Source organism: Thermococcus waiotapuensis, from assembly GCF_055384795.1.
This window is the reverse complement of the sequence record NZ_AP042429.1, coordinates 1,205,364-1,259,980: the sequence shown is the minus strand read 5'-3', so window position 1 is coordinate 1,259,980 and position 54,617 is coordinate 1,205,364. Positions and strand designations below refer to the sequence as shown.

Here is a 54,617-nt window from a genome sequence, read left to right as displayed (position 1 = left end):
TGGGCGTTGAGTACGCGATAAGGGACGTTGTTCTTCCGGCCAGGGAGCTTGAAAAGAAGGGGATAAAGGTCATCAGCCTCAACATAGGGGATCCTGGCAAGTACGACTTCCAGCCGCCGGAGCACATGATTGAAGCCTACTGCCGCGCCCTAAGGGAGGGTCACAACTACTACGGGCCAAGCGAGGGCCTCCTGGAGATGAGAGAGGCAGTCGTCCAGCGTGAGAAGAGAAAGAACGGCGTTGACATAACCCCTGACGACGTCCGCGTTACCGCGGCCGTTACCGAGGCGCTCCAGCTCATATTCGGTGGTCTCCTTGACCCGGGCGACAACATACTTGTCCCGAGTCCGAGTTATCCGCCCTACACGGGCCTCGTCAAGTTCTACGGAGGAATCCCCAACGAGTACGAGACGATAGAGGAGAACGGCTGGCAACCGGACATAGAGGACATGAGAAAGCGCATAAACGAGAGGACGAAGGCTATAGCCGTGATAAACCCCAACAACCCGACCGGGGCTCTCTACGAGAAGAAGACCCTCAAGGAAATCCTCGACCTTGCGGGGGAGTACGATTTGCCCGTTATAAGCGACGAGATATACGACCTCATGACCTACGAAGGAAAGCACGTTTCCCCCGGCTCCCTCACCAAGGACGTTCCGGTAATAGTCATGAACGGCCTCTCCAAAGTCTACTTCGCAACTGGCTGGCGTTTGGGCTACTTCTACTACGTTGACCCGGAGGATAAGCTCGCTGAAGTCAGGGAAGCCATAGACAGGCTCACGCGTATAAGAATATGCCCGAGCACACCGGCCCAGTTGGCTGCCATAGCAGGCCTAACCGGCCCGATGGATTACCTTGAAGAATACATGAAAAAGCTCCGCGAGAGGAGGGACTACATCTACAAGCGCCTCACGGAGATTCCGGGGATAAGCACCCAGAAGCCCCAGGGAGCCTTCTACATCTTCCCGAGGATAGAGGAGCGCTCGAAGTGGAAGAGCGACAAGGAGTTTGTCCTCGACGTTCTCCACCAGGCGCACGTTCTCTTCGTCCATGGTTCCGGGTTTGGAAGGGCCGGGGAATGGCACTTCAGGATAGTCTTCTTACCACCGGTGGAGATACTTGAGGAGGCAATGGACAGGTTCGAGGAGTTCATGAGAAAGAGGCTCAGCTAAAGGGAAGAGGTCTGTGGGGTTGGCCCGGCACTGAGAAGTGCTGAAGGCCACCCCCTCCCGAGGCCCTTGCTATTCCTTTAGAACTTCTTCTATCGCCTTTTTCAGCTCGTCGTAGGCTTCTTCCAAAGATTCTGGGATGACCTTTGTGTCCGCTATTACGGGCATGAAGTTCGTATCACCGTTCCAGCGCGGGACGATGTGGAGGTGAACGTGGTCATCTATCCCAGCCCCGGCAACGCGGCCGAGGTTAACCCCGAGGTTAAAGCCGTCCGGGTTCATGGCTTTCCTTATGGCCTTTATCATGAGCTGGGAGAGCTTCATTATTTCGAGGAGTTCCTCATCTGTGAGGTCCTCCCACTTCCCGACGTGCCGGTAGGGAGCTATCATGACGTGGCCCGGGTTGTAGGGGTAGTTGTTCATTATCACAAAACTGTGCTCCCCGCGGTAGAGGATGAGCCTCTCCCTGTCCCTGTTCTCCTTCGGGAAGTCGCAGAATATACAGCCTTTATGCTTCGGTGAGCGTATGTACTCTATCCTCCATGGTGCCCACAGGGTTTTCAAGCCCCTCACCCCGGGGGTGAAGGATGGGAGGGTTAAAAAGTTTCCGCGGTGGGATGACGAAAAATTTATAACGGCGTCCCCGTTCCATTGGACGGGATGGGCCCGTGGTCTAGACTGGTTATGACGCCGCCCTCACACGGCGGAGGTCCGGGGTTCGAACCCCCGCGGGCCCACCACAACGAAAGACAAGGGGGCTCCGCCCCCTTATCTCTCTGTACTCTCAAACCCCCTGAGTGGGGCTTCGCCCCACAACCCCGTTTTTTCTTAAACTACTGGGGGGGCTAACGCCCCCACAACCCCCAAATAAGCCTTTTTTGCAAAGCGCTGGCGGAAAATACGCGTCGTTTTAAAAGCTGAAACGGTTTAAGGGCCCTTCTCATAGAGACTTCCGCTTATTATGCCTCAACGGAGGACGCCTTCGCTCTTTCACCATCGTTCAGGCCTCCTTAGCGGACGGCGGAAAGCCACTTTCCAAGTGCCTTCGGGCGTGAGGAAGCATGAATAAAAAGGAGAAAACCCTGCGAGTGCTTTGCAAGCAGAGGGCTCATGGATACAGCCTGCTCGGCGTCCTCGGGAAGAGGGTCGCCCACCTCACGTGGTCGAGCTTGAGAACCCAGGCCACGAGCCTCTCCAGGCCGAGGCCGAAGCCGCTGTGGGGAACGCTACCGTACTTCCTCAGGTCGAGGTACCACTGGTAGTCCTCAGGCTTCATGCCCTCATCAAGGATTCTCTGCACCAGCTTGTTGTAATCGTCCTCACGCTGGGAGCCGCCAATAACCTCGCCGTAGCCTTCTGGGGCGAGCATGTCAGCGGCGAGAACCTTCCTCGGGTCGCTCGGGTCTTCCTTCATGTAGAAGGCCTTGATGTGCTTTGGATAGCCGTAGACAAAGAACGGGCTCTCGAACTCCTCCGTTAGGATCCTCTCCTCATCCGCCCCCATGTCATCGCCCCATTCAATGTTGACGCCCTTGCTCTGGAGTATGTCGATGGCTTCATCGTAGCTTATCCTTGGGAACGGGGGAACCGTGTTCTTGAGGGTGGTTAAATCCTTCCTGTAGAGCTCAATCTCGTTCTTCCTGAGCTCCAGGGTTCTCTGCACCATGTAGCTTACCAGCTCCTCCTCTACCTTCATTATGTCCCGGAGGTCCATCCAGGCGGCCTCAAGCTCGAGGTGCCAGAACTCGGTTAGATGCCTCCTCGTCCTGCTCTTCTCGGCCCTGAAGCTCGGCGTGAGGCTCCAGACCTTTTCGAGGCCAAAAATCGCCGCCTCAAGGTAGAGCTGGGCCGACTGGCTGAGGTAAGCTGTCCTGTCGAAGTAATTGAGCTTGAAGAGCGTGGCACCGCCTTCAACTGCCCCCGTAACCAGTATCGGCGGAAAGACCTCGTACCAGCCGTCCTGAAGGAGCCATTCCCTAGCTGCTTGCATCATCGTGCCTTTAACCTTCATTATGGCCGCTACCTTTGGAGAGCGGAGGTGGAGGTGCCTGACGTCGAGCAGGAACTCCTCGCTTGCATCCTTCGTTATTGGAAAGGCATCCACGTTCTGGATGACCTCTATCCTGTCCGCCTGAACCTCCACACCGTTGGGGGCGCGCGGATCTGCCTTAATCGTCCCCTCTATGATGACGCTGGACTCGATTCCGACTTTTTTGGCCAGGGCGTAGGCTTCTCCACCGAGCTCCTCATCAAATACCGTCTGGATTATCCCGCTTGAGTCGCGGAGGACTATGAAAACCTTCTTTCCAACTTCCCTTTTCCTGTAAACCCAGCCAGCCAGTTTAACCCTCTTGCCCTCCATCTCGGGCTTAACACCGGCGCAGTAAACCTTATCAATCACAGTTACCACCTCCGAAGGCTTTGAACTCGGGTTTATAACGCTAACTAATCCGGTTCAGACGGGAGTATCTGGGAGAACGTCAATTAAGCCAGAGCAAAAGTACCGTGGTTCTGCAGTTTATCTCAACTACTGGGGGCATGGTATCCCCTCTGTGATCAAGGAATTTAAATCCTTTGGGCCTTTGGACGACAAAACGACAAAAGGTTTAATCAGGGGGTTGTCAATACAACATAGGGTGGTTGGGAGTGCTGGCCCTGGTTGGAACCGTAGTCGACGCCGAAAAGGTACTGCCGGATCACGCCGTTTTGGTGGAGGGCAACAAAATAGCTGGAGTTGTGCCCGCTGAGAGGGTTGGTGAGGACGTTGAGAGGGTTTACGGCGGGAGAGGGTTCTTTGTGATGCCCGGGTTGATCAACGCTCACACCCATGTGGCGATGGCCAGGTTTAGGGGCCTCGGTGAAAGCATGCCAACTCAGGAATGGCTTGAAAAGATAATCTGGCCGATGGAAAGGGAATGGACCAGAGAGGAAATACGGAACTGGGCCCTCCTTGGAATGGCGGAAGCCCTTGCAAACGGCTCAACCACAATAAATGACCACTACTTTTTTGCTGAAGAAATAGCCCAAACGGCCGAAAAGATAGGTATCAGGGCTTTTGTAGGGCACACGGTAATGGATCTCGTGGATTTTCCACACGCCGCTCCGGAGGAGGGATTCAGGTTTTTCAGGAGATGGCACGGAAGGAGCGATCTTGTTGTCCCAACCCTTGCGCCCCATGCAACCAACACGGTAAGCCTGGAACTGATGTCCGAGATTTCGGGAGTTTCCGAGGAGAAAGATGGCAGGGTTCACATACATTTGGCCCAGAGCAGAGGGGAGGTGAGGGAACTCCGCAGAAGGTACAACCTGAAGCCAGTTGAGTTCCTGCACAGGGCGGGCGCTCTCAACGGGCGCCTCATTGGTGTCCACGGCGTTTACCTGTCAGAGAACGAAATGAAAGCGCTTTCTTCCTCCGGTTCTACCCTTGTCCACTGTCCCTCCAGCAACGTTGAACTGGAAGCAAAAACGGTAAATCTTCTCCAGTTGGTGGAGCTCGGCCTTAACGTGGCCCTTGGAACCGATTCTCCCAACCCCGTCGGCTCCATCGACATGTTTGCGGAAATAAGGTGCACGGCCCTGTTCTCAAACCTGATGTCAAGAAAGCCCCATTCTATCTCCGCCAGGGAAGTTTTGGGGCTGGCGACGGTTAACGGGGCCAGGGCTTTGGGCATTGCCGCCGGCCTGATCAGGCCGGGCTACCTCGCGGATCTTCTGCTGATAAACGGTAGAAAGCCGTGGTTCACCCCTCCGGAGAATCCATACTCTAATCTTATCCATTCAGCCAGGGGAAGCGACGTGGAGGCGGTCCTTGTTAACGGGGAGGTGGTCTATGAGAGAGGTTACTTTGTGAGGCTTGGAAAGAGACTGGAGGAGCTTCTCCCCTGAGGGAAAAGTTTTAAAATGAGTGCCTGAATCTGGCTATGGTTTCGGTCAAGACAACGGAGGGATCGAAATGGGGAACATTAAGCAGACTTTCATCAAGAGGGTTGCTCGCGAGCTGTTTGACCGCTATCCGGATAAGTTCACAAGGGACTTTGAGCACAACAAGAAGATGGTTCAGGAGCTCACCACGGTTCAGAGCAAAACCATCAGGAACAGGATAGCGGGCTATATAACCAGGCTCGTGAGGATGAAGGAGGAAGGCAAGATACTCTAACCTAAGCCTTCTTTTCTTCCCGCTTCCTAAAAGTCGTTGATTCTTTCCAGTATCCTCTTTGGCAGCTTGGGTTCGACCTCGTGTATTATTTCTTCGACGAGTTTCTCGTCCTCCTGTGCAACCCTTCTCAGGAGGTTCTCTATGTACGTCTCAACGAGGAGCCTGACCTCTTCCAGTTCTCTCCTGGCCTCGAGTAGTTCGTTCAGTCTTGCTTCTATCTCGCCCAGAAAATCCACAAGTTCCTCTATCTTCTCCTCTACCGGTTTATGGGCCTTGATCAGGGCTTTAGTCATTGAGTAAACTTCCCTGGTTCCGGGTTTCGTGGGTTCATAAATTTCAGTGCCGAAGGTGTATGGAGTCAGGAGCACCTCCAGTCTAAAGCCCCTCTTTATCATGTAATACTTTCTTGGCCTCCCGCGGGGGATTTTTTCAACCCTTTCCTCGATTAACCCTGCGCTCTCCAGTATTCGAAGGTGTTCGAGCACAGCCTTCTGTCCTACTCCAAGCTCCTGGCTCAGTTCGCTCACGAAGTAAGGTCTTCTCGTGAGCAGGAAGAGTATTCTCCTCCTGGTCTCGTTCCCGAGGACATCGAGGAGCTTCCCCATCTCTGGTTCCATTCTCACCACCCCCTTTTCTCTAACATGATGTTAGAAAAATTGCTTTAAGCTTTTCGTCCGGCAGGGTTTATAAACCCTTCGCCTTTAGGGTGTCCGGGAAGGGTCATGATATACGTTAAAATCTACCGGGTCCAGGGCGAGGTTCTCCTGGCGGCATGCGATGAAGAGCTGCTTGGGAAGACGTTCAGGGAGGGTAAGCTCAAGCTTGAGGTCAGGGAGAGGTTCTACAAAGGTGAGCTGATGGATGAAGACGCCCTGGAGTCCCTCCTCGGGGAGGCCACCATAGCCAACCTGACGGGTGAGAGGTGTGTTTCCAAGGCGATAGAACTCGGTTACGTTGACCCGGAAAGGGTTCTGAGGATTGAAGGGATACCCCACGCCCAGATGGCAAAGCTGGTGTGGTGATGGTTATGGGCGAGCGCTTCTGTTACAGGTGCGGTATAAGCGAGGAGGAGGGTGGTCCCTTAATTGAGGGCCTCTGCCAGGTGTGCTTCAGGAAGGAGAACCCGGTTCTTCTCATTGATGGTGAACTCAACACAGAACTTTGCCAGAACTGCGGGAGCTATAAAAAGAGGGGCGTCTGGGTTGACCCCAAAACTTACGAACTCGAAGAGCTTATCTTCGAGGTGGCGGAGAGCGCTTTGCTTGAGGCCATTGAAGATTCCTTTGATGAGAGGGTCAAAACCTTTGGGCTGGTGTCTCCAGAAGAGCTGGAATCAATTCAGGAACTCTCCGTTGGAGAGGCCGTGGTTTCTTTTGAACCGGTTGACTGGCACATTGACTACTTTCCAGCAATAATAACCTACGAGGTTCGCGTTAAGGCCAGGATCCACGAGCTTCAACGTGAGCTCCACGACGAGAGGAAGCATGTTACTGTTTACGTCCGCCAGACGGTCTGTCCCCGCTGTCAGAAGTTCTTAGGGGGCTATTTCGAGGCGATACTCCAGGTGAGGGCCGAAGACAGGCCCCTTGCGGAAGATGAAAGGAAGGCCGTTGAAAAGCTCGTCGAGGAAAAGGTCGACGAGATAATGAGAAGGGACAGGATGGGCTTTATTCAGGACACCGTTGAGAAAGATGAAGGGCTGGACTTCTATATGGGCTCCACAAGTGCCGCGAGAAAGCTGGCCCAGGCCATAAGGGAGCACTTCGGTGGAACAGTCAGCGAGGCCTACGAACTGGTCGGCCTCGACAGACAGACCAGCAGGGAGGTCTACCGCACGAGCGTGAGCGTTAGGTTGCCGAAGTTCAGGAGGGGAGACATAGTTCGGGACAGGAAGGGGAAGGTGTACGAGGTGGAGCGCGTCGACGGGAAGGGGCTGGCCATGAGGGATTTGAGCACCGGCGAGAGCGAGCACAGGGACTGGAAGACTGTAGAAAGGGAGAGCGTTGAGACCGTTGAAGCCGAGAAAAGGGAGGCCATGGTTACGAGCATCGGCAGGACAGAGGTTCAGGTGATGGACATGGAGACCTACGAGACGTACGAGCTCGAAAAGCCGAAGTTTGAGGTCAATGAGGGGGAGATCTACGAGATGGTGCACCTCGGTGGGAGAAGGTACTTTCTGAGGCGCAAGTCTTATTAACCTCCCCGTCTTTTTCACTCCCGGTGATACATGTGACCTGGGACTCCCTCTACTCATCCGCTTTTGAAAGTGTAAGGGGCAGGATTGGAGGAGTTGGTAAGGTTCTTCTGGCTTACAACACAAACATCGACGCCGTCAAGTATCTTGAGCGAAAAGACCTCGAAAAGCGCGTCGAGAAGGCCGGTAAAGAGGAGGTTCTCCGCTACGCAGAGGAGCTTCCAAAAAGGATAGAGAGCGTTGCTCAGCTCCTCGGCTCAATCCTCTGGAGCGTTAAAAGGGGAAAGGCCGCTGAACTCTTAGTTGAGAGCTGTTCCACGCGCTTTTACATGAAGCAATGGGGCTGGGACGAGCTGAGGATGGGCGGCCAGGTGGGTATAATGGCCAACCTCCTCGGGGGGGTCTATGGCATCCCCGTCATAGCCCACGTCCCCCAGCTTTCCGGCCTTCAGGCGGGCCTCTTCAAGGACGGGCCGATCTATGTGCCAAAGGCCGAAAACGGCTCACTCAAGCTCGTCCACCCGAGGGACTTCGCTGGGGATGAAGAGAACTGCCTCCACTACATCTACGAGTTTCCGAGGGGCTTCACAGTCTTTAACTTCGAGGCACCGAGGGAAAACCGCTTCATAGGCTCGGCCGACGATTATAACCCCAACGTCTACATAAGGCCGGAGTTCAGGGAGAGGTTCGAGGAGATAGCCGGAAGCTCTTCCCTCGCGGTGATCAGCGGTCTCCAGGCTCTCACAAAGGAGAACTACCGCGAGCCTCTGGAGATCGTTGAAGAACACCTTAAGGTTCTGAACGAGAAAGGCATCCCGACGCACCTTGAGTTTGCCTTTACCCCGGATGAAACAGTTAGAAAGGCAATCCTGGGCTTGCTCGGAAAGTTCTGGAGCGTTGGGCTGAACGAGGTTGAGCTGGCCTCGATAGTCGAGGTCATGGATGAGAAAGCCCTCGCTGAGAAGCTCCTCTCCCACGACCCCGTTGACCCGATAGCGGTTACAGAGGCCATGGTCAAGCTCGCTGAAAAAACAGGCGTGAGGAGGATACACTTCCACACCTATGGCTATTATCTCGCGCTGACGGACTACAGAGGGGAGTTCGTCCGCGATGCTCTCCTCTTCGCTGCTTTGGCTGCCGCGGCAAAGGCAAAGCTCGGCGATATAAGCTCTATAGATAACATCATCAAAGCCATGGAAGTTCCCGTCAATGAGAAGGCTAAGCCCGTGGAAGAGGCTCTCTTAGAGGAGTACGGCATGAAGGATGGCATAGCCGAGGTTAATTCCTACCAGCTCGCATTTGTTCCAACTAAGATAGTGGCAAAGCCCAAATCAACGGTTGGCATCGGGGACACCATCTCGAGCTCTGCCTTCGTGGGCGAGTTCGCCCTCCGCTGATTTTTTCTTTCGCTAAAGTTAAATAGACCTAACCCCAGAAGTCCCAGAGGTGGTTGCCGTGAAGACGCTTATCCTGGCCGGGGGGAAAGGGACCCGCCTGTGGCCGCTCAGCAGGGAGCTGATGCCCAAGCAGTTCGTCCGCTTCCTCGATGGGGAAAGCCTCTTCCAGAAGACCGTCGAGAGGGCTCTTAAGTTCTCAAAGCCGGCCGAGATATTCGTCGTAACCAACGAGGAGTATAAATTCAGGGTTCTCGACGACCTTGAGGAACTCGGCGTTGAACTCCCGGCTGAAAACATCTTCCTTGAGCCCGTTGGCAAAAACACCCTCCCGGCCATATACTGGGGGGTTAAGAGGATAGAGGAAACCTTCGGTGACTCCGTCGTTGCTGTACTGCCAAGCGACCACCTCATCGAGGTGAACGAGGCCTATGAGAAAGCTTTTGCGAGGGCAGAGAAGCTGGCCAGGGATTATTTGGTGACCTTTGGCATAAAACCAACCAGGCCCCACACTGGCTACGGCTACATCAGGCCCGGGGAGGCCATCAAGGAAGGTGACAGGGTTCTCGGCTACCGCGTTGCCGAGTTCAAGGAGAAGCCAGACCTCGAAACGGCTAAAAAATACGTTGAGAGCGGTTACTACTGGAACAGCGGGATGTTCGCGTTCCGCACTGAGGTTTTCCTGGAGGAGGCGAAGAAGCACACACCTGAGGTTGCAAAGGCCTTCGAGGAGGAGAGCGTAGAGAGGGCCTACGAGCTGGTCCCGGAGATAAGCGTTGACTATGGCGTTATGGAGAAGACCGACAAGGCCGCTGTTGTCCCGCTCAACGTCTACTGGAACGACCTGGGAAGCTTTGACGCAATATACGAGGCTCTGGAGAAAGACGAGGACGGGAACGCCGTTGTGATGAAGGGCAAGAGAACCTACCACATCGGGGTGAACTCTAAGAACAACCTCATAATGGCCGAGAGGTTGACGGCAACGGTCGGCGTGGAGGATTTGATAATCATCGATACGGACGATGCCCTCTTAATAGCCCACCGCGGTGAGGGGCAGAAGGTAAAGGAAGTCTACAAGCATCTGAAGGAGAAGAACGACGAGAGGGCGCTCGTCCACAAAACGGCCTACAGGCCATGGGGAAGCTATACTGTCCTCGAGGAGAACGACCGCTACAAGATAAAGCGCATGACGGTTCTTCCGGGCAAGAAGCTGTCGCTCCAGATGCACCACCACAGAAGCGAGCACTGGGTCGTTGTTAAGGGGACGGCGAAGGTTCGTATTGGCGACAGGGAAATCCTCCTGAGGCCTGGGGAGAGCACGTTCATTCCCGCAGGCACTGTCCACAGGCTTGAAAATCCGGGAAAGATAGTCCTCGAGGTCATAGAAACCCAGATCGGCGAATACCTCGGCGAAGACGACATAGTCCGCTTCGAGGACGATTTTGGGAGGGATTAAAATGGGGAAACTCTTCGGAACCTTTGGAGTCCGCGGAATAGCGAACGAAGAGATAACGCCCGAATTTGCCCTCAAGATGGGCATGGCCTTCGGGACGATGCTTAAAAGGGAAGGCAGGAAGAGGCCCCTGGTGGTTGTCGGGAGAGACACCAGGGTAAGCGGCGAGATGCTGAAGGACGCTATAATCAGCGGCTTGCTGAGCGTGGGCTGTGACGTCATCGACGTTGGCATAGCCCCAACGCCCGCAATACAGTGGGCGACGGCCCATTTCAAAGCCGACGGCGGGGCAGTCATAACCGCGAGCCACAATCCACCGGAGTACAACGGCATAAAGCTCCTCGAGCCAAACGGCATGGGGCTGAAGAAGGAAAGGGAGGCTGTTGTAGAGGAAATATTCTTCAATGGGGACTTCGATAGGGCCAGGTGGGACGAAATAGGCCAGGTCCGCGGGGAGGACATCATAAAGCCCTACATCGAGGCCATAAAGAGCAGGGTTGATGTGGAAGCGATAAGGAAGAGAAAACCTTTCGTCGTTGTCGATACTTCAAACGGCGCCGGCTCGCTCACGCTTCCCTACCTCCTCCGGGAGCTCGGCTGTAAGGTGGTCAGCGTAAACGCACACCCGGACGGCCACTTCCCGGCGAGAAACCCTGAACCGAACGAGGAGAACCTGAGGGAGTTCAAGGAGATAGTCAGGGCCCTTGGTGCAGATTTTGGCGTTGCCCAGGATGGGGACGCGGATAGGGCGGTCTTCATAGACGAGAACGGCCGCTTTATACAGGGCGATAAGACCTTCGCCCTCGTTGCGGATGCGGTGCTGAGGGAGAAGGGCGGCGGGCTTCTAGTCACTACTGTAGCAACCTCAAACCTGCTCGATGAAATAGCGGAGAGGAACAACGCAAAGGTGATGAGGACGGAAGTTGGTGACCTGATAGTCGCGAGGGCCCTGCTCGAGCACAACGGAACCATAGGCGGCGAGGAGAACGGCGGCGTTATCTTCCCTGACTTCGTCCTGGGAAGGGACGGTGCGATGACTACCGCAAAGATAGTCGAGATATTCGCAAAGTCTGGCAAGAGGTTCAGCGAGCTTATTGACGGGCTTCCAAAATACTACCAGTTCAAGACGAAGAGGCAAGTCGAGGGGGACAGGAAGGAGATTGTGGCAAAGGTTGCAAGGCTGGCTGAGAAGAGAGGTTATAGGACAGACACGACCGATGGTAGCAAGATAATCTTCAACGACGGCTGGGTCCTCGTGAGGGCGAGTGGGACGGAGCCGATAATCAGGGTTTTCAGCGAGGCCAAGAGCGAGGAGAAGGCGAAGGAATACCTGGAGCTGGGGCTTGAATTGCTGGAGGAGGTACTTGGTAGCTAATTTCTCTTTTCAGTTTTAATTTTCATTCAATGTCTGTAAACTTTCATGATCGAAACAGAAAAGTTTAAATTCTCTGGATCACTACCTTGGTATACCCCTTGTCAGCGTTGGGGGGGACAATGAGACGAGGGGTATTGTTTGCAATGTTGGGCTTGCTGGCTGCGACGGGCTTTCTCAGCAGCCTCGTAAATGCAGCAGTATATTGGAAGCAGATCTCTCGATGCGAGTGGTACGGGGAAGATATTGAGGTCAAGTCGCTTCCGCCTTTTGGTGGCGGAGGTGCCTTAGCCTCAGCCTACTTTCACGTGTGCGATCCAACCTACTGGCACGATGGCAAAAACGACGGATGGGTTTTCGATTTGGCGGAGCTGCTCTTTGTATGGGTACACAATGACATATACACGATACGGACTACCACGTACTTCAGCGTGTTAGGGGCGATAATGTCTGTAACAGCCTCGGTTGGTTATCCACCGGGTAGCGCATGAGTGGGGGTATGGCTATGAAGGGGAAAGCCGCCCTGCCTCTGGTTTTTCTGCTTCTTTTTTCCGGTTCGACATTAGCTGCGCCCTACTGGCTTAAACCCGGCACCGAGCTGGTTTACTTTGCCAACGCCACAAAGCCAGACACCTACTATGGAGGAGGGGCCTATTACCGTAGCGATGGCTGTATAGCCACCCTTGGTTTCCAAAGCATGCGCGTTGTTTTCAGGATAATTAACGTTTCCAACGACTGGGCCATCGTTAACGTGACGGTTGGTCTCTACGGTGATAAGTCTCTGAGATGGCCCTACTCTGAGGTCACGGCTTACTACCCCGCCAACTGCACCCTGGACCTCCCGTGGCCCGTTAACACGATCACTCACTCACTTCGCGAAAACGTTTCGTTTGAGTGGGCGGATTATGGAACAGAACTCGTCTTGAACGGCTCTTACAAGATCCATCTTCTCACGGGGATTGTCTACTCAATGGACGGCCGCCCCTACGGGCACACGCTTCTATTCGGGCTTTACCCGGTTTCCAACATGAGCTATGTAATCCTTGACGGAAAACATCTGGCCTTTAACGTGATCAGGGTTCTGAACTCCACCACATACGTAACATACTACCGTAACTTCACGGGGCCAAATGTTTTCCTGAGTAGCGAGCCCGTGAACTTCACGGATCCAAGTGGGGCTACCTCGTTCATAAGGTCAATAGTGATATTCAACCCCGGGGACGATTTAACCGCCGGCTTTATGGGAGTTATACCCGACCTCGGGGCCTCGGTGAGGCTCGATGTGATCGCGATATCGGACAACATGATGGATAGATTAACTCCAAAGTTTTCGGGAGGGGAAGTCGACCGTGCCGTCCCGGCGGGGGTTCTCCTTTACAACGTCAGCGTTCCAAAAACCCAGTCTGATGAACATGTCACTCAGCAGGCGAGTGTTCCTGCCATTTCTGGCCCTTGGATTGGGGGTGTTCTTGCCGGACTGCTGTTACTTGCGGGAGTGTTCCTGATGAAGAGGAGGTAGAGATATGAAGAGGTTCCTGACCCTCCTGTCGTGGGAGATAAGCGACCCTCTAAGGCTGGCAATCTTTCTCCTCGGCGTTCCTTCCCTTACCTACGTTCTCGAAGTCAGTTACCTGAAGGCCCAGTGGGAAGTTGTGTCCGTTTCTTCCACAACTTTCATTCCCCCCACTGTCCCCCCTATCAACAGCGTGACTGCTATTCACCTGTTTGAGTACCTTTCCTTCTCTCCGGGCTTCTGGATCCTGCTGGCGTTCCTTGTTTCAGTTTTCTCGATACTTGCCTTCCGCTACGACAGGGAAAGGGGCTATGCCTTCACGGTCTATTCGCTCCCCTTCACTAAGGGCGAGCTGTTTCTGGCTAAAACCCTATCCGTTCTCCTGGCTTCCATTCTCTTTCTCTACATTCCGCTCTTGATAGTGGACTTAGTGCCGAACGCCGATATAATTGGTGTTGTGAAGGAAATAACGCTAACCACCAGGTACTTTTACTTACTCGTTTTTGCCACCTACTTCGTTCTGTTCTCCCTTTCGGTTTCGGTAACGTTTTCCGTCCTGCTCAGGAACATGTTCCTTTCTTTTATAGCTTCCTTCTTCCTCCTCGTCCTACCGTTTTTTGCAGACCTCAGCTGGCCGCCCTTTTCCTTTGTGCCGATGCTCGAGAAATCGCTTTGCTGGGTTTCACCCTTTGAGAGCGGCTGGGTCCTCCGGGGACTGGTTGTTCCCGCAGTTCTCTTGACCCTGTCAGGAGCAGTCTTCGTGAGGGGGGATGTCCTGTGAAGATGAAGTTTCTGTTCGTTCTCATGCTCTCTCTCCTGCTGTCCTTCCTCGCAGTCTGTGGGGCGTACATAACAGCCGAGAGGAGTAGGGGGTTCATTGGCCCGGCCGTTGTAACAAACTCGAAGGGAACCTTCAGTTATGTCTCCCTTCACTCCCCTGGCTGGATGGTTTTGAACTCGAGCTTCAATGGCGAGGGGACGGTTGTTGTTCTCGATCAGTTTTCCGGCAGGGAGGTCTTCTCGTCCAACGTGAGGGAGCATCTTAGCTATCCCGTAGTCCTTCCAGGGGAAGGAAGTTACTCGATCTACGTTACAAATGGGTCTCTAACGTTCTCTGGATATTATAGGGGCGTTTATCCCACTCCGATGGTCCAAAAGGTCCTCTGCGCCTCTATAATCGTGTTGTCCCTGTTGCTGGCCCTCTGGAGGTGGAGGGCATGATAATCGCCCGAGGCTTAACCAAGAGGTTCGGCAAAATAGTTGCCCTCGACAACGTCACGGTTGAAATCCCTGAAGGCGTAAACCTAATTCTCGGCCCGAACGGCGGTGGAAAGAGTACTTTCTTCAAGCTCTCCACAGGGGTTTACAGGCCAACTTCTGGCCTAATCCGGGTCTTTGGAAGGGACCCATGGAGGGATGCTGGTGTTAAGATGAAACTTGGGGTGGCCTATGATCCCGTTTTGTTTCCTCCGCTGGTTTCGGGGAGGGAATGGCTTGAATTCATAGCAAAATCAAAGGGTTATGGCGAGGATGAGGTCGAGCGGATTGGGAAGCTCTTGGGTCTGGATTTCCTCGATGAGCAGACGAGGAACTACTCCTCAGGAATGCTGAAAAAGCTGGCCTTGGCCCAAGCTTTCATTGGAAGCCCTGAGCTGGTTATGATAGATGAACCCCTCGCCAATCTTGACTTTGAGAGCATTCGAAACTTTGTAAGGATCCTCAAGGGGGAAAAGAAAGAGAGGAGTTTTGTAATAATAAGCCACATCTGGGAGCCGTTGATGCCAATCGCGGACAGGGTTTACGTTATAGCGGGTGGAAAACTGGTCCTGAGCGGTGAAAAAGAAGACGTCAGAGACGAAATAGAGAGACTCTTCAGGTTGAGGATGGATGTTTAATCTCGTTTCTTCAGTATCTCAACAGCCTCTTCGACGCTCCCCGGAACCGGGAGACCCAGGCTCAGGAAGAGCTCTGCCAGCGGTGGGACGTCGAGGTTGTGCTCCCTCAGAAGGTCGGGGTTTCCGAGTATTTCTTTGGGAGTTCCCACTGTCACTATCCTCCCCCCATCCATCAGGGCTATCCTGTCGCAGAGCGAGAGGTATTCGGCCTCATGGGAGGCGAGGATAACTGTTTTTCCCTGCCCTTTCAGCCCGAGGATGAGCTCCCTCATCAGCTTTTTGCCCCTGAAGTCCAGGTTGGCGAAGGGCTCGTCAAAGGCTATGATCTCAGGCTCCATGGCTAAGACCGTCGCTATCGCTATCCTCTTCTTTTCGCCGAAGCTCAGCTCCTTCGTGTCCCTGCTGGCGTACTCGCCCATCCCCACCAGTTCCAGCGCTTTTACTACCCTCCTCCTCAGCTCCTCCCCACGGAGGCCGAGGTTGTAGGGGCCAAAGGCGACGTCCTCAAACACAGTCGGCGAGAAGAGCTGGTCGTTGGGATCCTGGAAAACTATCCCGACCTTTCTCCGGACTTCCCTCGGGTTTTTCGCCGGGTCGAGGCCGTCCACGAGGACTTTCCCCTTCTTCGGCTTCAGTATGCCGTTGAGGTGGAGGATCAGGGTGCTTTTCCCTGCTCCGTTCGGCCCGAGGAGTCCAAAGATTTCTCCGCTCTCTATTGTGAGGCTGATTCCCCTCAGCACTTCCCTGCCGGAGTAGGAGAAGTGAACGTCTTTCAGCTCTATCACACCAGCAGACCCCCCAGTGCGAGCAGGGCCAGCATAGCCGTCTGGACGTTTGGCCTCGGCTCCTCTAACCTGGGAAACTCCCCGAAGCCCCTGGAGAGCATGGCTTTGTATATCCTCCCGTTCCTGAGGTAAGCCCTGACGAGAACCTCCCCCATGAGGGAGCCGAGCTTGCCGTAGTACTCCTTCCTTCCCACGCCAAAGGCCCTGGAGTCCAGGGCGCGCTTCATTCTGACAGCTTCCTCCGTGAAGAGGTCGAGGTAGCGGTAGGTGAAGGCTAATGTTAAGGTGAGCACCTTAGGAAACTTCAGTGTTTCCATCTCGGCGAGTATTTTAGGGAAGCCAGCCGAGTTTATCACGACCACGGCCGTTCCTGCTGAGAGGAAAGCTTTGCCGAGGAGCATGAAGAAAGAGTACACACCTTCCTGGGTTATCCAGCCAAGGGGCGTCTCCAGGAGAGGTTTTCCCGGGTTAAACAGGGCCATAACGAACAGAAGGCCCTCAAAGCCCAGGAGAAAGCCAAGCTTTTTGAAAACGCTCCTCTCCGGCCTCATTATCCGCGTAACTGCCAGGAAAAGGAGGGCAAAGTATGCCAGCTCGGTAAGGCTCTTCCTCGTCACCACGCCAATAGCATAAATGAAAACGAAAGGCAGGTACACCTCAGGCACCCCTGGCGAGCTTTGCCAGGCCGTAGCCAGCCCCAAAGGTCAGGATGATCCCGAGCAGGCCCATGGCGAAGCTCTGGCCCCAGGTTTCGCCGTAGTCGAGAGGCGCTTGATAGACAGGCTTCTCCTCAAGGCCAACCTTTTCCATCGTCGTCTCCAGCCCGTCGGGATTGCTCGATGCAAAGGGCAACACTATGGCCAGGATAATGGCTACAATTATCAGCCCCTTAAAAACCGCCCTCATGCCGGCACCCCCTCAGTTGATGGGAGCTTCGCCCTCACGGCGTGAACTATCAGGACGGTGAGTACCGCCTCGCCTATTCCGATTATTGAGTGATAGCCCACCATCAGGGCGAGCACCCTGAGGAACGGGAGGCTGTGGCTGAGGCCTATCTCAACGCCGGCTAAAGCCGCCCCAAGGACGACTGAGAGCCAGGCTGAAAGGCCAATCGCTATGGTTTCGTTGATGCTCTTGAGCTTTGTGTAAAGGGCGTACCCTGCGAATGCCCCTACAATCCCCATGTTTAAGATGTTGGCCCCTATTGCCGTTATTCCCCCGTCCCCGAAGAGGAGCGTTTGTATGAGCAGAACCGCGGTCATTACAATTACCGCCGCGTAGGGCCCGAGGATTATTGCAACGAGCGTCGCCCCGAGGAGATGCCCGCTGACACCGCCTATTATCGGGAAGTTCACCATCTGGGCCGCGAAGATTCCGGCGGCGAAGAGGCCGAGGAGAGGGATTTTTTCCTCGGGGAAGTCCCTGAGCTTTTTCACAGAGTAGCCAACGGCTAAGGCCGTTATTAGATACGTGACCGCCATCATTGGCACGCTCAGAAGGCCATCAGGTATGTGCAACTCGGACACCTCCTTTGTGCCATCAATCCAAAGAAGAGTAGCACGCAATAAAAGCGTTTTTGAAACCGCATGTTACCAACCAAAGGTTTGAAACGGCCCTGCCAGAGCCATTAAGACAAGAAAAGGCAGGGGCTCAGAGGTAACCCCTGTCCTCCTCTTCCTGCTGCGGGGGCATGCTCTGCTCGAGCATCGCCCTCTGCATCTCCTGGACTTTCCTGAGTATCTCCTCGGTTTCCTTTGCCCTCTCGTCGAGGGCGGACATGTTTACCTCTATCCCCAATATCTTTGTGACTGCCGAGAGAACGACTTTGGCCGCCTTTGGATCAACGATGTAGCCCAGGCTCTCGCCGAGGAGGCTTATGCCGTACATCGAGCGGAGCTTGCCCATTCCCAGGAGCAGGCCAGCCGCCCCCACTATGGCTCCGCCCTCGTCTTCCCTCCAGATGACCTCAACCCCACAGCCTTCGAGCTTTGCCTTGTAGTGCTCTATGAGCCCCTCGTGTGTCACAGCCGCGAGAACCTTTGGCTCCCCCTGGAGCTCCGGGACCTGGTAGCCGCCCATGGTGATTATCTCCCTCACACCGAACTCCTGAACAAAGTCGAGCATTTTGCCAACGACCTCGTAGTGGCCAGGGCTATCGGTTGGGGGAACCTGCTGGTCGCCGGTGATGATTATCAAATCCCTGCCGTTCTCATTCGGGTTCTTCCAGTAGTAGAACTCGTTCTTCATGAGCTCGACGACCGAGTTCTTCTTGATGAGGACCTGGTGCATGAAATGGGGCGAGTAAAGCTCTGCAAACTTGACCGCGTTGAGTTCCTGGATGAGATGATCCGCCGCCAGCTTTCCAACCAGCCCTATCCCCGGGAGCCCCTCAATGAAAACCGGGTCCCTGAGGTTGGGCCTTTCAAGGAGGTAAATCATGGTCTCCTTCATGTCACTTCACCCCTATGCCCATTTGCTCGCGCTTCAGCCTGCGCCGGTACTCCCCGTAGGGATCTTCCGGCGAAAAGCGCGGCGGGTGGGCTACCCTTGTCTTTTCCCCGCAGACGGGGCAGGTTTCCTTAAGGGTATAGCGCCCGCACTTGGGGCACTTTTTTATCCTGAAGTGCATCAGCTACCCCTCTTCTTGACTTTCTTTATCCTCTTCTCCTTCCTTATGAGGGTCGCCTCTCCGCCCGCTTCTTTGATTACTCTCAGTATCTCCTCGGCTATGTCCTGAAGGACCTCCTCTGCCTTGTAGTAGTCGGGGGCAGTGACGTCAATCCTGTAGCGTGGCGCCCCCTGGTAGGTGAACTTGACTTCGATGTCTTTTTCCTCGTTAGCCCTGTCGCGCGCCCTTATGAGGGCTTCCTTGATGATTTCAACGCCGTTTGGCTTCGGAACTGTTATCTCGAACTCGGCATCTATGGTAACCTTTGGTATCTCAACGTAGGCCTCGACGATGGGCTTGAGGGCCTCGAGCCATTCATCGGAGACGAGGCCTTTCAGAGCCTCTATCCCGTTCTGGGCGGCGTTTTCAAAGGCTGCGTAGACTTCTCCGTACTTCTCCTCAAGCGGAACCCAGACTTCTCTCCATGCGGTCTCAAAGTCCTTTCCTATCTTCTCAGCCGCCATCTTGAGCAGGTTCTCGGCCTTTTGGGCCCTCTTGTACTCCTGGATCTTGGCCTTTCTCTGTTGCTGGTTGACGCGCTTTAGGCTCAAATCTATGTGTCCCTTCTCGGGGTCAACGCGTATGACCTTTGCAACTATCTTCTGTCCCTCTTTGAGGTAGTCCCTTATGTTCCTGACCCATGTGGGAGCGACCTCGCTTATGTGCATGAAGCCCTCCTTACCTGGGTACTCGTCAAGGGTGAGGAACGCACCGTAAGGGTGAACGGTCTTGACGGTGGCGACGACGAATTCCCCCTCTTCCGGGTATTCCCTGATCTTTCTTGGCATGAGAATCACCTCTCCTTTTACTCCCCAGGCACATAGGAGAAAGGCCTTTTTAAGCTTGTTGAATGATGGGGTGAATTCCCCGCGAATGGAAGTACATCAAAAAAGAATCAGGCGGGGTTGACATTCTGCTTTATGACGCGGATCAGTTTGGCCTCCTCGGCGAGAACTCTGAACTTTTCTTTCCTGACCGTTTCGAGCTTCTTGGCCACGTCCTCCCTCTGACGCGCCATCCTCACAAGCTTTGCCTCCTCGAGAATTAGCAACTCCTTCTGTTTTTTAACGACGTTTAATTTCCTTCTGAGCAGGTCTATCCCGTTCATGCAGTTCACCTGAAAAAGGGTAAGGATCCAAAAGTTTAAAAGGCTTTCGCTAACTGCCAATGTGACCTTCGTCAATAGGCGAAACAACTACCCGCCTGAAACTACGGGTATTACCTCAACGCTGGCCCCGTCTTCAACGGCCTCGTCTTCAATGGCCACCCTTCCGTTCACCCTGGCTATTGCATTCTCCGTGTTGAAGCCAACCTCTCTGAGCACGTCCTTGACGAGCATGCCCTTCTTCCATTCTATCTCCTTCTCTATTCCCCTTCCGAGTACTTTTACCCTGATCATCCTCATCACCGGTCCGATCTGAGAAAGGAGCCTTATAAACCCGACTGGGATTTCTCTTATGCAAAGGTTTATAAAACGTCCCCGGGAACACACACCAGTCGTGAAAACAGGTTGATGATCAGGGGTGATGCTCATGGGAAGGACCACGAAAGTTGGTTCCGCTGGAAGGTTCGGTCCTAGGTACGGTCTCAAGATAAGGAGAAGAGTGGCTGCCGTTGAGGCCAAGATGAGGCAGAAGCACGTCTGCCCTGTCTGCGGAAGGAAGGCCGTAAGGAGGATAAGCACAGGAATCTGGCAGTGCCAGAAGTGCGGGGCAACTTTCGCCGGCGGTGCCTACCTGCCGACCACTCCGGCTGGAAAGGTCGCAAAGCGCGTTGAGGTTCCCGAGGTTTGACTTCCTTCACTTTTGAGGTGAGCCGGATGGTCATGGCCGTTTATCGCTGTGCCAAGTGCGGAAGGGAAGTTGAGCTCGACCTCGAGAACACTAGGGAAGTCCGCTGCCCGTACTGCGGTAGCAAGATACTCTACAAGCCGAGACCCAAGGTCTCACGCAGGGTTAAAGCCATTTAAACTTCCACTTTCAGTTCGGGTTCCTCGAGGATCACTTCTCCACCAGGGAGGAGCGAGATGCTCATTGCGTGGATTTGAACGCCAGCTTTTCTAGCCTCCCTCAAAAGCCTCGCTATCTCCGGGTCACCTCCTTCGTTGGGTCTGAACTTTTCCACACCTGGCATGGCACCGATGAAGAATATCATCGCTTCTTTTCCTGCTCTTTTGAGTTCGATGAGTTCTTTTATGTGCCTCCGCCCCCGTGTTGACGGACAGTCCGGGTACATTGCGTATTCCCCTCTTACGCCTCCCCTCAACACGGCGCTCTTCATCTCGGCGTAGACTTCTCCCTTTGGGCACTCGAATAGGTAATCGAGGCGGGATTCCCCCACGGTTACCTCTTTCCTCTTTATAGAGCAGTTCTTTAGCCATGGGATTAGACCCAGCTCAACCGCCCTCTCAAAAGCCCTGGCCTGAGTTCCCGTGTCCACTATTGCCCCTCTCCCGTTCAGGTCCTCAAAGGCCACCAAAATTAAGTCCGTCTTTCCGCCGGTTTTGGGGACGCAGAAGGCCTTCCTTCCAGGAACCATGAACTCCCCCAGCCTTCCGGTGTTCGTAACCAGGGCCCTCCTAGTTTCCCCTTTAACTTCCACCAGAGCGACGAAGCGGTTGAGCCTCTTCAGGAATGTACACTTGATTACGTTTAGTCTGAGCAGTTCCCCGGCCATTTGAACACCCCTCAGATTGCTCCAATCCTCCCGAGGTAGATAAGCTTAAATATCTCGCGAACGACATTTAGACGGAAATCTAAACGGAGGCGGTTGCCATGGTGGACTTCGAACTGCTTAAGAAGATCGTTGAAGCCCCAGGAGTTTCCGGCTACGAGTTCCTTGGGGTAAGGGACGTGGTTATCGAAGCTTTCAAGCCCTACGTTGACGAGATAAAGGTGGACAAGCTCGGAAACGTCATAGCCCACAAGAAGGGTTCCGGGCCGAAGGTAATGCTTGCGGCCCACATGGACCAGATAGGCCTCATGGTTACAAACATCGAGAAGAACGGGTTCCTCCGCGTTGCCCCCGTCGGCGGCGTTGACCCCAGGACGCTGATAGCCCAGAGGTTTAAAGTCTGGATCGGGCCTAACGAGTTCATCTACGGCGTCGGCGGAAGCGTTCCGCCGCACATCCAGAAGCCTGAGGACAGGAACAAGGCCCCGACCTGGGAACAGGTTTTCATCGACATCGGAGCAGAGAGCGAGGAGGAAGCCAGGGGGATGGGCGTTAAGGTGGGTACCGTTATCACCTGGGATGGCAGGCTTGAGCGCCTGGGGAAGCACCGCCTCGTGAGCATAGCCTTCGACGACAGAATAGCGGTTTACACCCTCGTTAAGGCTGCCCAGGAGCTTGAGAAGAGCGACGCCGATATATACTTCGTCGCCACAGTCCAGGAGGAGGTCGGCCTCCGCGGTGCAAAGGTTTCTGCCTTTGGAATTGACCCCGACTACGGCTTTGCCATCGACGTCACCATAGCGGCCGACGTTCCCGGGACACCTGAGCACAAGCAGATAACCCAGCTCGGAAAGGGAACGGCGATAAAGATCATGGATCGCTCGGTCATCTGCCACCCGACGATAGTGAGGTGGATGGAGGAGCTGGCTAAGAGGTACGAGATACCCTACCAGTGGGACATCCTGCTCGGTGGGGGAACTGACGCCGGGGCGATACACCTCAACAAGGCAGGTGTCCCAACGGGAGCGATAAGCGTTCCAGCGCGCTATATACACTCCAACGCTGAAGTTGTCGACGAGAGGGACGTCGATGCCGGAGTCAAGCTCATGGTCAAAGTCCTTGAGCACATAGACGAGCTCAAGGTCTGATTCTTTCTCTTCATGTGGCTTTCCTCAGAAACTCTTTTAACGGCATACCCTTATGTACTCAGAAAGTAAGGAAAGGAGCGGGTGCACCCATGTGTGGAATAATAGGGTACATCGGTGACAGAAATGTGGCCGAAGTCATAGTGAAGGGGCTGAAGAGGCTTGAGTACAGGGGCTATGATTCCGCCGGCATCGTAACCGCCGACAGGGAAACGGTGGAAATAAGGAAAGGCGCCGGGAGGATAGATAACCTTGCAGAGAGGCTCGGCTTCCTTGCTATGGATGGCAACAGGGGAATCGGCCACACGAGATGGGCAACTCACGGCGTTCCAAACGATATCAACGCTCACCCCCATAAGGACTGCACCGGAAGGATAGTCCTCGTGCACAATGGAATAATCGAGAATTTTGTCGAGCTTAAGGGGGAGCTCCTGAAGAGGGGCCACAGGTTCGAGAGCGACACCGATACCGAAGTGATCGCCCACCTCATAGAGGAAGAACTCAAAAACTCGGAAAACTTTGAAGAAGCCCTCAGGAGGGCCTTAAAGAGGCTCAAGGGCTCCTTTGCACTCGCCATAGTCTACGCTGATGAACCCGACAGGCTCTACGTTGTCAGAAACGAGAGCCCCCTCGTCCTCGGAATAGGAAAAGGCGAGATGTTCGCCGCCAGCGACGTTCCGGCTTTCCTGGAGTACACGAAGGAGGCGGTCTTCCTGGACGATGGTGAGTACGCCGTTATAACCAAGAACTCCTACGTCGTGAAGCGGATTAACACCGGCGAAATCGTCGAGAAACCGGTTCATAAGATAACGTGGACGCTGGAAATGGCCGAAAAGTCTGGCTTTCCGCATTTCATGCTCAAGGAGATCCACGAGCAACCCAGCGCTGTCAGGGACGCCATACACGGCAACAGGGAAATGGTAAGATCGGTTGCGGAAGAGATAGCGAAGTACGAAAAGGTCATCTTCGTGGCCATGGGGACTTCCTATCATGCTGCCCTCGTTGGCAAATACCTCTTCCAGAGGCTCGCAAAGAAAGTCCCCCTCGTTGAGGAGGCGAGCGAGTTCAGGTATGAATTCGAGGATCTGGTTGATGAGAACACCCTCGTGATAGCCATAACACAGAGCGGGGAAACCGCCGACACGCTCGCGGCAATGAAGCTCGCAAAGAGGAAAGGTGCCAGGGTTCTCGCCATTGTAAACGTTGTTGGGAGCATGGCCACGAGGATAGCTGATTTAACCCTCTACACTCACGCAGGCCCTGAGATAGGTGTTGCCGCAACCAAAACCTACACGACCCAGCTCACAGTTCTCACGATGCTCGCCATAGAGACCGCCAGAGCGCTCGGAAGCGCCGATGAGGAATACCTCAGGAGCCTGGAGAAACAGCTTGACTCCATTCCGGTGCTAATTGAAAAGGCCCTCTCCCACGGGGAAGCGTTAAAAGAACTCGCCGAAAGCCTAAGGGACAGGAGGGACTTCTTCTACGTCGGCAGGGGAATAAGCTTCCCCACTGCCCTGGAAGGCGCCCTCAAGCTCAAGGAGATAAGCTACATCCACGCCGAAGGGCTTTCCGCAGGCGAGCTCAAGCATGGCCCGCTGGCCCTCCTCGAGAAGGGGGTTCCTGTGGTCGCGATAGCCCCTTCAGGGAAAACCTTCGACAAGATGATGGGCAACATAGAGGAGGCGAGAGCAAGGGGAGCCATGATAATAGCCCTCTCCGACAGGGAAGAGGTCGGCAGGATAAGCGACGTCTGGATAGAGATGCCCGAGCTGGATGAGCTTTTGACTCCTATAGTTTATGTCGTTCCACTCCAGCTTATGGCCTATCATTTAGCCGTTTTGAGGGGCAACGACCCCGATAAGCCCAGGAACCTGGCAAAATCCGTTACAGTTGAATGAAGGAGGTTGCAGACATGGTGAAGAACGTTGATAAAAAGAAGAATAAACCAACCAAAAAACCCCCGGAGCCTGAATCCCTTAAGAAGCTCGCGGGGGTTTATCCAAAGCTGAAAACCTACGGGATTGCCGTAGCTGTGCTCATAATTGCCTACTACGGCTACCTCATAAGAATGAAAACAGCGAAACTGAATTATTTTGTTGATCCGGACACCTTCTACCACTTCGAGATCTTCCAGGAGGCCGTGAAGCACGGCATACCGAGCTACTTCGCCTATGCAGACCCACCGACCGGAATAAAGCTCGGCGGCTCGCTCGGTCTCTACGTCATCCCGGCCAAGGTTTACAACCTCATGTTCAGCCATCTCGGCTACTCGGAGCTCGACTTCTTCAAGATGTGGACTCCGCTGGTGGGCGCCATAACCATAATAGGGATATACCTCCTGGGCAGGAAGCTCCACTCGGACTGGGCAGGCTTCTGGGCGGCGGTGTTCCTTGCTTTCTCCTACTCCAACTACTCCAAGACCTACTCGGGCAACGCCAGGGGTGAGGCGCCGTTCCTTATGTTCTTCGTCTTTGCAGTCTTAGCGATGGCCTACTACCTCGACGAGGGGGCTGACTGGAAGGATCTCCGGAAGGCATGGAAGAAAATCCTCTGGGGAGTGCTCTTCATAGTCTTCAGCTGGCTCTTCATGATGAGCTGGGATGGAAGCCAGTTCGGTCTCGGTGTGCTCATAGCCTTCATGGGGCTCCACCCGGTAATCCTATTCACCTTCGGGAGGATCAATGAGCTCAGGAAGTTCGCCTACGAGTTCTACCCGCTGATGCTCATAGTCCTCCTGGGGGCCCTGCCTATGACGGGCATTCCCCTCATCGGCTACAGACCTTTCATAGTCTTCGCCCTTGAAGTTTACCTTGCCATAGTGGCACTGACCGCGGTGATGCTCTTCGGAGAAAAAGCTGGCCTCAACTACTCCGACAAGAAGCACAGGTTTGGAACGGTCATAGGAGTCGGCCTCCTCGGGTTCATAGCGGCGTACGCCTACTTCGGGAGGGACCTCTGGAAGTTCCTGGCAGGCGCATACCAGTCGAACCCGCTCTACCAGACCGTTGCGGAGCTCGCCGGCACCAACTGGGGCTACGTGAAGGACGTCTTCAGCATCCACTACGTCAACGGAGCTGGCCAGGACGGCATGCTCTACATATTCTCTCTGATAGGCTTCCTCATTCTCCTCTCCAGGATGGGGTGGAAGCTCCACAGGGGCGACATAACCAGCTACAAGGAGGTCTTCCTGGCCACCTACTATGCAGCGGCCACTTACTTCCTCTGGAGTGCCGTCAGGTTCAGCTTCCAGGCGTCGGGCGCGGTTATGCTGCTGGCCGGTCTCCTCCTCGGGGAGGTCATAACCCTCGTTGAAAAAATGAAAGAAACCCTCGGAACTAAGGCAATGTACGCGGTTGTTTTGGCGCTTCTCCTCCTGCCTCTCCCGGTGATAGGTGCGAAAGACATGGGCAAGATGGCAGGGGATATGACCGCTGGCGAGCAGGTTCCCCAGAGCTGGCAGGACACACTCCTCTGGATGAGGAACAACACTAACCCGCTCGACAGCGCCACCAGTTGGTGGGATTATGGGTACTGGATCGAGTCAAGCCTTCTCTCACAGAGGAGGGCATCAACGGACGGTGGCCACGCATACGACAGGAGGTATATCCTCGCGAAGTTCTTCTCGCACAGTGGAAACGATGGTGAGGTAGACTTCGAGGCCTGGGGCCTGAATTATCTCATCGCATGGCAGAGCGATATATTTAAGTTCAACGCCATAAGCTACCTCGGCGGTGCCATAACCTACGGGGAGTACGAGAACAACCCAATGTTCATGCCTGTTGGAGCCCAGTACGGCTCAACGATAGGATTTGACAACACAACGGGGACGTACTACGTCGCGGTTTCTTACAATGGAGGGATCCTCCAGTACGTGCCTGAAATAATAGTTGACCTGTCCACGGGTTCCGTCTACCAGAACAAGCAGCCCAACGTTCCCTACGTCCTCTACGTCTATCCTGGAGAAGGAATACTGGCGTACGACAAGATAGCCTTCAGCAACTTCGTCCAGCTCGCCTTCAACTACGTTGACCCGAGGAACATAACGGACTCCCTCAAGCTCTGGGCCAACTTCAAGCTCGTCAAATCCACCGGAGACGTCAACACCTACAACTTCACTCCCTTTGGAGTTTACAGGATGGACGTGCTGGTCAACGGAACGGCCTCAAATGGCACCTGGGTTCCAATATACACGTCCTTCATGGGTAAGGGCAGGCTCGAAATTCCGGAGGGGAACACCACCGTCCCGCTGCTCGGCAACCACACCTTCAGGGTCTACATCTCTGCCTTCGGAAGGGACGTTGAGAACGGGACACTGGTATTCGAGGCCTACAACAACGGGACCCTGGTGAGCAGGGAAATCCTCGCCAGGAACCTCTACATCAACCACCTCAACGAGACCCCGATAACGGTCAACATCGACGTTCCCAACGCCACCAATTACAGGCTGGTGCTCATACAGGAGGGCCCCGTTGGCGTTTTGAACGGGCCGGTGAAGGTGAACGGCAAGGAGGTCAGTCCGAGCTTCCCGATAGCTCCTGGCGAGAGCGGGGACATGGAGCTTACAGCGGCATTCAAAGAGGACTACAGCAACGTAACCCTCGCCCTGAGGGCCAGCATCGTCTACTACCTAACCCCCAACGGCAAGGACATCTACAAGGACAACTTCTACCTTGACCCCTACCAGGAGATCATCACCTACATACCCGTCAAGAGCGGAATGAGCGTTAAGGCGGGGGACAACGTGATAAAAGCCCACGTCAGTGTCCCGGGAGACGTCTTCTCGGCGTACATAGAGAAGCTCAAGGAGGAGTACGGCGACAACTTCGTGGTTTACAGTGAGAGGCTCGAGCCGGTGTTCATAACAGAGAAGGAGTACGTCGTGTGGGAGGGGGTGAACTAGCCCCTCCCAATCTTTGCCAAGGCAGACTTCACTCGTGCTCCCTTCTCTTCTCCTCTCTGGCCCGAATGTAGTCGAGCAGGGGCTTTATCCTCTTCCAGACCTCCTCTATTGGTCCTCCTCCATCGACGCGAACGTAAATGCCCTTTCCGCGGTAGAACTTTATTATCGGCTCCATGTTTTTTGCGTAGATCTGGTACCTCTTTCGCACTACCTCCTCCCTATCGTCAGGCCTCTGGATGAGCTTTGATCCGCAGAGGTCGCAGACCTCCGGCACCCTGGGTGGGTTGTACTTCACGTGGTAAACGGCGCCGCAGTTTGGGCATATCCTCCTCCCGGAGATCCTCTCCACGCTTTCATCCTCCCCTATGAAAATCTCAAGGGCCAGGTCGAGCCTTATCCCGTGGTCGTAGAGGTAGTTCTCGAGCGCTATCACCTGCTCGGGCGTTCTTGGGTAGCCGTCGAGTATGAAGTTCTCTCTCTGCCTTCTGAGTTTTGAGATTATCAGGGTGTTCACTATCGTATCAGGTATCAGGTCGCCCCTGCTGAGGTAAGCGGCCATCTCAAGCCCCAGGGGGCTTTTTTGCTCTATCTCGTACCTTATAATGTCCCCGGAGGATACGTAGGCCAGGCCATAGTCCTCGACGATCCTCCTCGAGTGGGTGCTCTTTCCGGAACCGGGCGGCCCAAACATCAATATGTTCATCGGTGACCACCAATAAGGATTTATGTGCTTGAGTAGAATAAACTTTTGGTGATGCCCATGAAGTTGAGCACCGGCTACGTTCGGGCCTCGGGCTATGCCTACAAAGTTAGGAGGGTTCTCTTTGCACTGACGCGAGGAAAGGTCGAGCCCAGGGAAGTGGTCAGGGCCGCCGGAGAGCTCAACCAGAGAATATTCGAGAAGCTCCAGGAGCTCGGGGTTGAGAGGGGCGACGTTGTCAGGATTACCGTGCCTTTCAAAATCGAAGACGGTAGAATAGCGTGGGACTACGAAAACCTCCACGTTGAGGTTTACAGAAAGAGCGAGGAAGAAAAGCTTGCCAAGGCCATGGAGGAGGTTGAGGAGCGGGAGAAGCAGCTGGAAGAGAGGATCAAAGAACTGGAGGGCGTTGCAGTTCAGCTCAAAGCCCTCTCCGAAGAGCTCATGGAGAAGCTCGAGCGCCTTAAGGAAGAGCACACCTCACTGAAGCTAAGGGCCGAGGAATGAGCTGTTTCCTTTTCAAATTTCCGAGTCCCCACTTCACTCCTGGGACGAATTTACAACTGTTATCCCCTTTGGGCTGTTTTGTCAGCGCCAAGTTGAAAGCTTGGACGTTTCAGTCGGACACCAAAAGGCATTTAAATACTAAAGTGTAGCTTAATGTGCAGAACTTAGCTGGGGGTACAAAAATGAACTCGGCTGTGGTTATCTTGATAGCGGCTGCCATATATTTGGGCATGTACTTTACCTATGGCAAGAGCCTCCAGAACAAGGTCGTTAGAGCCGACCCCAACAGACCAACGCCGGCGCACAGGCTCTATGACGGAGTTGACTACGTTCCAGCACACCCACTGGTCCTTTATGGGCACCACTTCGCATCGATAGCAGGCGCGGGCCCGATAACAGGCCCCGCAATCGCAATGGCATGGGGTTGGTTGCCAGGACTCATATGGGTCTGGTTTGGAAACGTCTTCATCGGTGCCGTCCATGACTATCTATCACTGATGTCATCTGTCCGCTACGATGGCAAATCCGTGCAGTGGATCGCGGGGAAGCTCATGAGCAAGAGGACCGGTGTATCCTTTGAGGTCTACATCTGGTTCACCCTCCTTCTGGTTGTGGCCGCTTTCGTTGCGGTCACGGCACAGCTGCTGACAACCACTCCAGAGGCGGCAACTGCAACGCTGCTCTTCCTTGTGGTGGCCGTTATACTCGGCTGGCTGCTCTACAAGGTGAAGATGGAGTTCAAACTTGCAACCCTGGTGGGCCTCATCCTTCTGGTAATATCAGTTTGGCTTGGCCTCAAGTACCCCCTGGTCTTTGTTGAAGGGCAGACCAAGCTAAATTCCGCTGCCTACACCACCGCGTACCACTACTGGAACATAATCCTCATGGTTTATATCATCATAGCAGCCTCCCTTCCGGTCTGGATACTCCTCCAGCCCAGGGACTACATGAACGCTTACATCCTCTGGTTCGGCCTTATTTTCGGAAGCATCGCCCTCCTGTTCCTCGCCAAGAACTTTACGGCTCCAGCGTACACCACTTGGAGCGCCAAGGTCGTCACCGGGGTAACCAACGAGGGATCGAAAGCTGTAGCCTCGCCGTTCTGGCCTACGATACCACTCATAATAGCATGCGGTTCCCTGAGTGGATTCCATTCCCTCGTAGGTTCTGGAACAAGTTCAAAACAGCTTGACAATGAGATCCATGGCCTCCTCGTCGGCTATGGTGGGATGTTCACTGAGGGCTTCCTTTCGACCGTAGTCATAACCTCCATAGCCATCTACGGCGTCCAGCTCACCGGTCTCCAGCCAGACCAGTGGGGACTCCACTACATTGAGAAGGGCGGCCTTGGAACCTTCATTGGAAGCTACGCCAAGGCTGTTAGCGAGTTTTACGGCGTAAGTGAGACCTTCGGAAAGACTTTCGCGACCCTCTGGGTCTCGGCCTTCACATTGACTTCTCTCGACACCGCAACGAGGCTCGGAAGGTTTGCCTGGCAGGAGCTCTTCGGAATGGTCGCCGACACGAGCAAGGGGGCTATGAAGTTTATAACCAACAAGTGGGTCGCCTCTACAATAATCGCCGGTCTCGGAACCTACCTCGCATGGGGAGCCAGCTACAAGGTCATCTGGCCTGCCTTCAGCGCCATGAACCAGATGCTTGCCAGCATAGCCCTCATGACAGGGGCTCTCTGGGCCGCCAAGGTGCAGAGGGCAGGCTCATGGAGCTGGGCCATCCTCATACCGGCGCTCTTCCTCTGGATTACAGTTACCGCCGCAATGTTATGGTACATCATCTACGTCCCGATGGTCGGAAGGTACCTGATAGCGGTCAAGGGCGCCCTGGTGGTAAGCCTGCTCCTGAACCTCCTCCTCATTTGGGACTTCTGGATCGCGTGGAAGAAGCCCGAGGAGGATTACGCCGCGAGTGCGGCCTGATTTTGATTTTCTCTTTTTTGATCGTTGAAATTTCTGGAGGGTATAGAATGCCCGGGAGAATCTTAGAGAACCTCCAGGACTTCCTGAAGGGCGTTGAACAGTCGTTTCGGGAGCAGTCAACCGGGTACTTAGAATTCGAGCTGAGGGAGCTTGAGAACGTTTTCGCACTCCTTCTGATGGGATCCTTCGTCGGACTTCCGAGCCCGCCGACAACCCTAACCCTGAGGTTGCTTCCCCATATGGCGAGGGAGCTGTATGTAATGCAAAGGAGAGCCGAGAATATGGACGACATTCTCGGAGAGCTCGCAGGGCTCTTCGACATAACTTAAGGTGGTGGACATGAGGGAATACTTTCTGCCTAGGAAGGGCTACCGCGTCCTCTTTGTGATAGGGAAAGGTGGGGTGGGAAAGACCACAACCTCAGCTTCCATAGCCGCTGCACTGGCTGAAAAGGGGTACAAAACGCTCATCGTCTCACTCGATCCGGCCCACAACCTCGGTGACGTCTTCATGATTAAGCTGGGTGACAGGCCCAAGAAGCTTGCCGAGAACCTCTACGCGAGCGAGCTCGACATGGAGAAGCTCATCAAGGACTACCTTGGACACCTGGAAAAAAACCTAAAGCATGCCTACCGCTATCTGACCGTCATAAACCTCGAGAAGTATTTCCAAGTTCTGAGCTACTCACCGGGGATAGAGGAGTACGCCACGCTCGAAGCCATAAAGGACATTCTCATGAAGGGGGATGAGTGGGACGTGATAGTCTTCGACACCCCGCCCACTGGCCTTACCCTCCGCGTTCTGGCGCTCCCCCGGATATCTCTCATCTGGGCGGACAAGCTCATAGACATCAGGAGGAAGATACTGGAGAAGCGTGCCGCCATAGCCAACATTCAGGGGCCGTTAAAGTTCAAGATGGGTGAGGAAGAGGCTGAGCTGCCAACGGAGGAGAGCAGGGATGAAGTGATGAAAGAGCTCAAAAAATACCGCTCGGAGGTTCAATTCGTGGATGACGTTATAACTGACCCAGATAAGACGAGCGTCGTTGCGGTGATGAACCCCGAGGCACTGCCCCTGTACGAGACCATCAGGGCAAGGGACGCACTGAAGAAATTCGGAGTTCCATTCAGGCTCATCGTTGTGAACAAAGTTATCAACGTTTCCGGAGAAATCCCAGAGCTGAAGGTAAAGCTCGATGCCCAGAAGAAGGTAATGGAGCAGATCGAGGAGGAGTTCAGGGGGATGGAAGTACTCAAAATTCCCATGTTCGCGGAGGAGCCCCGGGGTATGGAGTGGCTTAGGAGGCTCGGGGGAATGATAGTTGGGGATTGAGGAAGAGGTCATTAAACGGCTGAAGAACGTGAAAGATCCCTTAACTGAGGAGAACATAGTGGACATGGGCATGGTTGTTTCGATCGTTGAGGAAGAGGGGGAAGTAAAGCTTTACCTCGAACTCTCCAGGGGAGCCCAGGGGCCTTTTATGAATGCACTCACCTGGCCCGTTCAGGCCAAGATAGTGAGAGAGGTTGTTGCGGTTCTCTCGGATTTGGGGAAGGTTGAAATACTTGACGCGAGGAGCTTTCAGAGGTACTATCCGGGGGATGATTGAGATGGATAATCAACTGCTGATGGTGATTATAATCTTCCTGGCCGGAATCGCAACGCTTCAGTACTTCAGGGGCAGGAAGCTCAACCTTCTACTGATGCAGCACTACATAAGGTCAGTAAAGGACGTGATAAAGCCGGAGGATGAGACATACACCTGGCTTGGCGGTTACATCGGATTCAGAGCGGAGTACAAGATAAACCGTGACAATCTGCGGAAGCTTGAATATACCCTCACGCTCCTCCCGCGACACAGCCTTCTCTACTTTCCGATAGCACTGCTCACCAGCAGGCACGACAAGCTCTACATCGTCGTAAGGCCATTCTCCCAGATAAAGAGAGAGGCCCATCTAATTCAGAAGAACTACTACCGGCTCAAGCCCGACATAGAGAACGAACCTCTCCTCCAGAAGGGGGAAGTGGAGATATCCAGGAAGAAGTACGAGGCGCTTTTTGAGAAGAAACGTGATATAGAAAAGCTCAAATCACTCATTGAAAGCCTCTCCAAGCCGGCTAACATCAAGCACGTAGCACTGACCCCAAAGACGAACGTCTTCTACGTCCAGATGAAGCCGGAGCCCGAGACCATTGGGGAGGACATCAGGAAGATTGTGGAGTTCGTAAACGGGGAAATAAAGGAGAGCCCGTTTTCTCAATGACTCCTCTCATTTTTCCATGGAGAAAACGTTAAATCCTCTTCTCATGTATTCTATGGCCAGGTGACTGTCGTGGAAGTCTACAAGGCTAAGTTTGGAACACCCGAGAAGGGTTGGGTCGTGCTCGTCCATGGCCTTGGCGAGCACAGCGGAAGGTATGGAAAGCTGATAAAGATGCTCAACGAAGCCGGCTTCGCCGTTTACACCTTTGACTGGCCCGGGCATGGCAAAAGCCCTGGCAAAAGGGGGCACACGAGCGTTGAAGAGGCTATGGAAATAATTGATTCCATAATTGAAGAATTAGGTGAAAAGCCCTTCCTCTTCGGCCACAGCCTCGGTGGTTTGACGGTTATAAGATATGCCGAGACGAGGCCAGAAAAAATAAGGGGAGTGATAGCTTCTTCACCGGCTCTGGCAAAAAGCCCTGAAACGCCGGGCTTCCTTGTGGCCCTGGTGAAGTTTCTCGGCAGAGTCGCTCCGGGCTTAACTCTCTCCAACGGCATAAAGCCGGAACTCCTGTCAAGGAATCCGGAGGCCGTTAAGGCCTACGTGGAAGACCCGCTTGTCCACGACAGGATCTCAACGAAGCTCGGGAGGAGCATCTTCGAGAACATGGGGAAGGCCCAGAAAGAGGCAGAGAGGATAAAAGTCCCGGTTCTTCTCCTCGTTGGGACGGGCGATGTGATAACTCCTCCGGAAGGCTCGAGGGAACTCTTCGGGAAGCTTAAGGTAGAAGACAAAGAGCTGAAGGAGTTTCCAGGGGCTTACCACGAGATATTCGAAGACCCCGAGTGGGGGGAGGCCTTACACAGGGAAATAGTTGAGTGGTTGCTGGGGCACTCTAACGCTTAGATGTTCTCCCTTCTATCTATTACGTGCTCCAGCTCCGGCCCGGTCTTTATCAGCGCAACTGGAACGCCAACGCGCTCCTCTATCTCCTCCACGAACTCCTTTGCCTTCTTCGGGAGCTTATCGTAGTCAGTGACACCAAAGGCATCCCTATCGTACTTGTCGAGCATTGTCAAAGCGAGCATAGTAGCACCGTTGATTCTGGCAGAGTAGCGGGCAAACTCGAAGTCGAACCAGCCCACGCGGCGCCTTCTCCCGGTAACGGTTCCATACTCGACCAGGCCGAGCCTATCTGCCTCTTCCTGGCTCATCTCCGTTGGAAACGGACCAGCGCCAACCCTCGTCGGGAAGCTCTTGAAGACGACGATGACATCGTCCACCCTTGTCGGCCCGATTCCCACGTCGCTCGCGACCGCTGAGGCCGTTGTGTCCTTTGATGTCACGTAGGGGTAGGTGCCGTAGTAAAGGCTCAGCCCGAAGCCCTGGGTTCCCTCAACGAGAACGAGCTTGCCCTCATCCAGGGCGTCGTTGACTTCCGCGGCAACGTCTGTAAGGTAAGGCCCAAGTTCTGGGATGTCCTTGGCAAGCTTTGCCCTCCGCATAACTCTATCCGCGTTCGCTGGCCCGCAACCGCTTCCCGTTGTTCCTATCTTATCGTGGAGGTAGTCGCTCGTCCTGTCGAGTTCTTTATGCTTCTCCTCGATTATCGCACAGCGGGCGTCAACGCCGACCCTCTCGGCAACTTTGAAGTCCCTGAGCGCTTCGAGCTCGTGGAAAAACACTCCGGGATCAACCAGAACGCCAGCGCCAACTAAAAGCCTCGCCTTCGTCTGCATGAAACCCGTCGGAAGCTGCCTCACCGCGTACTTCTTGCCGTTTATAAAAACGCTGTGGCCCGCGTTTGTCCCTACGCCGCCGCGCGCTATAACGTCGGGCTCGTCCCTTAGGGCGAGGTAAGCTATAACGGAACCCTTTCCCTCGTCACCCCATTGGCCGCCAACAACGATGTAGCTCGGCATGGCTTCTTACCCATGTTTAAGTCAAGAAGGGGTTTATAACGGTTTCGAAGTTGACATTATGTTGTTTACAAGCGGCGCATACTTACTCCGATCGCGAAAAGGATAAAACCTTTGACCTCCAAATAGTTGGGGGAACGCCATGCCGGAAGTTGAGCCCCTACTGTCTGGAAAGAGCGTAGTCTTTAGGGCCAGGCCAAACGGGGAGGTTGTGCTCGAGCTGTCCCTGGATGATCTGGCAGATATACTTGAGTTCAGGTACGCCATGCCCTGGAACAAGAGCAAGGACATCATGGAGAAGGCCGCTCTCATAATAGCTGACGTCGTTTACATCCTCCAAAACGTCGAGGGGAAGGTTGACAAAGCCCTGCTACTGGACATGGTCAAGAAGAGGAAGTATTTTTAAGCCGATGTAATCCAGTGGTTTCATGCTGAGGAACAAGCTAATAGTTGTAACCGGGGGAGCAGGTTTCATAGGCTCCCATCTAGCTGAAGAGCTCGCCAGGGACAACGAGGTCATAGTGATCGACAACCTCTACACCGGGAAGGAGGAGAACGTCCCACCAGGGGCGAAGCTGGTAAAGGCTGACGTCAGGGACTATCAGAGCATAGCCGAGTTGATAAGCAACGCGGACTACGTCTTCCACGAGGCCGCACAGGTAAGCGTCGTCGAGAGCGTTAGAGATCCGGTTTTCACGGAGGAGGTAAACGTCATAGGGACGCTCAACATCCTCAGGGCCCTTCTCGAGGGCCACGGGAAGCTTATCTTTGCATCCTCCGCCGCCGTCTATGGGGACAATCCAAATCTTCCACTTAAAGAAACGGAGAGGCCGAGGCCCCTCTCGCCCTACGGCGTCACGAAGGCAACTGCTGAAGAATACCTCCGGGTCTTCCACGAGCTCTACGGTTTACCCGTGGTTGCTCTCCGCTACTTCAACGTCTTCGGGCCAAGGCAGGGGTCTAACCAGTACGCCGGAGTTATAAGCATCTTCATAAACCGCGCTTTGAAGAACGAGCCCCTCGTCATCTTTGGCAATGGAAAGCAGACGCGCGATTTCATCTACGTTAAGGACGTCGTCAAGGCGAACCTCCTCGTTGCGGAGAGCAGGGAAGCGAACGGCGGGGTCTTCAACGTGGCAACGGGTAAGGAGACGAGTATCCTTGAGCTGGCTATGAAGGTCATCGAAATAACTGGCTCTAAAGCTTCGATAATCTTCGACAAGCCGAGACCTGGTGACATAAGGTACAGCCTCGCGGACATAGGCGAGATAAGGAAGCTCGGCTTCGAACCCGAGTGGTCACTGGAGGAGGGGCTCAAGAAGACGGTGGAGTGGTATTCATCGCAGCTGAAATGACCTCCGGCCAGGCCGGCCGATAAGGTTTATTAACCCCGGTGATGATGGTATAACCGGTGGTCATTACGGTTTCCATACCTCGTCCGATCGACCCTACCCTTATAAAGAAGATACGCAAGGAACTGGGAATAACACAGGAGGAGCTGGCCAAAAAGTCCGGGGTTACGCAGGCTTATATAGCCAAACTCGAGAGCGGTAAAGTTGATCCCAGGCTCTCGACCTTTAACAGGATTCTCCAGGCTCTCCTGGAGTGTAAAAAGGCCCTGCCCAAGGCAAGGGATGTTATGTCTTCACCCGTCATCTCGGTCAAGCCCTATGAGAAAGTCGAAGACGTCATAAAACTCATGAATGCCCACAACATTTCCCAGATACCGGTAATAAGCGGCAATAAGGTCGTGGGCTCGGTGACGGAGAGGGCCCTGGTGAGGCGCAGTCTGGAGTACGAAAATATATACGACAGGAAAGTCGTCGAGGTTATGGACGAACCTTTCCCAATAGTGAACGAGGAGGAGGATCTGGAAGTTGTCAAATACCTTCTGGAAGAACATCCGGCAGTGCTTATCCAGGATAAAAACGGAAAGGTCGTGGGCATAATCACGAGGGTTGACATTTTTAAAAGAAAGGAGTGAAAAACCCTTTAAAGGGTGGGGGAAAGGAGAGGGAGGTGATGATAATGGCGGAGAGAAACGAGAAGCTTGAACGTCTGGCTTACGAGTATCAGCTTCTCCAGGCCCAGGCACAGTTGCTGGCCCAGAACCTGGAACTTTTGACCTTAGGAAGAAACGAGTTCCTAGCCGTCAGGGAGACCCTGGAGAAGCTTGAAAAAGTGGAAGAGGAAAAACCCGAGATCCTTGTTCCAATCGGGGCTGGATCGTTTCTTAAAGGGGTCGTAGTTGATAAGAAACACGCCATAGTCAGCGTCGGGGCGGGTTATGCTGTGGAGAAGGAGATAAAGGATGCAGTCTCCTACCTGGAGGGAAGAATCCGGGATTACGATGAGGCCATAGCGAGAACCCAGGAGGCCCTTAATAGGCTTGAGCTTCAGCTTCAGGAGCTCGCCAAAAAAGCCCAAGAACTTCAGAAGTGATTTTTATTATTTCTCCTGCCTCGCCCTTAGGGCTGGAAGGATCGATCGAAGCCAGGAACCGCCAAACCGGAGATGTTTCTGAGATTCTCTTTGACTTCCTCTGGATACCTCCGTTTTGCGGAAGGACGCGCTGATGGAGCTATTCGTTAAAAGCCCCGGAGGTCATCCTTTCAGGTTTGTCTCCTTCTCCACCGCCTTTAGCGTGGACTCAATGCGGCTTAAAAGTCCCTTTAGGGCCTCCTGGGGGGCCTTGGCGTAGTAAACGTAGCCCAGCCAGCCCCTGTTTACGAGCGTTCTCTCGATCAGGCCCAGTTCAAGGAGGTGCTTCAGCTTCTCCCTGACGATTCTCTCCGACAGGCCGAGGGCTTTCGCAATCTGTCTAGGCGTCAGCGACTCCCGCTGAAGAAGGGAGTAAATCCTGATTTCCGTTTCCCCGAGTTCAAAGAATTTCAGGCCCCTCGAGAGGATCCGGAGGATGTCTTCCATACCTTCCCCTCTGAAATTTTTCTTTCATACCTGTTCACGGATCGGTGAAAAGATTTATAACATTTTCCTCAAGGGGGGAGGTGGTGAAGGCCATGGCATCGGTTTCAGCGGTGATCAAGAACCTCCGGCCCTTCGAGGGAAGGGATTACGTTGCCCTGATAGGACTGGCCCTTTTTATGAACCTCCAGGAAGCAGGGCCGGAAAAATTGATAGCAGCCTTTATAGCCGGCGTCTTTTTCGTGTGGTACGCGTTCTCGATAAACAACTGCTTTGACGTTGACACGGATTCGCTGAACCCGGTTAAGGCCCGTAAGAACCCGGTGGTGTCCGGGGAGCTGACGCTGAAGGAAGGGCTTGTGCTGTCAGGCCTCCTCGCAACGGCTGGAATGGCTCTCGCCTTTACCCTAAATCGAGAGGCCTTTGCGGTTTACGCCCTCATGACGGCCCTCGCAACCCTCTACTCCGCTCCACCGAGGTTAAAGGCGAGGTCGGTGGTGGATGTCCTCTCCCATGGGCTTTTCTTCGGCGGATTACCATTCCTGTACGGTGCGCTGGTCGATGGGAGCCTTTCGCGGACGGAAGCATGGATTACAGTTGCCATGACCTTTTACTCGTTCGCCCTTGAGCTGAGGAACCACCTTGAGGACTACGAGAGCGACCTAAAGGCCGGACTGAGGACAACGTCCGTGGTAATCGGTAAGGGAAAGAGCGAGGCTCTCGTGGACATCTTTTCGCTCCTCGCCATAGGGATAGTCCTCTACACCTTCACTCTGCCAGTGGCCGTCCTCTCATCCCTGGTGGTGGCCAGGAGGGGTTTGGACCTTGATTCAAAAACTGCCTACCGTACCTTCGATGCGGCAATGAGCGCAGTGCTCCTCCTCGCGGGGGGAGGTTCATGAGGATAGCCCTCGTCAGCGACTGGTACTATCCAAAGGTCGGCGGAGTGGCCAGTCACATGCACTACCTTGCCCTTCACCTCCGGAAGAGGGGCCACGAGGTTGCCATAGTGACGAACGACCTCAAGACAGGAAAGGAGGAAGAGCTTGAGGAACTGGGAATTGAACTCGTTAAGGTTCCGGGAACCATTAGCCCCCTCCTCGACATAAACATAACTTACAGCCTGAAGTCCAATCTAGAGCTTGGGGAGTTCCTGGGGGACTTTGAAGTGGTTCATGCGCACCACGCCTTCACGCCTCTGTCGCTGAAAGCTGTGAAGGCCGGGCGGAACCTCGGAAAGGCCACTTTGTTGACGACCCACAGCATTTCCTTCTCCCACGAATCACCCCTTTGGAGGGCCCTGGGCTTGACCTTTCCACTGTTCAACCATTACCTGAGCTTTTCCCACGAGATAATAGCGGTCAGCAACGCCGCAAAGGCATTCATAGAGCACTTTACCGACGTCCCCGCCAGGGTAGTCCCCAACGGGGTTGACGACGAGGTCTTCAGGCCCCTCAGTCAAAAGGAAAAGGAGCGCGTGAAGGAGGAGCTCGGAATTGGGGGGCGCGTTGTTTTGTACGTCAGCAGGATGTCCTTCAGGAAGGGGCCTCACGTCCTCCTCAATGCTTTCCAGAACATTGCCCGGGAGGTGGATGATGTAACCCTCGTGATGGTTGGCTCGGGCGAGATGCTGCCATTCCTGAAGGCGCAGGCCAGATTCCTTGGAATCGAGGACAGGGTTATCTTCACAGGCTACGTGTCTGGAAGTACTCTTCCCAAGCTTTTCGGGATGGCGGACGTCTTTGTGCTTCCCTCCACAACTGCGGAGGCCTTTGGTATAGTAATCCTCGAAGCCATGGCCTCAGGGATTCCGGTCATAGCTTCAAACGTTGGAGGGATTCCAGAGGTCGTCAAGGAAAGCGGAAGCGGTCTTTTGGTTCCGCCCGGTGATGAGTTGGCTCTTAAAGAGGCAGTTCAGACCATTCTGGGTGATGAAAAACTGGCGGAGGAACTTGGAAAGGCCGGAAGAAGGGCGGTGGAAAGGAAATACTCCTGGAAAGTTGTTGCCTCGGAGATAGAGAGGGTTTATAATGAGGTCCTCTCAACTTTGGAGTAGCAAACCCGTGGCGATGAGGAGCCTCACGGTAGCTGAACCATGATGATGGGTATACTATCCGAGCCGCTACTCTTTTAACCCCTTTGGAGAGGATAAAACGAGCGATGACGACCTCTAGGGTATCTGACGGAAGAATGATGAGAAAAAAGGGCCGAGCTCACTCTTCGATGTACTCAGCGTGGGATTCTCCCTTAACCTTTCAAAAACGCCTCCACAGAATTTCTCGTCTCGACAAAGGCCTCAAGTGGAACTCCCTTTGGGAGTCCGCCGATTTCTCCCTTAACGTCCTTTAAAACTCCTTCCCCGGCACCGAGGAACATGCCCTCGCTTGTGATTCCCCTGAAGTTTACCGGTGGTAGCAGGGCCACGGCAACCCTGTTGCCTTCCTTAACCGTCATGTCATTGGTGACAACCGTTATAGCCCTGTCGCCGATGTTTACGTTTGTGACGAGCAGGCGGTCCGCGTTTGGATGTTTGGCGACGCTCATGACCTCGCCGACTTTTATGTCAACAGCTATGACCGGATCGTTTATCTTCCCAAGGGCGAGTCGTTTATCCAGGTTGAGAATAGTGTTGAGGAAGAACTTTATTTTAGCTATTGTCCCCTCGACCTTCTCGCGCTCGCTTTTGTCTGCGAGGCTCAAGAATTTATGGTGCCAGTCCTCCCCACCCAGGGCCTCGATTATGCCCTCGGCTTTCTCCTTTAGGGCCTTCATCTGCGGTGTGTCAACGAGCTCCACCGGATCAACGTAGGTGTACTTCATCGTCTGTATCTCGGGTATCATCTCCCTGGCGAGCTGGATGGCCCTCTTTTTGTCCCACTTACCCTTAAACTTTGCCCCTTCTACCGTCTTTAGGAACAGTTCAACGCTTTTCTCTGCCACTAACAACCGGTAGTCCTTGCTCGTATCCCACATGAGCTTCACCGCCAATCTGCTGGAGGATCTTCCTCTTAATGCTTTCGTCAGGTATAGTGTGGGCTATAGCTCTGGCCAGGAACTCGTCCCCTGACAGGTAATGGGCCACGGCTACCCTGCTGAGAACCTCCGAGAAAAGGTCTTCCCTATCTAAGAGATCAGCCAGTTTAGAGGCCAGCTCGGGTTTTCCTAGCTTTGCAAAGTCGATTGCTATGCTGGATATCTCCAGCTCATTTATGGTGCCTTTCTCGCTCTTTATCCTGCGGAGTATCTCGTGGGCCTCATCAAAGAGGGGTTTAGCGAGTTCTGGATGATCCGTAGAGTATAACCAGAAGGCCACCTCGAGAAGGCCAAGGGGCCGGTATTCCAGAGGGAGATATCGTGTTAGAAGTATCGCATCATCGACCTGGTTCTCGGCAAGGAGTCTTCTGAGGCAGGCGATATCCCCGTCAATTGCACGCTCGACTATCTTTTCCTTTGCCCTGATCGATGCCGCGGGGAACCTCAGGTCAATGAAATCGTATATCTCAGCCGCAAGTCTGAAGAAAAGAATCGCCCAGTGACCATCGCTAACGAACTCGGCGGATTTCACGATTGATTCAGCTATCCTTGAGGCAAGGGGTATTGCCTTCCTGGTTTCGTTCTCTTTTGCAGTGATAAGCGCCTCAAAGGCCTTAACAAACATGTCGTATGCGTCCTCATAAAAGCCGGCCTTTGTCAGATTAATCCCCACTCCGGTTAGAGCCTCGGCCCGCCACAGGGGGGTTGGCACTCTTTGGGCTGTTTTGGTGGCCTCTTTTAGAAACTTTACCCCTTCCGTTTCTTCACCTGCCGAAATTAGGGCCTCGCCTATTATAGACAGAAGTAGGGCCCTCTCTTTCTTCTCGTCTGCAGAATTTGCGGTTTCAATCAGCTCTTTTTTTATGGTGAGATAATCTTCGACCCTCTCAGCGAGTTTTAGCATCTCCGATAGAAGCTCGGCCCTTATGATGGGGTCCTCTTCCTCCCGCAGGTATCTCAGGGCTACGTCGACCCTCCCCCGCCTCACATACTCAACCATACTGTCCACTATCATGCTTGCTCCTCCTGGCATTAGTCCTGATTAAAACACAGCTTTACTCTCAGCTTATTAAAGGGCCCCCCAGTAGAAAATCTTGTGATTGGAGTTAGCCCACAGGATTTTCTTTTGATAGGGTTCTCCCAATCATTGATGATTTTCTCCTTATAAGTATATCGCTCATTCTCCCGGCCAGTTTCCTCGTTCCCTCAACATCTCCCCGTCTCGCGTGGTAAAGAGCTGGTTTCACCTAGTCGTGCACGTCCATGAGTGCCCTAAGACATCCGCTGTATCCCCGGGAACCTTTCAAGTTATGGGAGATAGTACCTTTCGGCGTTGACTATCACCTCGTTTACCACGGTCCAGGCCATGAGGGATTCACCGTAGAGGCTTACTCTCCTACCAAAGTCAACCTTTCTGAAGTCCCCGTGTGGAAAGCCGCCCACTATCACGGCCGGATCTTTAAACTCAGCTAAGGTTCTTCCGAACTCCCAGGGTTTAGTCTTTTCCCCCTTTTCGTGCATGACAAAGATTGCGTCGGGGTTTATCTCGTCCATCAGTTTGTCCATTGTTTTTTTCTCCATCCTGAGCAGGCCCAGGTCTTTGGGGACTGTCTTCTCCTTGAAGAGGCTCTCCATCAGGCCAAGAAACCTGGTGTAGTTCCTTGGAAGCCGGATCTCGGGATTTACGTATATCAAATCGTCGTTCCGGGTGTGAACGTAAACCCTCAGTTTTCCTTCCCTATTGAGGATGCTTTCAAGGGCATTAAGGAGGCACAGGTGAACTATGTCCGGTCTTCCCCTTCTCTCGCCGTCCTCAAGCTTCCTGAGGGCAGCGTGATGATAGGTGCTGTCGAGTATTATCTCCTCTGGCCTCTTTCCCCGTCTCTTTGCGTAGTTGAGTATAGCCGGATGATCCAGAATCGGCTCGGGGGGAAGTTCGAGTTCTGACTCAGCTATTATCAGGTGAAGCATTTTCGATCCCTCCCTCAATCATTACGCCCCTATCCCTGAGGTCTCCCAGTATTCTGTTAAAAGTGTCTATCCTCATTCCGAGTATCTCGGGAGGGATGACTCCATAGGTACAGCTACCCTCGGAAACTATTCTGGCAACTGAAGAGGCTGTGAAGCCGGTTAAACGGCTCATTGAACTTAGGCCGTCTTTCTCTTCATCGTAGACAATGTATCTTCCAGCCCTCTTCTCCCCGTTGAGGGTTCCCTTCGCGAGAACCTCCATTATCGAGAAATCGGGGCTCTCGTACATCATGAGAGGGGCTATGACGTTGAGGGTGAAGTCCAGGTTTTTCTCCTCGAAGAACCCCAACTCCCTGAGGACCTTTATTTTCTCCAAATGCCCCGGCCACCTTAGGGTCCATTCTTCAAGCTTTTTAGCCCTAACGCTCTGCAACAAGCTCCTTAATCCGTCGCTCGGGAACGCCTCGAATTCCATGTTTTTAATCCGGACTTTCTTTACCTCGCTCAGAGGGTCTATTCCCAGGACTTCGCCGTTCCGTATGAGCCTTGTCCTTCTAACGTATTCTTCAATTAAATCTTTAGGTGACCATGTAATTCTGTAATAAAGTGGTGGTCTGGGGTGCTTGGGGAGACCTCCAACGTATATCAGGCCCTCCTCCAGGGCGTCGAATTCGGCCCAGAATCTTCCCATCAGTATATGACTCAAGCCCGGCGCGAAGCCCGCATCGAAAATCACAGTAACCCGAGCTTCTTCCGCCTTGTCTCCAAGTTCGAGGGGGTTTTCGGGCATGAAGGAGACGTCCACCAGATCAGTTCCGGCCTTTATCGCAGCTTTGACGGTAGAGTACCCCAGCTTGCCGGGAAGAGTGCCCACTGCAAGCTCAAACTTCCTGAGTGCCTCAACCAGATCATCGAACCTCGAGGCGTCGAGTTTAATTGGCGTGGCAAAGTCTTTAACGGCATCAAGCCTTTCTTCGCTCAGGTCAGCAACGTAAACGTCAAACTCATCCCTCAGATCGTGGGCTACGGCCTTACCTATGTTTCCAGCACCCAGTACCAAAACTTTCACGGGAATCCCCCCAGGAACTCCTCCAACCCCTCATCTATCTCAAGCAACTCCCTTAGGTTCTTTATCTTAACGAAATTGTCCCTTTCGAAGAGTATGGCTACGTCATGCTTGTAAGGGGACGCTTTCTGAACGAGGAGGGTGTTTTCGTCGGTTATGTACGTGAACCTGCTTGGGCTGTCGTCAACCCAAACTATTGGTTCATCCGGGTACCGCTTCCTTATTTCCCCAAACTTCTGGAGCATATCCCCCGTGCTCTTAAAAGTTATTACTGAGTCGAACTCGTCGTACCAGTTCGTCTTTTTGAGAAAGATGACCTTCCCACCGGGGTAGGTGTGCTCCCCTGAAAAGCTTATGACCGTTCTTCCCCTCCTCTTCAGCGTTCTAACTGTTCTTCTCGCATTGGGCAGATCCCGTATGAGCTCCGGCATAAGCCGGTAGTATTCGTGAATTGTGCCCTGGGCCACGAGTTCATGGATAACGCCGAGGTGGTGGTAGGTGAGGTTTCCCGTTATGAAGAGGAAGAGCGCCTGGTAGTACTCATCATAGAGATTGCTCTCGATAACCGCAGGCATTGTCCTCTCGATGGCAAGCTGAAGGGCCTTCTCAACTGCCCGATTGCTGTCCACGAGGGTTCCATCGAAATCAAAGAGGTACACTGTCATGGTGAACACTCTCCTCGGGAAAGTATTTAACGGTTTCCTGCGCAAAAAATTTAAAAGCACGGATATGTACAGCAAGTGAAGAATTTTTGCATGCGCAGATTTATAAAGGATTGAATGGATGGGGTGGAGGTGATTATCATGGCACCCAACAACAAGAATAAAAACCAGGCAGAGGGAGAGGAAATAATCCGCGTTCCGCTCCCCGATAGGAGGGAAGGACAGCTTTTCGGCGTGATCGAGCAGGCCCTCGGAGCAGGCTGGATGGACGTCCGCTGTGAGGATGGCAAGGTGAGGAGATGCAGGATCCCGGGCAAGCTAAAGAAAAAGATGTGGATGCACGTTGGCGATGTAGTCATAGTCCAGCCGTGGTCGGTTCAGAGCGACGAGAGGGGGGACATAGTCTACCGCTACACGAAAACCCAGGTCGACTGGCTCCTCAGAAAGGGCAAGATAAAGCAGGACTTCCTCAGCGGCGGCGAGCTCTTGTTATGAGCCAGTATAAAGTGATGCGGGATGCGCGAGGATGCACTGGAGCGGGAGATCGAGGAAATACTGGGCCTGAGGGAGAGGAGGGAAAAGGACAGCGAGCTCTACAAGATAGCCAACGAAGTCTTTGACAGGACCACCAAGGAGACCCTAGCTTATTTCCACAGGAGGGGGAAGATAAAGGAACTCTACGGCGTCATAAGTACGGGCAAAGAGGCCAACGTCTTTGCGGGCGTTGATGACCAGGGGGAAAGGGTAGCCGTGAAGATCTACAGAACCTACACAACCGAGTTCAGGAGGATATGGGAATACCTTGCGGCCGACCCCAGGATAGGCTACCTGCCAAAGGACATGAGGAAGCTCGTCTTCGTCTGGGCGAGGAGAGAGTTTAAAAACCTCCAGAGGGCGATAAAGTACGCGGTTCGAGTTCCCGAACCCCGGGCTTTTCGCAACAACGTACTCATCATGGAGTTCATAGGCGGTGAGCTGCCCGCCCCAAGGCTCAAAGACGTTGAGAAAGACCTCAAAAAGACCGACTTCGAGGAACTCTACGATTTCGCGATGGGAGTAATCGAGAGGCTCTGGAAAAGGGGGACATGGTTCACGGTGATTTAAGCGAGTACAACATCCTTATCCATGAGGGGCCCGTGGTGATAGACTGGTCCCAGGCGACAGTAAAAAGAAACCGCGTGAGCCTCGAACTGTTGAGAAGGGATCTGGCCAACGTCTCCAACTACTTCAGAAAAAAGGGAGTTGAGGTGGAGGATCCGGAAGAAAAGTTCCGCGAGCTCGTTGAGGGGTGAGAGGATGGACGAGTTTGAGAGACTCCTGAAGAAGTATGAGAGGGTTGACGAGGACGGGGAGGTTGAGGGGGAAGAGGATGAGATCACGTTTACCTCCCTGGGCGAGCAGGAGGAATTCGTTAAAATCCCGAAGGAGAGGGTAGCCGTTCTCATCGGGAAGAAAGGGCAGACCAAAGCGGAGATCGAGAGAAGAACGAAAACCAGGATAGATATTGACAGCGAGACCGGGGAAGTCTTCATAACGGCAACAGAAAAAACCGACGACCCCCTCGCAGTCTGGAAGGCCAGGGACGTGGTTTTAGCCATAGGGAGGGGCTTCTCTCCTGAGAGGGCATTCAGGCTCTTCAACGAGGGCGAAACCCTGGAGGTCATCGACCTCACCGATGTCATCATCGGCAACGAGAAAAATGCACTTCCGAGGATCAGGGGCAGGATAATAGGCAGAAAGGGCAGGACAAGGGAGATAATAGAGGAGATGAGCGGTGCGGACATAAGCGTCTATGGCAAAACCGTCGCAATAATCGGAAACCCCCTCCAGATTGAAGTCGCCAAAACCGCCGTGGAAAAGCTTGTCAGGGGTTCTCCCCACGGTGTGGTCTACAGGTACCTCGAGAGGAGGAAGAAAGACCTCGAACTTGAGAGCACGGCTTATTACGAAACGATTGAAGGGAGAGAGCCCCCCGTAGAGCCCAAAGACGATGAAGAGGAGGAATGAAAATGGCCGAAGCGAATCAGCTTTTTAAGGAGTTCAAGATTCAAAGCGTTAGCGAGTTCTTCAGACGAAACGCGGCAATGCTGGGCTATACCGGCAAGGTTCGCTCCCTCACAACGCTGGTTCACGAGGCGGTGACAAACTCCTTAGACGCCTGCGAGGAGGCCGGAATACCACCCTACGTCAGGGTGGAAGTGGAGGAACTCGGAGAGGAGCACTACAAGGTCGTTGTTGAGGACAACGGCCCGGGAATCCCCGAGGAGTACATAGCCCACGTCTTTGGAAAGATGCTCGCCGGAACCAAGGCCCACAGGAACATCCAGAGCAGGGGCCAGCAGGGTATCGGTATAAGCGGCGCCGTGATGTTCGCCCAGACGACGAGCGGAAAGGCAACGCGCGTGATCACCTCCACGGGTGGGGATGAAATCATCGAAGCCTGGGTCAACATAGACGTGGACAAGAACGAGGGTAAAATAATTAAGAAGGAGAAGCACCCAAACCCCAAGGGCTGGCGCGGGACGAGGATAGAGCTGGAAGTGAAGAACGTCAAATATGTCCGCTCGAAGCAGGGCGTTTACTGGTATCTAAAGCTAACTGCGATAGCCAACCCCCATGCTCACATCGAGCTTATAGAGCCGGATGGAAAGCTCATCGTCTTCCCCAGGTCGAGTGACTACATCCCGGAGCCGCCGGTTGAGATGAAGCCACACCCAAAGGGTGTAATGACGGACGACGTTTACAGGCTGGCAATGAAAACCAAGAAAAACACCGTCAGAAGGTTCCTCATCGGGGAGTTCTCGAGGATAAGCGACCAGAAGGTCGATGAGCTGATCGAGTACATAGCCGCCCTCAGGCTCATAAAGACCGTCGAGGACAAGGATCTGCAAGAGCAGTACTACCAGAGGCTCATGGAAGGGGACGTCAAAGCCGTTTTGAGGGCCTTCGACGGCTACACCAAGGTCGTTAAAGAGGTTGCGAAGCTCATGGAGAAACCGCCTGAGAAGCTCACCTGGCACGAAGCTGAGGAGATAGTCCAGGCCTTTAAATACATGAAGTTCCTCGCTCCCCCGACGCACGGTCTGAGGCCTATAGGCGAGGAGAACATCGAGAAGGGCCTGAAAGAAATCCTCAGGCCTGAGTTCGTCACAGCTGTAACGAGGCCGCCCAGGGTCTACTCCGGTGGTATCCCCTTCCAGGTGGAGGTGGGCATAGCCTACGGTGGGGAAATTCCTGCCGGCTTTGACCTCTACCGCTACGCCAACCGCGTCCCGCTCCTCTTTGATGCCGGCATATGTGTAACAACCCAGGCGGCGCACTCGATAGACTGGAAGCGCTACAAGGTGGACGACCTCGAGAATACGCCATTGGTTCTGATGGTAAACGTCCTCAGCGTTCACGTCCCCTACACCGGAACCGGAAAGCAGAGCATAGCCAGCGACGAGGACATCTACAACGAGATCCGCCTTGCCATAATGGACGCCGCCAGGAGGCTTCAGAACTATCTAAGCGGCAAGCACAGGAGATTGGCCCAGGTCAGGAGGAGGAAGACCTTCGAGAAGTACGTCCCGGAGATAGCGAGGGCGCTGAACATACTCACGGGTGAACCTGAGGAGAAAATTAGGGAGTACTTCATCAACTTCATTGAGAGCCGCTTCGCTGCCTTGGAGTCTGAAGAGGTTCCAGTTGAGGAGGTGGATGAGAATGCCTCAAGCTAAAATTCACCGCGAGAAGCCGAAGGAGAAGTTCTCATACAATCCGAAGAAAGTCCTCAGAATGCTTGATGAGCACGCGAGGAGAGTGCTTGAGGATATAAAGCGGGAAAAGAACCCCTACTTTGACATCCCGATGCGCGGGCTGAACAACGTCTACTTCGACGAGGAATCCAGGCTCATCAAGCTGGGCGACAAACTCTCAAGGCGCTACTTCCTCAACGTTGCCCACGCCAGAAAGTTCATGCAGACCCTGATCATGATGGCTTACGTGAAAAGACTCGTGAGCGAGGACAAGCACGCCAGCCTTCGTGAAGCTTATTACGCCAACAAACACACAATTCCCGGAACCCATGAAAACACCTTTGAAGACCAGAGCGAGAGCGACCCAATCATTGAGGACCTCGAGAGAATGTTTGGAGTGCTGAGGGAGGAGATGAACCTCACGGCGGACAGGCGCGGCTACATCTACGGAGACATAGTCATCCGCGATGGCGAGGACGAGTTCAACGCGAGCAAGCTCGGAAGCGGCGGCTGGGCCGTTCCGGGAACGGTTGAGCACATTCAGTTCTCTGAGATAAACGTTGACTACGCTCTGGTCGTTGAGACAGCAGCTATGGCAGATCGCCTCATTGAGGAAAAGTACTCCAAGAAGGAGAACGCCTTGATCATAGCGACGCAGGGACAGGCTTCCCGCGGTGTCAGAAGGCTCATCCACAGGCTCCACTACGAGGAGGGCTTACCGATAATAGTCTTCACCGACGGTGACCCCTACGGTTGGTACATCTACTCCACAATAAAGCTGGGTTCGATTAACCTGGCCTACCTCAGCGAGAAACTGGCAACGCCCGAGGCCAAGTTCGTCGGCATGACCATGGACGACATAAAGCGCTACGGCCTGGAGAACGTCACCGAGAAGCTGAAGGGTATCCCGCCCAACAAGAAGGGCGGCCCAACGGGTGACTACAAGAGGATCATAGAGGAGATGAACTATCCCTGGTTCCAGAACGAGCAGTGGCAGAGGCAGCTCAAGCTCGCCCTAAACTGGGGGGTCAGGATTGAGCAGCAGGCTTTGGCAAATAAGTCCCTTGAGTTCGTCGCCAAGGAGTATCTCCCGGAAAAGATCAACAACGGTGATCTGCTGCCATGACAACCACCGAGGAGCTGGTGTCTCAGGTCAACAAGATGCTCGATGATATTGGAATAGATATGGCCGGGTTATTTGAGGATTTCGACGTTGTTAGGCTGGCCTATACTCTGAAGAAAAACCTCTCCCTCCTGGACGAGATGGAAGAGGAACTGGAAAGGAGGACCGGTGAGTTAATTCCGACCCTCCACAATATGGACAAGAAAAGTCGTGACCCGCACATACAGTGGCTCTACCGAAAAAAAAGAAACAGGGCCCTGGCCCTTGAGAGGCTCCACACCGCTATAACGGCACACAGGATGGCCTTAGCACACATCTCGGCCAACTACGAGTTCTATCTCGGAAAATCTCCGATAAAAGTCGATTCCATTAAGAAGGATGAGCTTGGCAAAATAAAGGCCAAAGAAAAGCCGGTTAAGTTGGGCAGGATTGAAGTTCTCCCCTATCTTCCCTATTCCGGTGATGTCCTGAGGCTGCTTTCCAGGGAAGGCGTTGAGATCAGGGAGACCTTTAAGTTCATAAAGGGGAAGTTGAGGGAAAAAGGAACCGTCAGGACCAGGGGATTGAGGATAGAGGTTGAGTACTGGAGCGACAATAGGCTGAAGAGGGACAAGATCGACCTTCCGGCGGACGCTGACATAGAGGAAGAACTCAGGAAGAGGTACGGGCGCAGGTTTAGATGGCGGGTTCTGAGCTTTATTAAGACTAAGGGAGTTCTGATCAACAACCACTATACCGTGGACAGCCTTTCCCTTGCATACTCTCTCCTGGATCCCAAGGACGGCCCGGAAAAGCTCGCCCTCGACATATTCCGGTACTACTTCCTCACGTCCCCCACCGAGAGGGAGACCCTTGGCCTTTATCCCGGTATTAAACAGTGCGTTGACTGCCACTACTCCCTACTGGATTTGCCGTTCAAACGCGAACCCGACTTCAAGACGGGCTATGGAAGCATGCTTCTGATAAAGAAGTGTGAGATCGAGAAGATGCTCTCGGGAAAGAGGACGGACATAAGTTCGATTCCGAACTATATCCTGGGGGGGATTATCCTCTACGGCATCACCCCGTGGGATGAAGGGAAGGTGAGCGAACTGCTCGGAATAAACGGAGAGGACCTGATCGAGGATATAAAGAAGTTCGTGCTTTCCGGCCTCCACACGGCTCTCTTCCCTAACGTTGACAAATTCGAGAAGTTCATGCCGAGGAGCGACAAGGCTAAGAAGTTCCTCTCCCTTCTCCAGGGGTGAAAGGATGAGGGTGGAGGTCAAGGCCAAAAACAACGGTGAACTCCTCAGGAAGCTCGATAAAAGCCTTAACGAGAACGTTACCGAGGTCTACATAAACCTCCGCCCGACGAAGGAGATAGTTGTTCACATCCTTGAGAGGGCCCCTGGCGTTAGGAGAATCAGCTGTCCGCCCAGCCTCTATCCAAAGGTCTCCAGAAGGATAATAAGCGCCCTTTCTCAGCTCGGCGTGGAGCTCGTGCCCGAGAGATTTCCCAGGGGAAGACCCAAGAAGTACGACGAGAGGATAGTGGAAAAAGTCATCGAGATGACGAAGAGGGGTACCCCTATGAGGGAAATCAGCGAAAGACTTGGGATACCCCTGAGAACCGTTTACTACCTTGTAAACCTCAATTGCCGGGGAGAACATTGAAAAACCCGGTATTTTCCTGGGTAAACATCGTTATATGTTGCTCGCATAAGGTAACGCGGTGGTTGTTATGGGGAGATTTGAGCCAATGGAAAACACCGCTAAAAAAATAGCCGAAAGCCTGAGGGAAGAATACGAGGAAAGCAACGTTGGTTATTTTATAGAGGACATGAAAATCTCCGAAAACGGCGAATACATCTCGATGGTGATTCGGGACGACTACGATTCCCGTTTTCTACACCTTTTCGATAAAGAAGGGAACCCGCTTCCCGGATGGAAAAGTGGAATTGGGATACTCTGTCAAGAGGACGTCGTGGTGTTCCCGGGCATTGAAAACGTAGCTATTTTTACGAAGTGTGGCACGGGTGAAATAGTAGTTTACCCCATCCGGGGGGAGAATCCCAGGGAAAACTTCCGCCGGGTAACTTTCTCAAGGCCGCCGATATATGTGAGCTTTACAACAATGGAACGATTCGTTGTATTCGGCGATATGAAGCTCGATTTCAGCACCCCAGCGGAGATAAGTGCGGTTTTCGTCCCCAAAGTTCAGAGTGGATACGCGTTTTTCCATGCCATCAGAGATACCGAAGATGAGATTTACATCCTGCACACATTCAAAGAGCCTGCAAGGGAAACTCCCGTCCTGAGGATCGGAAAGATTTCATATCCTCCGCACCCGTATTATTCCCCCGTTGAGTTCTGGGACGGTGTCGAGGTTGTCTCCGCCCACTCTCCAGCGCCACCGACCAGGAGTGCAATAGGGGACATAACCCTTATGGACGGAGAACCCACAGGCATCCTCGGAACAAAACTCGGGAAGGAACTCTACGTGCTCACCCCCAAGAAAGTCAAGATTGTTTCCCTCCCCGGCGAGCTGGTCTTCGCGAGGTTCACAGAGAAGGGCCTTTTCCTCCTTTTCGGCCAGTTCGGGGGCTACCTCTACGGGGGCTTCGTTAGTTACGAAGACATCTTGGAAAGAAACGTCATCAAGCTCGAAGACATAGCAGAGAGAACGTTTTTCGGGAGGTATAACCCAGAAGCCGTTGACCCGAGGTTCTCCGGAATTTCAAGGAATGGAAGCGTTCTTCTGTTTGGGAAATCTTCCGGAAGGATAAGCGCCAGCGGAAGGTTCTACTACTACGTAAGGCCGGATTCAAACTATCTGTACTCCCACGTCCCAACGGAAACATCTCCTGAGAGAGAAGAGCCTTACGACCAGACGGCCGGTCTCAGGGAGATACTTGACAGGTTTGGTGGACTTATACTCTATGGCCCACCGGGAACGGGGAAGACAAAACTGGCACTTGACCTTGCCAGGGGAGCGGATAAAGTCGAGATAATAACCTTCCACCAGTCTTACAGCTACGAGGACTTCATCGAGGGCTTCAGGCCCGTGGAAAAGGACGGAAAACTGCTCTACGCAATTGAAGACGGAATACTAAAGAGGCTTGCAATCGAGGCCATCTTCCACGGCATCGAAGGGGATAAACGGGACGCTGATTACCAGACAAAGAAAAAGAGGGTTCTCGAATACCTCATGAGCGGAAAAAAGGATTTCAAGCCAAAGGGCAGGTTCTACCTGATAGTGGACGAAATAAACAGAGGAAACATTTCAAGGATACTCGGGGAGGTCATAACCCTTCTCGATCCAGATAAAAGGCTCGGGAGGGAATACAGCACGGTGATAACCCTTCCCTACTCGAGGGAGCCCTTTGCCCTTCCCCCAAACCTTTACATAATAGGCACAATGAACTCCACTGATAGGAGCATAGCCTTTCTCGACATGGCCCTCAGGAGGCGCTTCGCGTTCATTGAGCTCCTTCCCAAACCGGAGGAACTCGGAAACGTTGAGGTTGGCGGGGTTAACCTTCAGCGTCTGCTCTCCGTCCTCAACAAGGTTATCGAAGATGAGCGCGGGAAGGACTACACAATAGGGCATGGGTACTTCAGGGAAGTCCTGCAGGCCGGAGGGGAGGAGAGAGTCAGAGCCCTCAAAGACGTCTTCTACTACAAGATACTGCCCCTGCTGCAGGAGTACTTCTACAACGACTGGGAGACAATTCGGCGCTCCTTACCCGGCTTCACGTTCATAGATGAAAAGGGCAGGATAGTCGAGATGGACGATGACGAGTTCATAGACGCCCTCCAGAAGCTGGTGAACGAAAAATGAGAGACATTAGAATCGTAACCCTCTACGAGTTTGAAAGAAAATCGCTGAGGGAGCTCAGGGGGCTTGGGATAGACGTGAACGAGAAGGAGCTCATGAAATTCGCGGAGGCCGTTAATTTCATCTACGGTGGGGAAAATCCCGTGTTTACAGTGGAATACGACCTAAGAAGGGACGAGTACCATCTTAGGGCCCACGGGAGCGTTGGCTTCGCATATTACATGGACAGAGAGGGGATAACACTGATCCAGGTGCTACCCAAACCCTTCAGGTACGACAGGGAAGAGGGCCGCTCGCTCTTTTTCTTCCTCCACCTCCTAAACATGCACTATCAGATGGGCCTTGATAGCGAGGACATAAAGACGCTCGCCCTCGAATACGGCTCCCAAAACTCCTTTGACGAACTTTTCAAGTACCTTTACGTTTTAATGCTCTCAAAGGTCCTTTCAAAGGGGCTTTACTACGAATACGGGGAGCTGGAAGAGCACTCTCAAACCGTGAGGGGCAGGATTCTGGTGAACAAACTGGCCAGAAGGCCCCCATGGAAGGAGGAACTTCCCCTCAGATACTCCATCCTCCTTGAGGACAACCCCCTCAACAGGATCCTAAAGGGAGCCTTGGAAGTCACCGTCAAGTTCACCCGCCTGAGCGAGACGAGAAAATTGGGGGGAATGCTGCTTGATCTCTTCAGGGAGGTTGGAGAGCCACGGGAGAGCGACTTTGGGAAGGTCTCGTTCAATCACCTCAACGAGCGGTTCAGGACGGCCTTCCGGTTGGCCCTTGCTATCTACTCCGGTCTGAAGTTCGACCGCTCGAGAAGGTTTCTCCCTGGGACGTTCATAAGGATGGACGAGCTGTTTGAGACGCTTGTTTACAGAACTCTCAAAACGGCCCTCGGTAAAGACGCCGAGGTCAGGTTTCAGGTTCAGCTTCCCCACGTGATAAAGAACGCAAAGGACGTGGAAGCCCGCTATAGGGCGCTCTTTATGATGGGCAACCCCCTCCCGGATATCGTCGTAAGCACAAGGGAAGGCGCGTGCGTTGTGGATGTCAAGTACAGAGACCTCTACGTCTACCATGGCGGGGAGAACCGCTATCATAGAAAGCTTGTGAGAAAGAGCGAAGAACTCTACCAGGCATACACCTATTCAAGACTGGTGGGCGAGTACAAGGGAGCGGGAAAAGTCCCCGTGCTCCTTATTTATCCCCGCCTGGAGGGGGTTTACAACCACTGGATTCCAAACCTGTTCGAGGCTAAACCGGGGGATACCTTTGAGTTCTTTGACGGAACAAAGGTCGGGATTTTTGGCTATGAGCTCTCCGCCATAGGAAGCGAGGTAATGCCGAGAAAGAACTCCGTGTTGCTTGACGAAGAAACCGCTGAAAACCTGAGGTACTTCATCCTCGACCTGTGCTCATCGGGAGGTTTAAAAACCAGGAAATAAATGGAAAGGAGGTGAGGGAATGATGGTAGAGACCCAAGAAGAAGTCCCGGAAATCAGGGAGCCGCTCGAACGGGTTGGAATAACAAACCTGCGCACCGTAGCCAAGGTACGGTGGAAGGGAAAAGAATACACATTTTTGCCCATTATAGAGGTAACGATAGACCTTCCGGCGGAGAAAAAGGGCATCCACATGAGCAGATTGGTTGAGAGCATAACCGAGGCCATGGGAGAGGCCGTTGAAGAGG

General features: G+C 53.6%; 60 protein-coding genes, 1 tRNA gene and 1 pseudogene (2 of these 62 cut by a window edge). 41 read left to right on the top strand and 21 right to left on the bottom strand.

Translation table 11 applies throughout. The annotated features are described in order from the left end of the window. Positions 1–1,172 carry the 3' portion of a pyridoxal phosphate-dependent aminotransferase gene (locus ACZ47M_RS06985; RefSeq protein WP_315342635.1) on the top strand. The gene continues 25 nt to the left of window position 1, outside the view, so 1,172 of the gene's 1,197 nt are visible here — the last part of the coding sequence; its start codon lies off the left edge, out of view; its stop codon occupies positions 1,170–1,172. A gap of 69 nt (positions 1,173–1,241) precedes the next feature. Here ACZ47M_RS06985 and ACZ47M_RS06980 read toward each other — a convergent pair whose 3' ends face one another. Next, positions 1,242–1,733 carry an HIT family protein gene (locus tag ACZ47M_RS06980; protein WP_315342637.1) on the bottom strand — a complete coding sequence of 164 codons (492 nt, stop codon included), beginning with the start codon at positions 1,731–1,733 and terminating at the stop codon, positions 1,242–1,244. A gap of 98 nt (positions 1,734–1,831) precedes the next feature. Between ACZ47M_RS06980 and ACZ47M_RS06975 the strand changes: the two genes are divergently transcribed. After that, positions 1,832–1,909, top strand: a tRNA-Val gene (locus tag ACZ47M_RS06975). 368 nt (positions 1,910–2,277) lie between these two features. Here ACZ47M_RS06975 and asnS read toward each other — a convergent pair. Further along, positions 2,278–3,570, bottom strand: a complete 1,293-nt coding sequence (gene asnS / locus ACZ47M_RS06970; protein WP_315342639.1) for an asparagine--tRNA ligase — start codon at positions 3,568–3,570, stop codon at positions 2,278–2,280. Positions 3,571–3,815: 245 nt separating this feature from the next. On the opposite strand from asnS, the gene ACZ47M_RS06965 reads away from it, so the two are divergent. Then, positions 3,816–5,054 (top strand): amidohydrolase family protein, encoded by a 1,239-nt coding sequence (locus ACZ47M_RS06965; RefSeq protein ID WP_315342513.1) that lies wholly within the window; start codon positions 3,816–3,818, stop codon positions 5,052–5,054. A 67-nt stretch (positions 5,055–5,121) separates the two neighbouring features. Further along, positions 5,122–5,325, top strand: coding sequence for a 30S ribosomal protein S17e (locus ACZ47M_RS06960; protein ID WP_315342514.1), 204 nt, complete (start codon positions 5,122–5,124; stop codon positions 5,323–5,325). A 26-nt stretch (positions 5,326–5,351) separates the two neighbouring features. Here the strand turns inward: ACZ47M_RS06960 and ACZ47M_RS06955 are convergent, their stop codons facing one another. Further along, positions 5,352–5,942 (bottom strand): ArsR family transcriptional regulator, encoded by a 591-nt coding sequence (locus tag ACZ47M_RS06955; RefSeq protein ID WP_315342640.1) that lies wholly within the window; start codon positions 5,940–5,942, stop codon positions 5,352–5,354. Between the two features lie 105 nt (positions 5,943–6,047). On the opposite strand from ACZ47M_RS06955, the gene ACZ47M_RS06950 reads away from it, so the two are divergent. The 9 genes from ACZ47M_RS06950 to ACZ47M_RS06910 all read left to right on the top strand — a co-directional run bounded on the left by ACZ47M_RS06950 (position 6,048) and on the right by ACZ47M_RS06910 (position 15,146). Then, positions 6,048–6,347: a DUF424 domain-containing protein gene (locus tag ACZ47M_RS06950; RefSeq protein ID WP_010478789.1), complete on the top strand. Its 300-nt coding sequence runs from the start codon at positions 6,048–6,050 to the stop codon at positions 6,345–6,347. Between the two features lie 5 nt (positions 6,348–6,352). Then, positions 6,353–7,522 carry a 60S ribosomal export protein NMD3 gene (locus tag ACZ47M_RS06945; protein ID WP_315342642.1) on the top strand — a complete coding sequence of 390 codons (1,170 nt, stop codon included), beginning with the start codon at positions 6,353–6,355 and terminating at the stop codon, positions 7,520–7,522. 32 nt (positions 7,523–7,554) lie between these two features. Then, positions 7,555–8,916: an ADP-specific glucokinase gene (locus tag ACZ47M_RS06940; protein ID WP_315342644.1), complete on the top strand. Its 1,362-nt coding sequence runs from the start codon at positions 7,555–7,557 to the stop codon at positions 8,914–8,916. Positions 8,917–8,974: 58 nt separating this feature from the next. Further along, positions 8,975–10,369, top strand: coding sequence for a mannose-1-phosphate guanylyltransferase/mannose-6-phosphate isomerase (locus tag ACZ47M_RS06935; RefSeq protein ID WP_315342518.1), 1,395 nt, complete (start codon positions 8,975–8,977; stop codon positions 10,367–10,369). Between the two features lies 1 nt (position 10,370). Then, complete coding sequence (gene glmM, locus ACZ47M_RS06930; RefSeq protein WP_315342520.1) at positions 10,371–11,741, top strand: phosphoglucosamine mutase; 1,371 nt, start codon at positions 10,371–10,373, stop codon at positions 11,739–11,741. 502 nt (positions 11,742–12,243) lie between these two features. Continuing rightward, entirely contained in the window at positions 12,244–13,257 is a 1,014-nt protein-coding gene (locus tag ACZ47M_RS06925) for a hypothetical protein (protein WP_315342522.1), read from the top strand. A 4-nt stretch (positions 13,258–13,261) separates the two neighbouring features. Next, positions 13,262–14,032, top strand: coding sequence for an ABC transporter permease subunit (locus ACZ47M_RS06920; protein ID WP_315342524.1), 771 nt, complete (start codon positions 13,262–13,264; stop codon positions 14,030–14,032). After that, positions 14,029–14,472 carry a hypothetical protein gene (locus ACZ47M_RS06915; protein ID WP_315342525.1) on the top strand — a complete coding sequence of 148 codons (444 nt, stop codon included), beginning with the start codon at positions 14,029–14,031 and terminating at the stop codon, positions 14,470–14,472. Before ACZ47M_RS06920 ends, ACZ47M_RS06915 begins: the two co-directional genes overlap by 4 nt. After that, positions 14,469–15,146 carry an ABC transporter ATP-binding protein gene (locus ACZ47M_RS06910; protein WP_315342527.1) on the top strand — a complete coding sequence of 226 codons (678 nt, stop codon included), beginning with the start codon at positions 14,469–14,471 and terminating at the stop codon, positions 15,144–15,146. Before ACZ47M_RS06915 ends, ACZ47M_RS06910 begins: the two co-directional genes overlap by 4 nt. Here the strand turns inward: ACZ47M_RS06910 and ACZ47M_RS06905 are convergent. The 9 genes from ACZ47M_RS06905 to ACZ47M_RS06865 all read right to left on the bottom strand — a co-directional run bounded on the left by ACZ47M_RS06905 (position 15,143) and on the right by ACZ47M_RS06865 (position 19,998). Further along, complete coding sequence (locus tag ACZ47M_RS06905; protein WP_315342529.1) at positions 15,143–15,931, bottom strand: energy-coupling factor ABC transporter ATP-binding protein; 789 nt, start codon at positions 15,929–15,931, stop codon at positions 15,143–15,145. The two genes, ACZ47M_RS06910 and ACZ47M_RS06905, sit on opposite strands and share 4 nt — an antisense overlap. Continuing rightward, positions 15,928–16,587: an energy-coupling factor transporter transmembrane component T family protein gene (locus tag ACZ47M_RS06900; RefSeq protein WP_315342530.1), complete on the bottom strand. Its 660-nt coding sequence runs from the start codon at positions 16,585–16,587 to the stop codon at positions 15,928–15,930. Before ACZ47M_RS06900 ends, ACZ47M_RS06905 begins: the two co-directional genes overlap by 4 nt. A 1-nt stretch (position 16,588) precedes the next feature. Continuing rightward, positions 16,589–16,837, bottom strand: a complete 249-nt coding sequence (locus ACZ47M_RS06895) for a PDGLE domain-containing protein (protein WP_315342532.1) — start codon at positions 16,835–16,837, stop codon at positions 16,589–16,591. Next, a complete protein-coding gene (locus tag ACZ47M_RS06890; RefSeq protein ID WP_315342534.1) occupies positions 16,834–17,448 on the bottom strand; it encodes an energy-coupling factor ABC transporter permease in 615 nt (204 codons plus the stop codon). Before ACZ47M_RS06890 ends, ACZ47M_RS06895 begins: the two co-directional genes overlap by 4 nt. A 133-nt stretch (positions 17,449–17,581) precedes the next feature. Next, entirely contained in the window at positions 17,582–18,382 is an 801-nt protein-coding gene (locus ACZ47M_RS06885; protein ID WP_315342536.1) for a proteasome assembly chaperone family protein, read from the bottom strand. 1 nt (position 18,383) lies between these two features. Further along, positions 18,384–18,560 carry an RNA-protein complex protein Nop10 gene (locus ACZ47M_RS06880; RefSeq protein WP_315342538.1) on the bottom strand — a complete coding sequence of 59 codons (177 nt, stop codon included), beginning with the start codon at positions 18,558–18,560 and terminating at the stop codon, positions 18,384–18,386. Beyond that, positions 18,560–19,387 carry a translation initiation factor IF-2 subunit alpha gene (locus ACZ47M_RS06875; protein WP_464883388.1) on the bottom strand — a complete coding sequence of 276 codons (828 nt, stop codon included), beginning with the start codon at positions 19,385–19,387 and terminating at the stop codon, positions 18,560–18,562. Before ACZ47M_RS06875 ends, ACZ47M_RS06880 begins: the two co-directional genes overlap by 1 nt. A gap of 107 nt (positions 19,388–19,494) precedes the next feature. Next, on the bottom strand, positions 19,495–19,707 hold the full coding sequence (locus tag ACZ47M_RS06870) for a hypothetical protein (protein WP_315342645.1): 213 nt from the start codon (positions 19,705–19,707) through the stop codon (positions 19,495–19,497). A gap of 87 nt (positions 19,708–19,794) precedes the next feature. Beyond that, entirely contained in the window at positions 19,795–19,998 is a 204-nt protein-coding gene (locus tag ACZ47M_RS06865; protein ID WP_315342647.1) for a MoaD/ThiS family protein, read from the bottom strand. Positions 19,999–20,131: 133 nt separating this feature from the next. Between ACZ47M_RS06865 and ACZ47M_RS06860 the strand changes: the two genes are divergently transcribed. Both ACZ47M_RS06860 and ACZ47M_RS06855 read left to right on the top strand, forming a co-directional pair. Further along, positions 20,132–20,392: a 50S ribosomal protein L37ae gene (locus ACZ47M_RS06860; protein WP_010478762.1), complete on the top strand. Its 261-nt coding sequence runs from the start codon at positions 20,132–20,134 to the stop codon at positions 20,390–20,392. A 26-nt stretch (positions 20,393–20,418) separates the two neighbouring features. Beyond that, positions 20,419–20,568 (top strand): DNA-directed RNA polymerase subunit P, encoded by a 150-nt coding sequence (locus tag ACZ47M_RS06855; RefSeq protein WP_010478759.1) that lies wholly within the window; start codon positions 20,419–20,421, stop codon positions 20,566–20,568. Here ACZ47M_RS06855 and sfsA read toward each other — a convergent pair. Then, the gene (sfsA, locus tag ACZ47M_RS06850) at positions 20,565–21,275 is read right to left on the bottom strand and encodes a DNA/RNA nuclease SfsA (protein WP_315342542.1); all 711 of its coding nucleotides are present in this window, start codon (positions 21,273–21,275) and stop codon (positions 20,565–20,567) included. The genes ACZ47M_RS06855 and sfsA overlap by 4 nt on opposite strands. A 98-nt stretch (positions 21,276–21,373) precedes the next feature. On the opposite strand from sfsA, the gene ACZ47M_RS06845 reads away from it, so the two are divergent. The 3 genes from ACZ47M_RS06845 (at position 21,374) to ACZ47M_RS06835 (ending at position 27,320) form a co-directional block, all read left to right on the top strand. Then, entirely contained in the window at positions 21,374–22,420 is a 1,047-nt protein-coding gene (locus ACZ47M_RS06845; RefSeq protein WP_315342543.1) for a M42 family metallopeptidase, read from the top strand. Positions 22,421–22,509: 89 nt separating this feature from the next. Continuing rightward, positions 22,510–24,318: a glutamine--fructose-6-phosphate transaminase (isomerizing) gene (gene glmS / locus ACZ47M_RS06840; protein WP_315342544.1), complete on the top strand. Its 1,809-nt coding sequence runs from the start codon at positions 22,510–22,512 to the stop codon at positions 24,316–24,318. 14 nt (positions 24,319–24,332) lie between these two features. Further along, positions 24,333–27,320 (top strand): peptide transporter, encoded by a 2,988-nt coding sequence (locus tag ACZ47M_RS06835; protein WP_464883387.1) that lies wholly within the window; start codon positions 24,333–24,335, stop codon positions 27,318–27,320. A gap of 28 nt (positions 27,321–27,348) precedes the next feature. On the opposite strand, the gene ACZ47M_RS06830 is transcribed toward ACZ47M_RS06835, so the two are convergent. Beyond that, the gene (locus ACZ47M_RS06830) at positions 27,349–28,023 is read right to left on the bottom strand and encodes an adenylate kinase (RefSeq protein WP_315342547.1); all 675 of its coding nucleotides are present in this window, start codon (positions 28,021–28,023) and stop codon (positions 27,349–27,351) included. Positions 28,024–28,080: 57 nt separating this feature from the next. Here ACZ47M_RS06830 and ACZ47M_RS06825 point away from each other — a divergent pair, with 57 nt between their 5' ends. The 7 genes from ACZ47M_RS06825 (at position 28,081) to ACZ47M_RS06795 (ending at position 33,577) form a co-directional block, all read left to right on the top strand. Continuing rightward, positions 28,081–28,527 carry a single- stranded DNA-binding family protein gene (locus ACZ47M_RS06825; RefSeq protein ID WP_315342649.1) on the top strand — a complete coding sequence of 149 codons (447 nt, stop codon included), beginning with the start codon at positions 28,081–28,083 and terminating at the stop codon, positions 28,525–28,527. 182 nt (positions 28,528–28,709) lie between these two features. Continuing rightward, complete coding sequence (locus ACZ47M_RS06820; RefSeq protein ID WP_315342549.1) at positions 28,710–30,464, top strand: carbon starvation CstA family protein; 1,755 nt, start codon at positions 28,710–28,712, stop codon at positions 30,462–30,464. A gap of 47 nt (positions 30,465–30,511) precedes the next feature. Then, a complete protein-coding gene (locus tag ACZ47M_RS06815) occupies positions 30,512–30,793 on the top strand; it encodes a DUF7990 family protein (protein ID WP_315342551.1) in 282 nt (93 codons plus the stop codon). A 10-nt stretch (positions 30,794–30,803) separates the two neighbouring features. After that, positions 30,804–31,796 (top strand): ArsA family ATPase, encoded by a 993-nt coding sequence (locus ACZ47M_RS06810; protein WP_315342651.1) that lies wholly within the window; start codon positions 30,804–30,806, stop codon positions 31,794–31,796. Further along, the gene (locus ACZ47M_RS06805) at positions 31,786–32,073 is read left to right on the top strand and encodes an iron-sulfur cluster assembly protein (RefSeq protein ID WP_315342553.1); all 288 of its coding nucleotides are present in this window, start codon (positions 31,786–31,788) and stop codon (positions 32,071–32,073) included. Before ACZ47M_RS06810 ends, ACZ47M_RS06805 begins: the two co-directional genes overlap by 11 nt. Position 32,074: 1 nt before the next feature. Further along, positions 32,075–32,728 (top strand): hypothetical protein, encoded by a 654-nt coding sequence (locus ACZ47M_RS06800; RefSeq protein ID WP_315342653.1) that lies wholly within the window; start codon positions 32,075–32,077, stop codon positions 32,726–32,728. Between the two features lie 69 nt (positions 32,729–32,797). Further along, positions 32,798–33,577, top strand: coding sequence for an alpha/beta hydrolase (locus ACZ47M_RS06795; RefSeq protein WP_315342655.1), 780 nt, complete (start codon positions 32,798–32,800; stop codon positions 33,575–33,577). Here ACZ47M_RS06795 and ACZ47M_RS06790 read toward each other — a convergent pair. Beyond that, entirely contained in the window at positions 33,574–34,593 is a 1,020-nt protein-coding gene (locus tag ACZ47M_RS06790) for an adenylosuccinate synthetase (RefSeq protein ID WP_315342555.1), read from the bottom strand. The genes ACZ47M_RS06795 and ACZ47M_RS06790 overlap by 4 nt on opposite strands. A 139-nt stretch (positions 34,594–34,732) precedes the next feature. Here ACZ47M_RS06790 and ACZ47M_RS06785 point away from each other — a divergent pair, with 139 nt between their 5' ends. The 4 genes from ACZ47M_RS06785 to pfdA are packed head-to-tail and all read left to right on the top strand — an operon-like array spanning position 34,733 to position 37,032. Next, entirely contained in the window at positions 34,733–34,996 is a 264-nt protein-coding gene (locus ACZ47M_RS06785) for a hypothetical protein (RefSeq protein WP_315342557.1), read from the top strand. 22 nt (positions 34,997–35,018) lie between these two features. Next, positions 35,019–35,945 (top strand): SDR family oxidoreductase, encoded by a 927-nt coding sequence (locus ACZ47M_RS06780; protein WP_315342558.1) that lies wholly within the window; start codon positions 35,019–35,021, stop codon positions 35,943–35,945. Positions 35,946–36,001: 56 nt separating this feature from the next. Then, positions 36,002–36,574, top strand: a complete 573-nt coding sequence (locus ACZ47M_RS06775; RefSeq protein WP_315342560.1) for a CBS domain-containing protein — start codon at positions 36,002–36,004, stop codon at positions 36,572–36,574. Positions 36,575–36,618: 44 nt separating this feature from the next. After that, complete coding sequence (pfdA, locus tag ACZ47M_RS06770; protein ID WP_315342657.1) at positions 36,619–37,032, top strand: prefoldin subunit alpha; 414 nt, start codon at positions 36,619–36,621, stop codon at positions 37,030–37,032. 162 nt (positions 37,033–37,194) lie between these two features. Here the strand turns inward: pfdA and ACZ47M_RS06765 are convergent, their stop codons facing one another. Beyond that, entirely contained in the window at positions 37,195–37,518 is a 324-nt protein-coding gene (locus ACZ47M_RS06765; RefSeq protein ID WP_315342562.1) for a helix-turn-helix domain-containing protein, read from the bottom strand. A gap of 92 nt (positions 37,519–37,610) precedes the next feature. Between ACZ47M_RS06765 and ACZ47M_RS06760 the strand changes: the two genes are divergently transcribed. Together ACZ47M_RS06760 and ACZ47M_RS06755 are read left to right on the top strand one after the other, a co-directional pair. Next, positions 37,611–38,417 (top strand): UbiA prenyltransferase family protein, encoded by an 807-nt coding sequence (locus tag ACZ47M_RS06760; protein WP_315342659.1) that lies wholly within the window; start codon positions 37,611–37,613, stop codon positions 38,415–38,417. Beyond that, positions 38,414–39,571 (top strand): glycosyltransferase family 4 protein, encoded by a 1,158-nt coding sequence (locus tag ACZ47M_RS06755; protein WP_315342564.1) that lies wholly within the window; start codon positions 38,414–38,416, stop codon positions 39,569–39,571. Before ACZ47M_RS06760 ends, ACZ47M_RS06755 begins: the two co-directional genes overlap by 4 nt. 191 nt (positions 39,572–39,762) lie before the next feature. Here ACZ47M_RS06755 and ACZ47M_RS06750 read toward each other — a convergent pair whose 3' ends face one another. The 5 genes from ACZ47M_RS06750 to ACZ47M_RS06730 form a co-directional block, all read right to left on the bottom strand. Continuing rightward, positions 39,763–40,488: a tRNA-binding protein gene (locus tag ACZ47M_RS06750; RefSeq protein ID WP_315342661.1), complete on the bottom strand. Its 726-nt coding sequence runs from the start codon at positions 40,486–40,488 to the stop codon at positions 39,763–39,765. Then, positions 40,436–41,563, bottom strand: a complete 1,128-nt coding sequence (locus ACZ47M_RS06745; protein WP_315342567.1) for a tetratricopeptide repeat protein — start codon at positions 41,561–41,563, stop codon at positions 40,436–40,438. Before ACZ47M_RS06745 ends, ACZ47M_RS06750 begins: the two co-directional genes overlap by 53 nt. Before the next feature lie 293 nt (positions 41,564–41,856). After that, entirely contained in the window at positions 41,857–42,519 is a 663-nt protein-coding gene (locus ACZ47M_RS06740; protein ID WP_315342569.1) for a 16S rRNA methyltransferase, read from the bottom strand. After that, entirely contained in the window at positions 42,497–43,588 is a 1,092-nt protein-coding gene (locus ACZ47M_RS06735) for a saccharopine dehydrogenase family protein (RefSeq protein ID WP_315342571.1), read from the bottom strand. The genes ACZ47M_RS06740 and ACZ47M_RS06735 overlap by 23 nt, the downstream gene beginning before the upstream one ends. Continuing rightward, positions 43,585–44,250, bottom strand: coding sequence for an HAD family hydrolase (locus tag ACZ47M_RS06730; RefSeq protein WP_315342572.1), 666 nt, complete (start codon positions 44,248–44,250; stop codon positions 43,585–43,587). Before ACZ47M_RS06730 ends, ACZ47M_RS06735 begins: the two co-directional genes overlap by 4 nt. 138 nt (positions 44,251–44,388) lie before the next feature. On the opposite strand from ACZ47M_RS06730, the gene eif1A reads away from it, so the two are divergent. The 10 genes and pseudogenes from eif1A to ACZ47M_RS06680 form a co-directional block, all read left to right on the top strand. Beyond that, a complete protein-coding gene (gene eif1A / locus ACZ47M_RS06725) occupies positions 44,389–44,742 on the top strand; it encodes a translation initiation factor eIF-1A (RefSeq protein ID WP_315342663.1) in 354 nt (117 codons plus the stop codon). A gap of 21 nt (positions 44,743–44,763) precedes the next feature. Further along, positions 44,764–45,539: pseudogene (locus ACZ47M_RS06720) on the top strand (serine protein kinase RIO). A 4-nt stretch (positions 45,540–45,543) separates the two neighbouring features. After that, positions 45,544–46,254 carry a KH domain-containing protein gene (locus ACZ47M_RS06715; RefSeq protein WP_315342574.1) on the top strand — a complete coding sequence of 237 codons (711 nt, stop codon included), beginning with the start codon at positions 45,544–45,546 and terminating at the stop codon, positions 46,252–46,254. Between the two features lie 2 nt (positions 46,255–46,256). After that, positions 46,257–47,966 carry a DNA topoisomerase VI subunit B gene (top6B, locus tag ACZ47M_RS06710; protein WP_315342665.1) on the top strand — a complete coding sequence of 570 codons (1,710 nt, stop codon included), beginning with the start codon at positions 46,257–46,259 and terminating at the stop codon, positions 47,964–47,966. Beyond that, positions 47,953–49,110: a DNA topoisomerase IV subunit A gene (locus ACZ47M_RS06705; protein ID WP_315342576.1), complete on the top strand. Its 1,158-nt coding sequence runs from the start codon at positions 47,953–47,955 to the stop codon at positions 49,108–49,110. Before top6B ends, ACZ47M_RS06705 begins: the two co-directional genes overlap by 14 nt. Then, on the top strand, positions 49,107–50,354 hold the full coding sequence (locus ACZ47M_RS06700) for a DUF530 family protein (RefSeq protein WP_315342578.1): 1,248 nt from the start codon (positions 49,107–49,109) through the stop codon (positions 50,352–50,354). Before ACZ47M_RS06705 ends, ACZ47M_RS06700 begins: the two co-directional genes overlap by 4 nt. Before the next feature lie 4 nt (positions 50,355–50,358). Beyond that, on the top strand, positions 50,359–50,763 hold the full coding sequence (locus tag ACZ47M_RS06695) for a DUF1699 family protein (RefSeq protein WP_315342579.1): 405 nt from the start codon (positions 50,359–50,361) through the stop codon (positions 50,761–50,763). A 67-nt stretch (positions 50,764–50,830) separates the two neighbouring features. Continuing rightward, positions 50,831–52,930 carry an McrB family protein gene (locus ACZ47M_RS06690; RefSeq protein ID WP_315342580.1) on the top strand — a complete coding sequence of 700 codons (2,100 nt, stop codon included), beginning with the start codon at positions 50,831–50,833 and terminating at the stop codon, positions 52,928–52,930. After that, the gene (locus tag ACZ47M_RS06685) at positions 52,927–54,372 is read left to right on the top strand and encodes a 5-methylcytosine restriction system specificity protein McrC (RefSeq protein WP_315342581.1); all 1,446 of its coding nucleotides are present in this window, start codon (positions 52,927–52,929) and stop codon (positions 54,370–54,372) included. The genes ACZ47M_RS06690 and ACZ47M_RS06685 overlap by 4 nt, the downstream gene beginning before the upstream one ends. A 19-nt stretch (positions 54,373–54,391) precedes the next feature. Next, on the top strand, positions 54,392–54,617 hold the start of the coding sequence (locus ACZ47M_RS06680) for a GTP cyclohydrolase IV (RefSeq protein ID WP_315342583.1). It continues 578 nt past the right edge of the window; the window shows 226 of its 804 coding nt (coding positions 1–226); it begins with the start codon at positions 54,392–54,394; the stop codon falls past the right edge of the window.

Coding starts and splice junctions, on each gene's coding strand:
- ACZ47M_RS06960 (WP_315342514.1), top strand. CDS start 5,122: ATGGGGAACATTAAGCAGACTTTCATCAAGAGGGTTGCTCGCGAGCTG.
- ACZ47M_RS06955 (WP_315342640.1), bottom strand. CDS start 5,942: ATGGAACCAGAGATGGGGAAGCTCCTCGATGTCCTCGGGAACGAGACC.
- ACZ47M_RS06950 (WP_010478789.1), top strand. CDS start 6,048: ATGATATACGTTAAAATCTACCGGGTCCAGGGCGAGGTTCTCCTGGCG.
- ACZ47M_RS06945 (WP_315342642.1), top strand. CDS start 6,353: ATGGGCGAGCGCTTCTGTTACAGGTGCGGTATAAGCGAGGAGGAGGGT.
- glmM (WP_315342520.1), top strand. CDS start 10,371: ATGGGGAAACTCTTCGGAACCTTTGGAGTCCGCGGAATAGCGAACGAA.
- ACZ47M_RS06925 (WP_315342522.1), top strand. CDS start 12,244: ATGAAGGGGAAAGCCGCCCTGCCTCTGGTTTTTCTGCTTCTTTTTTCC.
- ACZ47M_RS06920 (WP_315342524.1), top strand. CDS start 13,262: ATGAAGAGGTTCCTGACCCTCCTGTCGTGGGAGATAAGCGACCCTCTA.
- ACZ47M_RS06910 (WP_315342527.1), top strand. CDS start 14,469: ATGATAATCGCCCGAGGCTTAACCAAGAGGTTCGGCAAAATAGTTGCC.
- ACZ47M_RS06895 (WP_315342532.1), bottom strand. CDS start 16,837: ATGAGGGCGGTTTTTAAGGGGCTGATAATTGTAGCCATTATCCTGGCC.
- ACZ47M_RS06885 (WP_315342536.1), bottom strand. CDS start 18,382: ATGAAGGAGACCATGATTTACCTCCTTGAAAGGCCCAACCTCAGGGAC.
- ACZ47M_RS06880 (WP_315342538.1), bottom strand. CDS start 18,560: ATGCACTTCAGGATAAAAAAGTGCCCCAAGTGCGGGCGCTATACCCTT.
- ACZ47M_RS06875 (WP_464883388.1), bottom strand. CDS start 19,387: ATGCCAAGAAAGATCAGGGAATACCCGGAAGAGGGGGAATTCGTCGTC.
- ACZ47M_RS06870 (WP_315342645.1), bottom strand. CDS start 19,707: ATGAACGGGATAGACCTGCTCAGAAGGAAATTAAACGTCGTTAAAAAA.
- ACZ47M_RS06865 (WP_315342647.1), bottom strand. CDS start 19,998: ATGATCAGGGTAAAAGTACTCGGAAGGGGAATAGAGAAGGAGATAGAA.
- ACZ47M_RS06860 (WP_010478762.1), top strand. CDS start 20,132: ATGGGAAGGACCACGAAAGTTGGTTCCGCTGGAAGGTTCGGTCCTAGG.
- ACZ47M_RS06855 (WP_010478759.1), top strand. CDS start 20,419: ATGGTCATGGCCGTTTATCGCTGTGCCAAGTGCGGAAGGGAAGTTGAG.
- sfsA (WP_315342542.1), bottom strand. CDS start 21,275: ATGGCCGGGGAACTGCTCAGACTAAACGTAATCAAGTGTACATTCCTG.
- ACZ47M_RS06845 (WP_315342543.1), top strand. CDS start 21,374: ATGGTGGACTTCGAACTGCTTAAGAAGATCGTTGAAGCCCCAGGAGTT.
- glmS (WP_315342544.1), top strand. CDS start 22,510: ATGTGTGGAATAATAGGGTACATCGGTGACAGAAATGTGGCCGAAGTC.
- ACZ47M_RS06835 (WP_464883387.1), top strand. CDS start 24,333: ATGGTGAAGAACGTTGATAAAAAGAAGAATAAACCAACCAAAAAACCC.
- ACZ47M_RS06830 (WP_315342547.1), bottom strand. CDS start 28,023: ATGAACATATTGATGTTTGGGCCGCCCGGTTCCGGAAAGAGCACCCAC.
- ACZ47M_RS06825 (WP_315342649.1), top strand. CDS start 28,081: ATGAAGTTGAGCACCGGCTACGTTCGGGCCTCGGGCTATGCCTACAAA.
- ACZ47M_RS06820 (WP_315342549.1), top strand. CDS start 28,710: ATGAACTCGGCTGTGGTTATCTTGATAGCGGCTGCCATATATTTGGGC.
- ACZ47M_RS06815 (WP_315342551.1), top strand. CDS start 30,512: ATGCCCGGGAGAATCTTAGAGAACCTCCAGGACTTCCTGAAGGGCGTT.
- ACZ47M_RS06810 (WP_315342651.1), top strand. CDS start 30,804: ATGAGGGAATACTTTCTGCCTAGGAAGGGCTACCGCGTCCTCTTTGTG.
- ACZ47M_RS06800 (WP_315342653.1), top strand. CDS start 32,075: ATGGATAATCAACTGCTGATGGTGATTATAATCTTCCTGGCCGGAATC.
- ACZ47M_RS06790 (WP_315342555.1), bottom strand. CDS start 34,593: ATGCCGAGCTACATCGTTGTTGGCGGCCAATGGGGTGACGAGGGAAAG.
- ACZ47M_RS06785 (WP_315342557.1), top strand. CDS start 34,733: ATGCCGGAAGTTGAGCCCCTACTGTCTGGAAAGAGCGTAGTCTTTAGG.
- ACZ47M_RS06780 (WP_315342558.1), top strand. CDS start 35,019: ATGCTGAGGAACAAGCTAATAGTTGTAACCGGGGGAGCAGGTTTCATA.
- pfdA (WP_315342657.1), top strand. CDS start 36,619: ATGGCGGAGAGAAACGAGAAGCTTGAACGTCTGGCTTACGAGTATCAG.
- ACZ47M_RS06765 (WP_315342562.1), bottom strand. CDS start 37,518: ATGGAAGACATCCTCCGGATCCTCTCGAGGGGCCTGAAATTCTTTGAA.
- ACZ47M_RS06760 (WP_315342659.1), top strand. CDS start 37,611: ATGGCATCGGTTTCAGCGGTGATCAAGAACCTCCGGCCCTTCGAGGGA.
- ACZ47M_RS06755 (WP_315342564.1), top strand. CDS start 38,414: ATGAGGATAGCCCTCGTCAGCGACTGGTACTATCCAAAGGTCGGCGGA.
- ACZ47M_RS06750 (WP_315342661.1), bottom strand. CDS start 40,488: ATGTGGGATACGAGCAAGGACTACCGGTTGTTAGTGGCAGAGAAAAGC.
- ACZ47M_RS06745 (WP_315342567.1), bottom strand. CDS start 41,563: ATGATAGTGGACAGTATGGTTGAGTATGTGAGGCGGGGGAGGGTCGAC.
- ACZ47M_RS06740 (WP_315342569.1), bottom strand. CDS start 42,519: ATGCTTCACCTGATAATAGCTGAGTCAGAACTCGAACTTCCCCCCGAG.
- ACZ47M_RS06730 (WP_315342572.1), bottom strand. CDS start 44,250: ATGACAGTGTACCTCTTTGATTTCGATGGAACCCTCGTGGACAGCAAT.
- eif1A (WP_315342663.1), top strand. CDS start 44,389: ATGGCACCCAACAACAAGAATAAAAACCAGGCAGAGGGAGAGGAAATA.
- ACZ47M_RS06715 (WP_315342574.1), top strand. CDS start 45,544: ATGGACGAGTTTGAGAGACTCCTGAAGAAGTATGAGAGGGTTGACGAG.
- top6B (WP_315342665.1), top strand. CDS start 46,257: ATGGCCGAAGCGAATCAGCTTTTTAAGGAGTTCAAGATTCAAAGCGTT.
- ACZ47M_RS06705 (WP_315342576.1), top strand. CDS start 47,953: ATGCCTCAAGCTAAAATTCACCGCGAGAAGCCGAAGGAGAAGTTCTCA.
- ACZ47M_RS06700 (WP_315342578.1), top strand. CDS start 49,107: ATGACAACCACCGAGGAGCTGGTGTCTCAGGTCAACAAGATGCTCGAT.
- ACZ47M_RS06695 (WP_315342579.1), top strand. CDS start 50,359: ATGAGGGTGGAGGTCAAGGCCAAAAACAACGGTGAACTCCTCAGGAAG.
- ACZ47M_RS06690 (WP_315342580.1), top strand. CDS start 50,831: ATGGGGAGATTTGAGCCAATGGAAAACACCGCTAAAAAAATAGCCGAA.
- ACZ47M_RS06685 (WP_315342581.1), top strand. CDS start 52,927: ATGAGAGACATTAGAATCGTAACCCTCTACGAGTTTGAAAGAAAATCG.